The organism is Candidatus Nitrosopumilus sp. (assembly GCF_965262695.1).
In the GTDB taxonomy this organism is placed as follows: Archaea; Thermoproteota; Nitrososphaeria; order Nitrososphaerales; family Nitrosopumilaceae; genus Nitrosopumilus.
This window is the reverse complement of sequence record NZ_OZ253550.1, coordinates 1,458,390-1,512,650: the sequence shown is the minus strand read 5'-3', so window position 1 is coordinate 1,512,650 and position 54,261 is coordinate 1,458,390. Positions and strand designations below refer to the sequence as shown.

At 34.0% G+C, this 54,261-nt stretch carries 71 protein-coding genes and 5 tRNA genes (2 of these 76 running past the window's edge); 33 read left to right on the top strand and 43 right to left on the bottom strand.

The window, feature by feature from the left end; genetic code table 11:
• The 4 genes in view from ACQY2P_RS09165 to ACQY2P_RS09150 are tightly spaced (each overlapping or abutting the next) and all read right to left on the bottom strand, a layout consistent with a single transcriptional unit that may run on beyond the window.
• Window positions 1-855, bottom strand: partial view of an MraY family glycosyltransferase gene (locus ACQY2P_RS09165; RefSeq protein ID WP_428326313.1) — the 5' portion only. It extends 138 nt beyond the left edge of the window; only the first 855 of its 993 coding nucleotides appear in the window; the start codon lies at window positions 853-855; its stop codon lies off the left edge, out of view.
• Window positions 852-2,981 carry a DEAD/DEAH box helicase gene (locus ACQY2P_RS09160; protein WP_428326312.1) on the bottom strand — a complete coding sequence of 710 codons (2,130 nt, stop codon included), beginning with the start codon at window positions 2,979-2,981 and terminating at the stop codon, window positions 852-854. The genes ACQY2P_RS09165 and ACQY2P_RS09160 overlap by 4 nt, the downstream gene beginning before the upstream one ends.
• Window positions 2,978-5,065 (bottom strand): minichromosome maintenance protein MCM, encoded by a 2,088-nt coding sequence (locus ACQY2P_RS09155; RefSeq protein WP_428326311.1) that lies wholly within the window; start codon window positions 5,063-5,065, stop codon window positions 2,978-2,980. The genes ACQY2P_RS09160 and ACQY2P_RS09155 overlap by 4 nt, the downstream gene beginning before the upstream one ends.
• Window positions 5,058-5,576: a hypothetical protein gene (locus ACQY2P_RS09150; RefSeq protein ID WP_428326310.1), complete on the bottom strand. Its 519-nt coding sequence runs from the start codon at window positions 5,574-5,576 to the stop codon at window positions 5,058-5,060. The genes ACQY2P_RS09155 and ACQY2P_RS09150 overlap by 8 nt, the downstream gene beginning before the upstream one ends.
• A 194-nt stretch (window positions 5,577-5,770) precedes the next feature.
• Between ACQY2P_RS09150 and ACQY2P_RS09145 the strand changes: the two genes are divergently transcribed.
• Complete coding sequence (locus ACQY2P_RS09145; protein ID WP_428326309.1) at window positions 5,771-6,721, top strand: replication factor C small subunit; 951 nt, start codon at window positions 5,771-5,773, stop codon at window positions 6,719-6,721.
• Window positions 6,722-6,724: 3 nt separating this feature from the next.
• Here the strand turns inward: ACQY2P_RS09145 and ACQY2P_RS09140 are convergent.
• The 3 genes from ACQY2P_RS09140 to ACQY2P_RS09130 all read right to left on the bottom strand — a co-directional run bounded on the left by ACQY2P_RS09140 (window position 6,725) and on the right by ACQY2P_RS09130 (window position 8,030).
• Window positions 6,725-6,808 (bottom strand) — tRNA-Ser (locus ACQY2P_RS09140).
• An 80-nt stretch (window positions 6,809-6,888) separates the two neighbouring features.
• Window positions 6,889-7,425 carry a 4Fe-4S dicluster domain-containing protein gene (locus ACQY2P_RS09135; RefSeq protein ID WP_428326308.1) on the bottom strand — a complete coding sequence of 179 codons (537 nt, stop codon included), beginning with the start codon at window positions 7,423-7,425 and terminating at the stop codon, window positions 6,889-6,891.
• 113 nt (window positions 7,426-7,538) lie between these two features.
• Window positions 7,539-8,030 carry a 4Fe-4S dicluster domain-containing protein gene (locus ACQY2P_RS09130; protein WP_428326307.1) on the bottom strand — a complete coding sequence of 164 codons (492 nt, stop codon included), beginning with the start codon at window positions 8,028-8,030 and terminating at the stop codon, window positions 7,539-7,541.
• A gap of 110 nt (window positions 8,031-8,140) precedes the next feature.
• Here ACQY2P_RS09130 and ACQY2P_RS09125 point away from each other — a divergent pair, with 110 nt between their 5' ends.
• Window positions 8,141-8,806, top strand: a complete 666-nt coding sequence (locus tag ACQY2P_RS09125) for a translation initiation factor IF-6 (protein WP_428326306.1) — start codon at window positions 8,141-8,143, stop codon at window positions 8,804-8,806.
• Here the strand turns inward: ACQY2P_RS09125 and hisS are convergent.
• The gene (hisS, locus tag ACQY2P_RS09120; RefSeq protein ID WP_428326305.1) at window positions 8,787-10,070 is read right to left on the bottom strand and encodes a histidine--tRNA ligase; all 1,284 of its coding nucleotides are present in this window, start codon (window positions 10,068-10,070) and stop codon (window positions 8,787-8,789) included. The genes ACQY2P_RS09125 and hisS overlap by 20 nt on opposite strands.
• An 82-nt stretch (window positions 10,071-10,152) precedes the next feature.
• Between hisS and ACQY2P_RS09115 the strand changes: the two genes are divergently transcribed.
• On the top strand, window positions 10,153-10,332 hold the full coding sequence (locus ACQY2P_RS09115) for a DUF1059 domain-containing protein (RefSeq protein WP_428326304.1): 180 nt from the start codon (window positions 10,153-10,155) through the stop codon (window positions 10,330-10,332).
• A gap of 185 nt (window positions 10,333-10,517) precedes the next feature.
• On the opposite strand, the gene ACQY2P_RS09110 is transcribed toward ACQY2P_RS09115, so the two are convergent.
• Window positions 10,518-11,054 (bottom strand): DedA family protein, encoded by a 537-nt coding sequence (locus tag ACQY2P_RS09110; RefSeq protein WP_428326303.1) that lies wholly within the window; start codon window positions 11,052-11,054, stop codon window positions 10,518-10,520.
• Between the two features lie 100 nt (window positions 11,055-11,154).
• Here ACQY2P_RS09110 and ACQY2P_RS09105 point away from each other — a divergent pair, with 100 nt between their 5' ends.
• The 5 genes from ACQY2P_RS09105 (at window position 11,155) to trxA (ACQY2P_RS09085) (ending at window position 14,309) form a co-directional block, all read left to right on the top strand.
• Window positions 11,155-11,523 (top strand): VOC family protein, encoded by a 369-nt coding sequence (locus ACQY2P_RS09105; RefSeq protein WP_428326302.1) that lies wholly within the window; start codon window positions 11,155-11,157, stop codon window positions 11,521-11,523.
• Between the two features lie 42 nt (window positions 11,524-11,565).
• Complete coding sequence (locus ACQY2P_RS09100) at window positions 11,566-11,982, top strand: archease (protein ID WP_428326301.1); 417 nt, start codon at window positions 11,566-11,568, stop codon at window positions 11,980-11,982.
• A 78-nt stretch (window positions 11,983-12,060) separates the two neighbouring features.
• Entirely contained in the window at window positions 12,061-13,692 is a 1,632-nt protein-coding gene (locus tag ACQY2P_RS09095) for an Ig domain-containing protein (protein ID WP_428326300.1), read from the top strand.
• Window positions 13,693-13,716: 24 nt separating this feature from the next.
• Window positions 13,717-13,863: a hypothetical protein gene (locus ACQY2P_RS09090; RefSeq protein WP_187146549.1), complete on the top strand. Its 147-nt coding sequence runs from the start codon at window positions 13,717-13,719 to the stop codon at window positions 13,861-13,863.
• A 44-nt stretch (window positions 13,864-13,907) separates the two neighbouring features.
• On the top strand, window positions 13,908-14,309 hold the full coding sequence (trxA, locus tag ACQY2P_RS09085; protein WP_428326299.1) for a thioredoxin: 402 nt from the start codon (window positions 13,908-13,910) through the stop codon (window positions 14,307-14,309).
• Between the two features lie 2 nt (window positions 14,310-14,311).
• On the opposite strand, the gene infB is transcribed toward trxA (ACQY2P_RS09085), so the two are convergent.
• The 6 genes from infB to glmM all read right to left on the bottom strand — a co-directional run bounded on the left by infB (window position 14,312) and on the right by glmM (window position 18,720).
• Entirely contained in the window at window positions 14,312-16,072 is a 1,761-nt protein-coding gene (infB, locus tag ACQY2P_RS09080; protein ID WP_428327289.1) for a translation initiation factor IF-2, read from the bottom strand.
• Window positions 16,073-16,099: 27 nt separating this feature from the next.
• Window positions 16,100-16,501 carry a nucleoside-diphosphate kinase gene (gene ndk / locus ACQY2P_RS09075; RefSeq protein WP_428326298.1) on the bottom strand — a complete coding sequence of 134 codons (402 nt, stop codon included), beginning with the start codon at window positions 16,499-16,501 and terminating at the stop codon, window positions 16,100-16,102.
• A 2-nt stretch (window positions 16,502-16,503) separates the two neighbouring features.
• Window positions 16,504-16,704 (bottom strand): 50S ribosomal protein L24e, encoded by a 201-nt coding sequence (locus tag ACQY2P_RS09070; RefSeq protein WP_012214610.1) that lies wholly within the window; start codon window positions 16,702-16,704, stop codon window positions 16,504-16,506.
• 9 nt (window positions 16,705-16,713) lie between these two features.
• Window positions 16,714-16,926, bottom strand: coding sequence for a 30S ribosomal protein S28e (locus tag ACQY2P_RS09065; protein ID WP_012214609.1), 213 nt, complete (start codon window positions 16,924-16,926; stop codon window positions 16,714-16,716).
• Window positions 16,923-17,309, bottom strand: a complete 387-nt coding sequence (rpl7ae, locus tag ACQY2P_RS09060; RefSeq protein WP_428324873.1) for a 50S ribosomal protein L7ae — start codon at window positions 17,307-17,309, stop codon at window positions 16,923-16,925. Before rpl7ae ends, ACQY2P_RS09065 begins: the two co-directional genes overlap by 4 nt.
• A gap of 61 nt (window positions 17,310-17,370) precedes the next feature.
• Window positions 17,371-18,720, bottom strand: a complete 1,350-nt coding sequence (gene glmM / locus ACQY2P_RS09055) for a phosphoglucosamine mutase (protein WP_428326297.1) — start codon at window positions 18,718-18,720, stop codon at window positions 17,371-17,373.
• 47 nt (window positions 18,721-18,767) lie between these two features.
• Here glmM and ACQY2P_RS09050 point away from each other — a divergent pair.
• The 8 genes from ACQY2P_RS09050 to ACQY2P_RS09015 all read left to right on the top strand — a co-directional run bounded on the left by ACQY2P_RS09050 (window position 18,768) and on the right by ACQY2P_RS09015 (window position 22,832).
• Window positions 18,768-18,855 (top strand) — tRNA-Leu (locus ACQY2P_RS09050).
• 52 nt (window positions 18,856-18,907) lie between these two features.
• Window positions 18,908-19,750: a formyltetrahydrofolate deformylase gene (locus tag ACQY2P_RS09045; RefSeq protein ID WP_428326296.1), complete on the top strand. Its 843-nt coding sequence runs from the start codon at window positions 18,908-18,910 to the stop codon at window positions 19,748-19,750.
• A gap of 5 nt (window positions 19,751-19,755) precedes the next feature.
• Complete coding sequence (locus ACQY2P_RS09040) at window positions 19,756-20,478, top strand: creatininase family protein (RefSeq protein ID WP_428326295.1); 723 nt, start codon at window positions 19,756-19,758, stop codon at window positions 20,476-20,478.
• 57 nt (window positions 20,479-20,535) lie between these two features.
• A complete protein-coding gene (locus ACQY2P_RS09035; RefSeq protein ID WP_014962496.1) occupies window positions 20,536-20,772 on the top strand; it encodes an LSm family protein in 237 nt (78 codons plus the stop codon).
• Window positions 20,773-20,782: 10 nt separating this feature from the next.
• Window positions 20,783-20,950: a 50S ribosomal protein L37e gene (locus ACQY2P_RS09030; protein ID WP_012214603.1), complete on the top strand. Its 168-nt coding sequence runs from the start codon at window positions 20,783-20,785 to the stop codon at window positions 20,948-20,950.
• The gene (locus tag ACQY2P_RS09025; RefSeq protein WP_428326294.1) at window positions 20,951-21,922 is read left to right on the top strand and encodes a hypothetical protein; all 972 of its coding nucleotides are present in this window, start codon (window positions 20,951-20,953) and stop codon (window positions 21,920-21,922) included.
• On the top strand, window positions 21,923-22,597 hold the full coding sequence (gene rpiA / locus ACQY2P_RS09020; RefSeq protein ID WP_428326293.1) for a ribose-5-phosphate isomerase RpiA: 675 nt from the start codon (window positions 21,923-21,925) through the stop codon (window positions 22,595-22,597).
• 37 nt (window positions 22,598-22,634) lie between these two features.
• Window positions 22,635-22,832, top strand: a complete 198-nt coding sequence (locus ACQY2P_RS09015; RefSeq protein WP_428326292.1) for a hypothetical protein — start codon at window positions 22,635-22,637, stop codon at window positions 22,830-22,832.
• Here ACQY2P_RS09015 and amrS read toward each other — a convergent pair whose 3' ends face one another.
• Window positions 22,833-23,903 (bottom strand): AmmeMemoRadiSam system radical SAM enzyme, encoded by a 1,071-nt coding sequence (gene amrS, locus ACQY2P_RS09010; RefSeq protein ID WP_428326291.1) that lies wholly within the window; start codon window positions 23,901-23,903, stop codon window positions 22,833-22,835.
• Window positions 23,904-23,936: 33 nt separating this feature from the next.
• Between amrS and ACQY2P_RS09005 the strand changes: the two genes are divergently transcribed.
• Entirely contained in the window at window positions 23,937-24,554 is a 618-nt protein-coding gene (locus ACQY2P_RS09005; protein ID WP_428326290.1) for a TIGR00296 family protein, read from the top strand.
• Between the two features lie 20 nt (window positions 24,555-24,574).
• Window positions 24,575-25,402 carry an AmmeMemoRadiSam system protein B gene (gene amrB, locus ACQY2P_RS09000; protein WP_428326289.1) on the top strand — a complete coding sequence of 276 codons (828 nt, stop codon included), beginning with the start codon at window positions 24,575-24,577 and terminating at the stop codon, window positions 25,400-25,402.
• A gap of 12 nt (window positions 25,403-25,414) precedes the next feature.
• Here amrB and ACQY2P_RS08995 read toward each other — a convergent pair whose 3' ends face one another.
• On the bottom strand, window positions 25,415-26,815 hold the full coding sequence (locus ACQY2P_RS08995) for a dihydroorotase (protein ID WP_428326288.1): 1,401 nt from the start codon (window positions 26,813-26,815) through the stop codon (window positions 25,415-25,417).
• Window positions 26,816-26,908: 93 nt separating this feature from the next.
• Here ACQY2P_RS08995 and ACQY2P_RS08990 point away from each other — a divergent pair, with 93 nt between their 5' ends.
• Both ACQY2P_RS08990 and ACQY2P_RS08985 read left to right on the top strand, forming a co-directional pair.
• The gene (locus tag ACQY2P_RS08990) at window positions 26,909-27,172 is read left to right on the top strand and encodes a hypothetical protein (RefSeq protein ID WP_428326287.1); all 264 of its coding nucleotides are present in this window, start codon (window positions 26,909-26,911) and stop codon (window positions 27,170-27,172) included.
• Between the two features lie 443 nt (window positions 27,173-27,615).
• Complete coding sequence (locus ACQY2P_RS08985) at window positions 27,616-28,155, top strand: zinc-ribbon domain-containing protein (protein ID WP_428326286.1); 540 nt, start codon at window positions 27,616-27,618, stop codon at window positions 28,153-28,155.
• Window positions 28,156-28,176: 21 nt separating this feature from the next.
• Here ACQY2P_RS08985 and ACQY2P_RS08980 read toward each other — a convergent pair whose 3' ends face one another.
• From ACQY2P_RS08980 to trxA (ACQY2P_RS08970), 3 genes are all read right to left on the bottom strand, one after another.
• A complete protein-coding gene (locus ACQY2P_RS08980; RefSeq protein WP_428326285.1) occupies window positions 28,177-28,536 on the bottom strand; it encodes a zinc-ribbon domain-containing protein in 360 nt (119 codons plus the stop codon).
• Between the two features lie 43 nt (window positions 28,537-28,579).
• Window positions 28,580-28,651: transfer RNA gene (locus ACQY2P_RS08975), tRNA-Ala, on the bottom strand.
• Window positions 28,652-28,775: 124 nt separating this feature from the next.
• Complete coding sequence (gene trxA / locus ACQY2P_RS08970; protein ID WP_048069783.1) at window positions 28,776-29,102, bottom strand: thioredoxin; 327 nt, start codon at window positions 29,100-29,102, stop codon at window positions 28,776-28,778.
• Between the two features lie 115 nt (window positions 29,103-29,217).
• Here trxA (ACQY2P_RS08970) and ACQY2P_RS08965 point away from each other — a divergent pair, with 115 nt between their 5' ends.
• Both ACQY2P_RS08965 and ACQY2P_RS08960 read left to right on the top strand, forming a co-directional pair.
• Entirely contained in the window at window positions 29,218-29,985 is a 768-nt protein-coding gene (locus ACQY2P_RS08965) for a zinc-ribbon domain-containing protein (RefSeq protein ID WP_428326284.1), read from the top strand.
• A gap of 40 nt (window positions 29,986-30,025) precedes the next feature.
• Window positions 30,026-30,748: a signal peptidase I gene (locus tag ACQY2P_RS08960; protein WP_428326283.1), complete on the top strand. Its 723-nt coding sequence runs from the start codon at window positions 30,026-30,028 to the stop codon at window positions 30,746-30,748.
• Window positions 30,749-30,953: 205 nt separating this feature from the next.
• Here the strand turns inward: ACQY2P_RS08960 and ACQY2P_RS08955 are convergent, their stop codons facing one another.
• The 6 genes from ACQY2P_RS08955 to ACQY2P_RS08930 all read right to left on the bottom strand — a co-directional run bounded on the left by ACQY2P_RS08955 (window position 30,954) and on the right by ACQY2P_RS08930 (window position 36,153).
• On the bottom strand, window positions 30,954-32,480 hold the full coding sequence (locus ACQY2P_RS08955; RefSeq protein WP_428326282.1) for a 4-hydroxyphenylacetate 3-hydroxylase family protein: 1,527 nt from the start codon (window positions 32,478-32,480) through the stop codon (window positions 30,954-30,956).
• A gap of 73 nt (window positions 32,481-32,553) precedes the next feature.
• Entirely contained in the window at window positions 32,554-34,650 is a 2,097-nt protein-coding gene (locus ACQY2P_RS08950; RefSeq protein ID WP_428326281.1) for a 4-hydroxybutyrate--CoA ligase, read from the bottom strand.
• A 65-nt stretch (window positions 34,651-34,715) separates the two neighbouring features.
• Window positions 34,716-35,072 carry a reverse transcriptase-like protein gene (locus tag ACQY2P_RS08945; RefSeq protein WP_428326280.1) on the bottom strand — a complete coding sequence of 119 codons (357 nt, stop codon included), beginning with the start codon at window positions 35,070-35,072 and terminating at the stop codon, window positions 34,716-34,718.
• Complete coding sequence (locus ACQY2P_RS08940; RefSeq protein ID WP_428326279.1) at window positions 35,062-35,505, bottom strand: hypothetical protein; 444 nt, start codon at window positions 35,503-35,505, stop codon at window positions 35,062-35,064. Before ACQY2P_RS08940 ends, ACQY2P_RS08945 begins: the two co-directional genes overlap by 11 nt.
• A 35-nt stretch (window positions 35,506-35,540) precedes the next feature.
• Window positions 35,541-35,825 carry a hypothetical protein gene (locus tag ACQY2P_RS08935; protein ID WP_012214586.1) on the bottom strand — a complete coding sequence of 95 codons (285 nt, stop codon included), beginning with the start codon at window positions 35,823-35,825 and terminating at the stop codon, window positions 35,541-35,543.
• 25 nt (window positions 35,826-35,850) lie between these two features.
• On the bottom strand, window positions 35,851-36,153 hold the full coding sequence (locus ACQY2P_RS08930) for an ArsR/SmtB family transcription factor (RefSeq protein ID WP_428326278.1): 303 nt from the start codon (window positions 36,151-36,153) through the stop codon (window positions 35,851-35,853).
• Between the two features lie 100 nt (window positions 36,154-36,253).
• Between ACQY2P_RS08930 and ACQY2P_RS08925 the strand changes: the two genes are divergently transcribed.
• Complete coding sequence (locus ACQY2P_RS08925; RefSeq protein ID WP_428326277.1) at window positions 36,254-37,135, top strand: radical SAM protein; 882 nt, start codon at window positions 36,254-36,256, stop codon at window positions 37,133-37,135.
• On the opposite strand, the gene ACQY2P_RS08920 is transcribed toward ACQY2P_RS08925, so the two are convergent.
• Entirely contained in the window at window positions 37,132-37,584 is a 453-nt protein-coding gene (locus ACQY2P_RS08920; RefSeq protein ID WP_428326276.1) for a hypothetical protein, read from the bottom strand. The two genes, ACQY2P_RS08925 and ACQY2P_RS08920, sit on opposite strands and share 4 nt — an antisense overlap.
• A gap of 37 nt (window positions 37,585-37,621) precedes the next feature.
• Window positions 37,622-37,873, bottom strand: a complete 252-nt coding sequence (locus tag ACQY2P_RS08915; protein ID WP_428326275.1) for a hypothetical protein — start codon at window positions 37,871-37,873, stop codon at window positions 37,622-37,624.
• 60 nt (window positions 37,874-37,933) lie between these two features.
• Between ACQY2P_RS08915 and ACQY2P_RS08910 the strand changes: the two genes are divergently transcribed.
• Complete coding sequence (locus ACQY2P_RS08910) at window positions 37,934-38,446, top strand: hypothetical protein (protein ID WP_428326274.1); 513 nt, start codon at window positions 37,934-37,936, stop codon at window positions 38,444-38,446.
• A 1-nt stretch (window position 38,447) separates the two neighbouring features.
• Here ACQY2P_RS08910 and ACQY2P_RS08905 read toward each other — a convergent pair whose 3' ends face one another.
• On the bottom strand, window positions 38,448-38,816 hold the full coding sequence (locus ACQY2P_RS08905) for a hypothetical protein (protein ID WP_428326273.1): 369 nt from the start codon (window positions 38,814-38,816) through the stop codon (window positions 38,448-38,450).
• 126 nt (window positions 38,817-38,942) lie between these two features.
• Between ACQY2P_RS08905 and ACQY2P_RS08900 the strand changes: the two genes are divergently transcribed.
• Window positions 38,943-39,290, top strand: coding sequence for a hypothetical protein (locus ACQY2P_RS08900; RefSeq protein WP_428326272.1), 348 nt, complete (start codon window positions 38,943-38,945; stop codon window positions 39,288-39,290).
• A 96-nt stretch (window positions 39,291-39,386) separates the two neighbouring features.
• Here the strand turns inward: ACQY2P_RS08900 and ACQY2P_RS08895 are convergent, their stop codons facing one another.
• Complete coding sequence (locus tag ACQY2P_RS08895; RefSeq protein WP_428326271.1) at window positions 39,387-39,647, bottom strand: hypothetical protein; 261 nt, start codon at window positions 39,645-39,647, stop codon at window positions 39,387-39,389.
• A gap of 159 nt (window positions 39,648-39,806) precedes the next feature.
• Between ACQY2P_RS08895 and ACQY2P_RS08890 the strand changes: the two genes are divergently transcribed.
• Complete coding sequence (locus ACQY2P_RS08890; protein ID WP_428326270.1) at window positions 39,807-40,130, top strand: P-II family nitrogen regulator; 324 nt, start codon at window positions 39,807-39,809, stop codon at window positions 40,128-40,130.
• 1 nt (window position 40,131) lies between these two features.
• Here ACQY2P_RS08890 and ACQY2P_RS08885 read toward each other — a convergent pair whose 3' ends face one another.
• The 3 genes from ACQY2P_RS08885 to ACQY2P_RS08875 all read right to left on the bottom strand — a co-directional run bounded on the left by ACQY2P_RS08885 (window position 40,132) and on the right by ACQY2P_RS08875 (window position 41,679).
• Window positions 40,132-40,986 carry a CBS domain-containing protein gene (locus tag ACQY2P_RS08885; RefSeq protein WP_428326269.1) on the bottom strand — a complete coding sequence of 285 codons (855 nt, stop codon included), beginning with the start codon at window positions 40,984-40,986 and terminating at the stop codon, window positions 40,132-40,134.
• 47 nt (window positions 40,987-41,033) lie between these two features.
• A complete protein-coding gene (locus ACQY2P_RS08880) occupies window positions 41,034-41,450 on the bottom strand; it encodes a universal stress protein (protein WP_428326268.1) in 417 nt (138 codons plus the stop codon).
• Between the two features lie 154 nt (window positions 41,451-41,604).
• Window positions 41,605-41,679 (bottom strand) — tRNA-Val (locus tag ACQY2P_RS08875).
• Between the two features lie 79 nt (window positions 41,680-41,758).
• Here ACQY2P_RS08875 and ACQY2P_RS08870 point away from each other — a divergent pair.
• Window positions 41,759-42,781: a glycosyltransferase gene (locus ACQY2P_RS08870; protein WP_428326267.1), complete on the top strand. Its 1,023-nt coding sequence runs from the start codon at window positions 41,759-41,761 to the stop codon at window positions 42,779-42,781.
• A gap of 16 nt (window positions 42,782-42,797) precedes the next feature.
• Window positions 42,798-44,213 carry an aspartate kinase gene (locus ACQY2P_RS08865; protein ID WP_428326266.1) on the top strand — a complete coding sequence of 472 codons (1,416 nt, stop codon included), beginning with the start codon at window positions 42,798-42,800 and terminating at the stop codon, window positions 44,211-44,213.
• Between the two features lie 149 nt (window positions 44,214-44,362).
• Here the strand turns inward: ACQY2P_RS08865 and ACQY2P_RS08860 are convergent, their stop codons facing one another.
• Window positions 44,363-44,569 (bottom strand): hypothetical protein, encoded by a 207-nt coding sequence (locus ACQY2P_RS08860; RefSeq protein WP_428326265.1) that lies wholly within the window; start codon window positions 44,567-44,569, stop codon window positions 44,363-44,365.
• 92 nt (window positions 44,570-44,661) lie between these two features.
• Between ACQY2P_RS08860 and ACQY2P_RS08855 the strand changes: the two genes are divergently transcribed.
• The 3 genes from ACQY2P_RS08855 to ACQY2P_RS08845 are packed head-to-tail and all read left to right on the top strand — an operon-like array spanning window position 44,662 to window position 46,371.
• On the top strand, window positions 44,662-45,576 hold the full coding sequence (locus ACQY2P_RS08855) for a branched-chain amino acid transaminase (RefSeq protein WP_428326264.1): 915 nt from the start codon (window positions 44,662-44,664) through the stop codon (window positions 45,574-45,576).
• A 41-nt stretch (window positions 45,577-45,617) separates the two neighbouring features.
• Complete coding sequence (locus ACQY2P_RS08850) at window positions 45,618-45,779, top strand: hypothetical protein (protein ID WP_428326263.1); 162 nt, start codon at window positions 45,618-45,620, stop codon at window positions 45,777-45,779.
• A 37-nt stretch (window positions 45,780-45,816) separates the two neighbouring features.
• Window positions 45,817-46,371, top strand: a complete 555-nt coding sequence (locus ACQY2P_RS08845; protein ID WP_428326262.1) for a class I SAM-dependent methyltransferase — start codon at window positions 45,817-45,819, stop codon at window positions 46,369-46,371.
• Here the strand turns inward: ACQY2P_RS08845 and ACQY2P_RS08840 are convergent, their stop codons facing one another.
• From ACQY2P_RS08840 to ACQY2P_RS08830, 3 genes are all read right to left on the bottom strand, one after another.
• A complete protein-coding gene (locus ACQY2P_RS08840) occupies window positions 46,372-48,165 on the bottom strand; it encodes an ATP-binding protein (RefSeq protein ID WP_428326261.1) in 1,794 nt (597 codons plus the stop codon).
• Window positions 48,166-48,283: 118 nt separating this feature from the next.
• A tRNA-Lys gene (locus ACQY2P_RS08835) sits at window positions 48,284-48,357 on the bottom strand.
• 65 nt (window positions 48,358-48,422) lie between these two features.
• Entirely contained in the window at window positions 48,423-49,019 is a 597-nt protein-coding gene (locus tag ACQY2P_RS08830; protein ID WP_428326260.1) for an SRPBCC family protein, read from the bottom strand.
• A 96-nt stretch (window positions 49,020-49,115) separates the two neighbouring features.
• Between ACQY2P_RS08830 and ACQY2P_RS08825 the strand changes: the two genes are divergently transcribed.
• On the top strand, window positions 49,116-49,640 hold the full coding sequence (locus ACQY2P_RS08825; protein WP_428326259.1) for a hypothetical protein: 525 nt from the start codon (window positions 49,116-49,118) through the stop codon (window positions 49,638-49,640).
• Here the strand turns inward: ACQY2P_RS08825 and ACQY2P_RS08820 are convergent.
• From ACQY2P_RS08820 to ACQY2P_RS08795, 6 genes are read right to left on the bottom strand one after another with little or no spacing between them, the layout of a single operon-like run.
• Window positions 49,630-50,073 (bottom strand): COX15/CtaA family protein, encoded by a 444-nt coding sequence (locus ACQY2P_RS08820; RefSeq protein ID WP_428326258.1) that lies wholly within the window; start codon window positions 50,071-50,073, stop codon window positions 49,630-49,632. The two genes, ACQY2P_RS08825 and ACQY2P_RS08820, sit on opposite strands and share 11 nt — an antisense overlap.
• 7 nt (window positions 50,074-50,080) lie before the next feature.
• Window positions 50,081-51,028, bottom strand: a complete 948-nt coding sequence (locus tag ACQY2P_RS08815; protein WP_428326257.1) for a plastocyanin/azurin family copper-binding protein — start codon at window positions 51,026-51,028, stop codon at window positions 50,081-50,083.
• A gap of 12 nt (window positions 51,029-51,040) precedes the next feature.
• Window positions 51,041-52,567, bottom strand: a complete 1,527-nt coding sequence (locus ACQY2P_RS08810; RefSeq protein WP_428326256.1) for a cytochrome c oxidase subunit I — start codon at window positions 52,565-52,567, stop codon at window positions 51,041-51,043.
• Window positions 52,568-52,604: 37 nt separating this feature from the next.
• A complete protein-coding gene (locus ACQY2P_RS08805) occupies window positions 52,605-53,036 on the bottom strand; it encodes a cupredoxin domain-containing protein (protein ID WP_428324927.1) in 432 nt (143 codons plus the stop codon).
• A gap of 2 nt (window positions 53,037-53,038) precedes the next feature.
• Window positions 53,039-53,299 (bottom strand): heme transporter CcmC, encoded by a 261-nt coding sequence (locus tag ACQY2P_RS08800; RefSeq protein ID WP_428326255.1) that lies wholly within the window; start codon window positions 53,297-53,299, stop codon window positions 53,039-53,041.
• A gap of 55 nt (window positions 53,300-53,354) precedes the next feature.
• Entirely contained in the window at window positions 53,355-53,978 is a 624-nt protein-coding gene (locus ACQY2P_RS08795; RefSeq protein ID WP_428326254.1) for a histidine phosphatase family protein, read from the bottom strand.
• A gap of 51 nt (window positions 53,979-54,029) precedes the next feature.
• Between ACQY2P_RS08795 and npdG the strand changes: the two genes are divergently transcribed.
• Window positions 54,030-54,261: the start of an NADPH-dependent F420 reductase gene (npdG, locus tag ACQY2P_RS08790; protein WP_428326253.1), read on the top strand. The gene runs 440 nt beyond the window's last position; the window shows 232 of its 672 coding nt (coding positions 1-232); it begins with the start codon at window positions 54,030-54,032; the stop codon falls past the right edge of the window.

Here is a 54,261-nt window from a genome sequence, read left to right as displayed (position 1 = left end):
AGCTGTTTTATCATCTGTTGCTTTTAATTTGTAATCTTCAGTATGTTCCACAGGTCTACCTTTGACTTGTCTATGTTCTACTATTTTTTTCACACTTGAGAGGAACAAAAATGAGTTAATCACTGCAGGAAGTAATGCAACTGCTGCAATAATTTCTACACCTCCAATAATTGCAATAGAACCATACATTGCACCCAAAGTCAAAGCTCCAGAATCACCTGGAAAAATTCTACTTGGAATTTTGTGATATTTGTAAAATGCTAGCGATACAAACCCTAAAGGTAAACTAACAATTGCAATTTCATAGTTTTGTACAATAAACAAACAAATTGACAATGAAAAACTTGCTATCACCATAAATCCACTTGCAACACCATTTAAAACATCAATAGAGTTTATTGTATTTCCAGTAATCGGAATCATTAGAATAATTAATCCAAGATAGAGAACAGGAATTTGTACATCACCAAATAATGGAAATTCCAAATCAGTTTCATATGCACCAAATATAATTATTGGAATTGCAGCAATAGCAAGCGCTACAGGTTTAAACCATCCTCCCATTACTTTTCTATCATCAACATATCCTATTGCAAATGCAGCAGTAGTTGTAATGATTATTGCAATAATTTCATTTAGTTGTAAAAATGCATACAAAACAATCTCTGAAACAATTATTCCCAAAATTATTGAGGGTCCACCAGGTCTTACAACCATAACATCTTCTTTTTTATTCACATCTTTTACAGCCATATTTCGTTTTTCTAGAAATTTGATTAGCGGAGGAGTTGTTACAAAAACAACAAAAAATGCAATAATACATGAAACAAATGCTGGAATCACTAAATCAATCAATATCTAACCCTTCGTAACTCTGTCTTTATGTTATCCGCAATGGTTGAACCAATTTTATCTATTTCTGCTAATTTATTCACAGGAATCTTTGTCAGATCATCAAGATTTTTGACTCCGTGTTTGAATAGAATTCTTGCTCTAACTCTACCAATTCCTTTAACCATAACTAGATCAAGTAATTCTTCTCTAATTCCATAAGATATTCTCATACGTAAATCACCTAATTCTTCAAGCAAATCTGCCCGTTCAACATGTTTTGCAATTTCTCTGAGGCAATAACAAAGCCAATTTCCAGTCTCAGTCATCCTGTGCATATCACCAGATTCAATTCCAAGGCTATCTGAGAGACTAAGTTCTGTAGATTCGGTAATCCAAGATTGAAGGGCCAAAAGGCTTCTTGAGCAATCATATTCAGAAATTGGTTCTAAGAGTTCCGAGGAATTATTTTCAATCATGAGACTTGCTGTTTCATAGTCTTTTTGTCTAAGAGAGAATTTTGGAAAAAATTCTTCACAGTTTGAAATCAAATGTAAGAATCCAAATGTGTGTGTTCTTTCTTCAGACACATTTTCAAGTGCATCTCTAAAATAAGTAGCTGTAAGTGGATCAATGTAAAGCATTGATGTTTTTTTACCAAATTCAGTTGCAGCATATCTTTCACCTTTCTTGACGATTAAATATTGACTAGAAAGAAAACGTAAGGAAATATCAATTGCAAACTTTACAGTGGGTTTTCGGGATTGTATACCTCCAAGTGTTTGTAAAAAGAATTCTAGAATTTCTTCTTTTTTGACTCCAGGGTGAGTAACAATAACACTGAGTATATGAGTTCTCAAAGATTTATCGTCAGTAATTTTAGATTCAATAGGTTCAGGTTCACCATTAATGTAATAATCAATTAGATCATCTGTATTTCCATTTCCAACAATAATTGATTCTCCATAATCATCGTATTGAGGTCTTCCTGCTCTTCCACAAAGTTGTTTGTACTCTAGAATACTAATCGGTCTATTTGCACCAACTTTTGCATTGTATCTATTTATGTTAGAAATTACAACTCTTCTAGCAGGCAAGTTAACACCTGCAGCTAAAGTCGGAGTGGATGACAATAGTTTGATTGTTCCGTTTCTAAATTCTTTCTCTATGATTTCTCTACAGTTTTGATTTAATCCTGCATGATGAAACGCAACTCCTTTTTTTACCAAAAGAGCCAATGTCTTTACTAATTCTGTATGTTCATTGTCTGATAGAATTTTCTTTGAGGTTTTCTCTAATTGTATCATCTCTTTTTTCTCCAAAATTTGAGATATTGCATCAGATGCCTTTGTTGCAAGAGATTTTGAACGAGTTCTAGTTTCGGCAAAAACTAACGATTGACCACCATCCTTGACAGATTGTACGCCTAAATCAATAGGAGTTCCACGTATACTACGCTCAACTTCAAATGTTGTGCCATCAGCCATAGTTACTTCTCCAGCATCACACACTCCTTCTGAAAGGGGAACTGGTCTCCAAGAATTTTTCACTAGTGTACATTCAAGCCAGTCTGCAAGTATATCAGAATTTGTTATAGTTGCACTAAGACCAACAATTTGCGGTTTTGTTTCTAAGAGTTTTAGTTGAGTTAAGATCATTTCCAATGTAGGACCCCTGCTTTCATCACCAATTAGATGAACCTCATCAGCAATCACTAAACCAATTTCATCAATCCATTCAGCACCATGTCTTATTATAGAATCCATTTTTTCGTTAGTTAATACTAGAATGTTATTTTTTTCTAGATTCTTTTCAATATTTTCAAAATCACCAGTAGAAATTCCAACTTTAGTTTTATTTCCCAATCCGACTTTTTCTAATTTTTTAAATTCAGAAAATTTTTCAGCAGCTAATGCTCGCAAAGGACTAAGATAGATTATTTTACCTTTATTTTTTGAAATGTAACTCATCATTGCAAGCATTGCAATCAGAGTTTTTCCACTTGCAGTAGGAGCAGACACCAATATGCTTTTACCATCAAGTAATCCAGATTTGATACTATCAGCTTGTGGCGGATATAATTTGTCAAAACCTTGTGATTTTAAAAATTCAATTGCAGATTCTGGAAGTTTTAGTTTTTCTATTTTCATACTCGGTTATAATGACCGGGTTTTGATTCATAAATAGATGCTTCTCTAAGCATTCTTCTAATGTAATTTCTTGCTTCTTCTTCTGTGAATTTTTCACTCTTTTCAAGTTCTCTAACAAATGCCTTTTCTTCAACAGGAATCTTGTTGTCTCCTTCTAGTCCTTTGAGAATATCCATGAATAATTGCATCTTTGAGACTTCACTTCGAGGTTTTCCTTGTAATACACCAAGATCAACCTTTCCAGTATTAACATCAACACCAGCATCTTGAAGCATGCTTTGAATCAAGAAGATTGCACGCTCAGCATCTTCCTCTTCGACTTTGTCTTTCATCAGTAATCTTGCTCTAGCAGTAGAGAGTCGAATAATACCCTCAAGTTGTCTAGGAGTAACTGTGATCATCTCCTCAGATTCAACATTTCTCATTTGAAGATAGTAATCAAGAATTTTTTGTTCTGCTTCTTTTGTTAAATCCGGAGATCCCCGTTTAGCATATGAAAGATATTTTGTAAGTAAATCAACATCGACTACAGATTTTTTGTCAGTTCCTTGAGGAGTGTGCAATTCTATAATGTGTCTTGCAATCTGTTCATCTCTTTCTTTAGTGGGAATGTCTCTAACTACAAAGATCAAGTCAAATCTTGTTAAGAGAGGGATTGGTAAATTGACATTTTCGGTAATGTTTTTGAATGGATCATATTTTCCATACATTGGGTTTGCTGCAGCTAAAATTGATGTTCTTGCATTAAGAGTTGCAACAATACCACCTTTTGCAATACTTGCGGATTGTTGTTCCATAACTTCGTGTAATGCACTTCGGTCTTCAGGTTTCATCTTATCGAATTCGTCTATACTTACAAGACCTTGATCACCAAGTACAACTGCACCAGCTTCTAGCATCATAATTCCAGTCTTGTCTCTTACAACTGCAGCCGTAAGTCCTGCAGCAGTTGAACCTCTACCAGAAGTATACAAACCACGTGGTGCAATTCTAGAACAAAACTTTAGCATTTCACTTTTTGCAGTACCAGGATCACCAACAAGGAACACATTGATGTCTCCTCTAATTTTACTACCATCACCTAATGATCTTTGATTTGAACCTACAATTAATAACAAAATTGCTTCTTTGATTAATGACTGTCCTTGAATATGAGGAGCAAATGAATCAATTAGTCTCTGGTAAACATCAGGACTTGCAGATAGAGCCTTGATCATTTTTTCTTCTTCAGGAGAAATTTCTTCTCTTTCAATTTTTCTTGAGGTTTTTGAACCGCGTCCACCCAAAAATTCAATATTATTTCCCTCAATTCTTAATCGATACAATCCACTATGTCCACGGGTAACACCAGTAACAGATTCTTGCTCCACACGTACTACTCCAGTAAGGACGATTCTGTCCCCAGGCCTAGCATTATCTACTAAATCCTGCCTAATTGTGACATCAATATAGTGAGGAAGTTGTCCGGGTGGTAAATCTTCAGGAAGTTCTTGTAATCTTAGAATTTGAAAATCAATGAATTTACTTGCCTCAGGTTTTAGATCAAATTCACGATGTTTACAATTAGGATTATCACAGACAACTGGAACTTTAACATCCATTCCTTTAATCTGAATTACTTTAGTTTGATGTTCATCAGGACAAACAAAGATCAATTCTTTTGCAAGAGGTTTTACTTCAGAAGCTCTTACTACCATTCCAGAAACACTAGTAATAGAACCAATAGTTTCAGCATTGATTTGTCTGAGACTTCGCTCAGAAGGATAATTAATTAATCTAACACGAACTTCATCTTTTATTTTTTCAGCATATTCAGAAAATCTTGTTTGTAATGCTTCTTTGATTGCTCTTGAAAATGCATCAAATATTCTATCAGGATTTTCTGAAAAAATTGATATGATTTCAGGTTCAATTATCAAATCATTGTAATCAACAATAATGAATTTAGAATTCTTAGGCATCATCTCATCGATTGCCTGTACATACTTGTATTCACCATTACCGTCTTTGAATCTAGTTAAGAATTCTTTTACTTTATCAGATAATGCAGAATCAGTAAAGGTACTAGTTTGAGCACTACTCATCTTTTTCACCTTTTATTTGATTTTCAAATTCTATACTATTTTCATAGATAGTTTTGTAAAAGATGACTTCTTCAACAGTTAGTTTGTTGTACAAGTCTGAATTTAGTTTGATAGAATCAGCTAATTTTACTAATTTTCCTCTTCGCATTCTAAATAATTCCAACATCATACTTTCGACTTTATCAAAATCATCTCGATTCAATTCCTTCATGGATTCTTTTAGCTTGATGTAAAAATGCGGATCAAGTGTAGAGATTTGATATTCACCAACCATTTTTTCTTTTGATAATGCTTGTTTAAGTTCAGTAATCATATCAGGAGAGTCTAGAGTTCCCAAGTTATTGTCTGCTAAAATTTTGCCCACCCATTGAGGCATATTATTCACTTCACCTTGTTTTCCTTCAGCCTTTAGGTCTGCAACATTGAATTTGTAGTCTTGGTTAACTGTAACTTTAGCATCCTTTAGGCGGTATCCAATCGAGTGTACTTTTTCTATTTTGTCTATTTCCATGTGAGATCACTTTTTGTCTTTTAGATCCTCAAGTACCGGATCGATCAATTCTGTTAACAATTTAGTGAGATCAATTGATCCTAATTAATTTCAGGCTGATCGCTCATTATTTTATGCTCAAAGGGATTTTAATTTGCTGTATGTTACAATAACCAATTCGGATTTATTAGTGGGAATTGCATCCATGTACTCATATGGCTACAACAGGGATGTGGGTAGAAAAGTATCGACCAATGAAACTTTCTGAAGTAGTCAATCAAACAGAGATAATCGGTAGTCTAGAAGCTTTAATCAAAGATCCTACAGATATGCCCCATCTATTATTTTCAGGATCAGCTGGTGTTGGAAAGACAACTACTGCATTATGTATTTCAAGACAAATTTTAGGAGATTATGCTAAAGACTACACCCTAGAATTGAATGCATCTGATGAAAGGGGAATTGGAATGGTTAGAGAAAAAGTAAAAAAGTTTTCAAGATATGCAGGTATGGCCGATGTGCCATTCAAAATTATCATTTTAGATGAAGCAGATGAAATGACTTCTGATGCCCAGACAGCACTTAGAAGAATCATAGAAGATACTGCAAAAATTTGTCGATTTATCTTAATTGCAAATAATATTTCAAAAATTATTGATCCTATTCAAAGTAGATGTGCTACATTCAAGTTCACAGCAGTTCCAGAAGATGATGTCATAAAAAGACTAGAAGAAATTTCTAAAAAAGAGAAAGTAAAGGTAGACAAAAAGGGGCTAAAAGCAATTTATGATTACTCAGAAGGAGACTTGAGACATGCAATTAATCTCATGCAAGCTACTGCAAGTTTAGGTGCAATTTCTGAAGACAATGTAAAGGCATCGGCAGGATTAACAAAAACTACAGATGTTGATGAAGTTCTAAAAATTGCATTATCTGGAAAGATTGTAGAGGCAAGAGAAAAGATGATTGAATTAATCAAAGTTTATGGAATGTCAGAATCAGACTTTTTGAAATATTTGAATTCTGCAGTATTCAAATCAAAACATGATAGATTATCAGATATTTTAGAGATAATTGCAAAATACGATTACAGGATTTTGGTTGGTTCAAATTCAGAAATTCAACTATCTGCAATGTTAGCAGAACTTGCAAAAGTAGAAAATTAAAAACGCAGAGAGAGGGATTTGAACCCCCGTATGCTTGCGCACACAGGCTCTCAAGGCCCGCGCCCTACCGAGCTAGGCGACCTCTGCAAAAAATTATGGATTATAGACATTAAAATTTGTTGAGTATGTATTGAATTTATAAAAATAAGAAAAAAGAAAAAATTTCTTTAATCGTGTGCGTGTGGATTGTTAGAGCTTGATTCCATTTTTACATAAGAGCCATCAGCTTTTTCGTGATACTCTAAGTAAGATGGTTCAATCAAGATTGCGTGTGTTGGACATGCTTCTTGGCAAGCCATACATTGTGTACAATCATGTTCTCTGATTGGTTGTGATTTATCTGTATAATCTAGACGTTCATCTTGTTCAGTCAAACCAGTTCCATCAAAAGTTGCATCCAAGCATTCTGCTGCTGGGATATCTTTTTCAGTTCTGTACCACTGGAAGGTTTGAACAGGACAGACACTCATACAAGAACCTGCGGCAACACAAGAATCCCAGTCAACTGCTACAGTCGTACCGTGAATTCCAAGAGGAACTTGTTCTTCGCCTCTTGCTTCATATGCTGCTTTGACATCATCATTTGAAAATGCCTCACCATCAGTTCTGCCTTTACCCCAGATGAAGTGTTTATTTTCACCATCACTGTGGCTTGTCTTTCCAACGACTTCTAGATTTTCAACAAATTTCTCATCTATTGGCATGAAGTATTTTATTTTAAAATATTATTTAAAGCTAGATAAAATTAGTCGTGACTAAACTAGAATAGATCGGTAAAAATCAACAAAAATAAAAATTCTAAAAATAATTTTAGAGTCTATAGAGTTTTTGCAGCATTATCATGTTTTTCAACATTTGATTGATCTACTTTAATTGCTTGTGGGGGACATACAGAAACACAAGCCATACACCAAATACAATCATGTTCTCTAATTGGATCTGCCTTGTCAGTCATATCTTTTCGTTCATCTTTGACAGAACTACCAGTTCCTTCAAAAGTTTGACCAACAACATCTTTTGCTGGAATATCTTTTTCAGTTCTATACCACTGGAAAACTTGAACAGGACATGCTTCAATACATGCACCATCTGCAACACAAGAATCCCAGTCAACTGCTACAGTCGTTCCACTTACACCAAGAGGAACTTGTTCTTCGCCTCTTGCTTCATATGCTGCTTTTACATCAGCATCTGAAAATGCTTCAGCGTCTGATCTTCCAGGACCCCACATAATGTGAAAGTGTCCTTCTCCATCTGAAATTTTTCCTAGCGGTTTAAGTCCCTCAGGGAAATTTTCTGCTATTGGCATGATGTGGTTTTCTTTCAGTTATTATTTAAAGCTAGACTAGTTTAATTCCGTAATTCTAGTCATGAATTGTTCCCTTACGTTCATAACGCTGTACGATCAATTTTGTGGATATGGATATTATCAAATTTGATGTGTATCGTGGCCCAAACATTGGAGTTTACATTAGTGTTAATGATAAAACAATTTTACTTCCAATGGGATTTGCAAAAACCAAAGCAGAAAAACTGGCAAAATATCTTGGAGTAGATTATCTTTTTACATCAATTGCAAATACTAGATTAATTGGTGCATTATGCATAATGAACAACAAAGGAATTTTGTTACCTAAAACTGCATACCAAAATGAATATGATTTTATCAAAAAGGAATTAGATTTGGAAGTAGGGGTGTTAGATTCAAAACTAACAGCATTAGGAAATGTAATTTGTGCTAATGATAAAGGAGCCGTTGTATCGCCATGGTTGTCAAAAGAAGATTGTCAAACTATATCAGATGTATTAGGTGTTGAAACGATTCAGAAAAAAATTGCAGGATTCAATCAGACTGGAGTTGTAATAGTGGCAAACAATTCAGGTGCAGCAATCCATCCAGAAGCAGATGAGGAAGATATGAAGACATTTTCCAATTTATTAGGCGTAAAAATAGAGCAAAGTTCCATCAATAATGGAATTCCATATGTCTCATCAGGAATTCTAGCCAACAATAATTGCATTGTAGTAGGCTCATTGACTACAGGCCCAGAGATTATGATGTTAACTAGGGCTTTTCTAAATTAAGAACAAAGTTAGGGTCCTCAGTTAGTTTTTCTAGAGAAATAGTTCCTTCTTTCCCATCGATCATATCATGCAACACAACATTTCCATTTTCAAGTTCTTGAGGTCCAACTATTATAGAATATCTGGCATTTCCAGCGTTATCCATTTGTTTTTTTAGATTACGTCCTGCAAGATCAATATCAGACGGAATATTGTTTAATCTCAGTAATGATGTGATAGAGTGAGCAACTTTTTGCATCTCTTCATTAATGTAAACAACTGCAACTCTATTTTGTAAAATATCAGGAATTATTTTCTGCTCTTGCATCGTAAGAATAATTCGTTCTACTCCACCAGCAACACCAGTAGCACCAATATCATCTCTTCCAAATGCTTTTGTTAATGTATCATATCTTCCTCCACCAGCTAATGCACCAAGTTTTGAGTTTTTGTCAAAGACTTCAAAGACCACACCAGAATAATAATCCAATCCACGAACTATACCAAAATTAATTCGAACATTTGAAACTCCTCTATTCTCTAATGAATCAAAGAGTTGTTTTAGTTCATCCCATGATTCTAGTTGGGCAGTATCAAAAATTTTTTCAACTTCAGAAATAGTTCCCTTTACTTGAGAGAACTCTAGAATTTTTTCAAGTTTAACAGTATCATATCCTTTTTTTGTAAATTCAGTTAGAATTTCATTTTTTGATTTTTTAGAAATCTTGTCGATTGCTCTTAGAATATCTGCTACTTTATCAGAATCAGTAGTTTCAAAAATTTTATTGATATATGACTCGACAAGATTTCGATGGTTAATGTCAATCACAATATCTTTGAGTAATAATGAATCAAACAAACGAGACGTTAATTCAATAATTTCAGCCTCAGATTCTAAAGTTTTCTTGCCATAGACTTCAACATCCCATTGATGAAAATATCGATATCTTCCTTTTTGAGGTTCATCGTATCTAAAGACTCCACCAAATGCAGAAATTTTTGCTGGGAGTTTCATTGATTTTTGAGCAGTAGCATATCTTGTTAGACCCATTGTAAAGTCAAAACGTAAAGCAACCTCACGATCTCCTTTGTCTTTAAAATAATAGATTTCATCTCTTATTGCAGGACCAGATTTGGTTTCTAGTGTTGATAATGATTCTAAAACAGAGGGTTCCATAAATGAAAAACCATACAAATTAGATAATTTTTTGAAATGGTTTCTTACATGTTCAATGTTTGAGTTTTCAATAGCCTCAAAATCTTTCATGCCTCGTGGAAGTTCCATGATGATTATTTCATAAGTTGTTGTGATTTAGATATTTCTTTATTGTAAGATCAGATAAATATCTCTAAAAATTATCAAAATCATGACAAAAAGCATTAGTTGTTCAGATGCAGGTAAGGATTGTGGATGGTCAGCATCAGCAGATACTGAAGAAGAATTGATGACAAAAGTTACTGAGCATGTATTAGCAGAGCATAAAGAGATTGAGCTTAATGCAGAAAGCATTTCTAGTATCAAATCACTAATCAAAGAAAATAGTTAACATAACTATGCAGAACTAGGCAGTTTTCAGATTTTTTAAAAAAATGAACAATTGATTAGTAATTTCTTTTATGTAATTATTCCATTAAAATTCATGTTTACACAAGAAGATAGTGAATTTATTGAAAAATTGGCCAAATGGGCAGAACTAATCGGAGTGAATTTAGACAGGGATTTAGAGCAAGTCTAAATTTGACTAGTTGCTAGTCCCATTGCCTCTCCAAAATAATATCCAGATAAAATAGTTCCAGTAGACCAAATACAGGAACCGGCAAATGTATACAAAACAAATTTTGGGATTTTCATTTTCAGTAAACCTGCAGGAACTGAAATCATTTCACGCATAACAGGAACCATTCTTCCAAGAAAAACCGCCTTATCACCATATTTTTCAAACCAATCTTCAACTCGTTTCAATTTTTTTTCAGATATTCTAAAATGTTTTAGATAACGTAGTAAAACTGCTCTTCCAAGTTTTAGAGCTATAAAGTAAATTGAAGATGTCCCCACAGTAGCACCAGCAGCACCAAGAATTATCATAGGAATTACTCCAATTAAGGGAATACCTTGTTGTGATGCCAAAAATCCAGCTGTTGGAAAAATTGCCAATGTAGGAATTGGTGGAACTATAGTTTCAACTAAAGCTGCCAAAAAGATGCCCTCATAGAGATGATTACCCAAGAATTCAGTAATAAAAACAAGAAATGAGTCAAATGGTTCCATTTGATTTTGAAAATAAAATCGTACTAAATTACTTTACGAGTAAAAAATAGAATTAGAAATTATTTTATGACTAGATATTGTAAAAAAATTAGAGAAAATCATGCCACGAGTTTCACATTTTGATATACCATCAGATAATCCAGAACGAGCCCAAGAATTCTATAAAGAAGTTTTTGATTGGAAATTTGAAAAATGGGATGGCCCAATGGATTACTGGATGATCACTACTGGTTCTGAAAAAGAATCAGGAATTAATGGTGGATTGTCAAAGAGAATTCCAGGTCAAATTGGAATAACAAACACAATTACAGTTCCATCAATTGATGATTTTTCAAAAAAAATTATTGATAAAGGTGGACAAATAATTGTTCCAAAAGTGGCAATTCCAAAAGTAGGATGGTTTGCACAATGTACAGATACTGAAATGAATGCATTTGGAATCATTGAAATGGATGCTAAAGCAGAATAACACCAACTAGATTAATAATTAGAAAGAAATCAAAACATACAATTGAGTTACAAATTCTTAGATCATGCAACAGATGCAATAATTGAAGTTACAGCTAAAGATCTAAAAGAGGCATTTTTAGTTACAGCAGATGCAGTAATTAATTTAACACTTGATCAAGATAAGGTTGAAAAAAAAGAACAAAAAGAATTTTCTGCTAAAGGAAAAGATTTACGATATTTGTTATTCAGTTGGTTAGAAGAAATTCCTTTTTTGTTAATCACTGAAGGATTTGCAATTAAAAGAATAGAACTAGACATTGTTAAAAATGAAGATTATAAAATAAATGCTACAGCATATGGTGAACCGCTTGATTTTAAAAAACACAATTTCAAAGTGGAGATAAAGGCTCCAACATTTTATGACATGGAAATTAAGCAAAATGGAGGAGTGTTTATGAGATTTTTGCTTGATTTGTAATTTTTGTAAAGATTTCTTTGCAAATTTCTAGAAGAAATTATACGTGTTTTTTAAAAGGCTCAAAAACAAAGGAATTTTGTGAACACAAAATTAGGAATGTTTGTAGTATTTTCATTATCTTTGCTCATGATAACACCAGCTTATGCTAGTGTTACCTCATTTTCATTGGAAAAGAGCTTCTACATAACCGATGAGAATTTCAGATTTATTGGAATTCAGGATGGAAAAGATACAATTTTTGTAATAGTTAGAGATTCAGCAGGTAACTTCAAAGGTATGCTATCTGATCCAACTCCAGATCAGGGAGAGTTTTCAGTAATTCCAAGACCAGTTTCTAATTTCTTTAATATTCAAGGAATCTATAATGCAACAGCATTTACAGATACTGAAAAAGAAGAAGAAGGCCTTACAATCAAAATAGAATTTGACGGAACACGAATTTTTGAAATGCCAGAATATGTTTTATCATTAAAACCTGTTTTAGATAAAACAGTAGATGAATTAAAGACAGTTTCATTTACAGTTGGGATAACAGATAGTTCTGTTGAAGGCGTTGTCTACAGTTTAGAAGGAAATGTACCTAGCGGAGCTACCTTAGATGCAGATACTGGAAAATTTGTATGGACTCCATCTGGTTCTCATGGAAATAATCCAGGAGCAGAATATACTTTTGATATTGTTGCAACAAAAGGCAGTCAAACAGATAAAGAATCAATTACAATTACAGTCAACGAACCTGTTGCAGTAAATCCTGAACCAGAACCAGAAGAGAAAACAGAAACAACCCCTGAACCAAAAGAATTAGAGATTCCAGCATCATTTGTTGATGAAACAAAAGATCCTCAAAGTTATGTGGATAGATACAATGAGGAAGCAGGTTACAAAAAGTGGTTTGATGATAATTATTCTGAATATTCTTCAATTTATCAGGCTGTAGGACTAGAAGAACCTCTAGAGATTCCAGCATCATTTGTTGATGAAACAAAAGATCCTCAAAGTTATGTGGATAGATACAATGAGGAAGCAGGTTACAAAAAGTGGTTTGATGATAATTATTCTGAATATTCTTCAATTTATCAGGCTGTAGGACTAGAAGAACCAAAGATATTGGCACCATTTGTTGATCCAAATCTAGATCCACAATACTATGTAGACAGATACAATAATGAAATCACATACAAAGACTGGTTTGATAAAACATATCCTGAAATGACAATTTATGAAGCAGTGGGATTAGATGAACCAGAAATTGTTGAACTAGAATTTGGAGAATGTGGTGAAGGAACAAAATTAGTTGATGGAGAATGTACAGTTGTTCTATCAGAAAGTGAAGGTGGCGGTTGCTTAATTGCAACTGCAGCATATGGTTCTGAAATGGCTCCGCAAGTTCAATTTCTAAGAGAAATTCGGGATAATCAATTAATGAATACTGGTTCAGGAATATCATTCATGACAGGATTTAACCAATTTTACTATTCATTTTCACCATACATTGCAGACATGCAAAGAGAAAATCCAATGTTCAAAGAAATGGTAAAGATTGGAATCACACCATTGCTATCATCATTATCCATTATGGAATATGCAGAATCAGAATCACAAGTTCTTGGATATGGGATTGGGGTGATATTGATAAACATTGGAATGTATATTGCAGCTCCCGCAATGTTATTTTTTGGAATAAAAAAAGTAAGACGAGTTAGGTTTTAATCATAATACTTTTTGATACTCAATATGGGAAAACTGAGTAGAAATCTTCGAATTTGTGGAGATTGTGGAATTGCATATACTTCAGTTAGTTTTACAAAATACATCGATCAGTGTCCCATTTGTAAATCAAGGAGATATGAAGCAATTCCGGTAAAATCTGCCGATGAATAATTTTTCAATATAGATTTTTTAGTAGAATAGATTTTGGTATCATATTGTCTGACGATCCAGAAATCGAAAAAATCAAACAGAGGAAATTAGAAGAAATGCTAAAACAGCAAAGCCAGCCTAAAGTCGAGCCTGGAATTATTGATTTGAATGATTCTAATTTTGAGCAAACTGTTTTGGCTGAGAATCCAACTTTGGTTGATTTTTGGGCAGAGTGGTGTGGGCCATGTAAGATGATGCATCCAGTGTTTGAGAGTTTATCAAAAAAATATCCTAATGTAAAATTTGCAAGAGTCAATGTTGACAATAATCAAAATATTGCAATGAAGTTTGCAGTACAATCAATTCCTACATTTATCATGTTCAAATCAGGGCAAATTGTAGATAAAATGATGGGCGCAGTAGGAGCTCCTGGAATCAATATGATTTGTCAGAAACATTCACAATAAAATTAGTAAGCATAAGCTGCTTCTTTTTTTCTTTGAATTTCTACTATTTCATTTAGTATTTCTTGTTCTTCAGTGCTTAGTTTATGCATGAATTTGTTTAGTAGTTGTTTTGCTTCATGAGATGGAGGAAATGTGTAAAAATCTTCTTCTTCAAAAATTTGTCTCCCAATAGTTACATCTTGAACTGAACATGCAACTTCATCACCTGCCTTAGCTGAAGTTACTGTTTTTTTATCATGTTGAAGTTGGTGTATGTTTCCAATTTTACGTCCATCAGAATTCATGAATGGAATTTTGTGTTTTAAAGTTCCAACATCTACTCTAATTCCAAAAACTGCAGGATTGTTATTTCTAAATACCATTCCTTTAAGAAAAGTAAATTTAGAGACAGGGGTTAATTCAGAAAATATTGCATCTTCTTGATGTGTAGTATCCTCTTCAACCCAAGCATTATAGTTATCAATTAAACTATAGATTACTTTGTCTTCAAAGACTTTGATATGACTAATTTCTGATTCTTCTTTTGCATCAGGCAAAACTTTGACATTAAATGCCAAAACAATTCCCAAATGTCTATCTTTTTCTTTTATTGCCTTTGCTTCAATTACATCACGTCTATTTACAGGACCAATATCGGCTTTGGCTACAGGAACTTGTGAGCGTCTAAGCATCTCAACTATAGCTTCAAGTGAACCAATAGTATCACATTTTAGAATAATTCCGTTAGTTTCAGTATCTACAAACATGGATTTCATCTCAGATTCTATGAGATTGGTGTATTTTGTAATCTCATCATCATTTCTCGCAACATAGAGTGTACTTCCTGGGAGAACACCTTCAAGTTCGGGTGATGCAATTTTTAGCCCAGCTGCGGCATCTACTTGAGGAGTTGGTTTGAATTTATCACGAGGATCACGCATCTCATCAAGTGCTTTTGGCAATAACAATGCTTTTGGTTTTGTGACAATCACACCATCACGTTTTGCAACTACTATGCTATCTTCCTTTTTGATGGAGCCATCAATTAAGATAATATTTGCAGTTTGGCCCAATCCAACTTCATCTTTTACTTCTAAAACAATTCCACGAGGATCTTTTTCTTCTTGGTCTAATCTTTTTTGTAGATATTGTTGAGTCAATCCCACTAAAACGCTAAGAAGTTCAGGAATTCCAACACCAGAACGAGCAGAGATTGGAACAATTGCAATTTCAGATTTAAAGTCCTTTACGCGATAAAATGCTTCAGACTGATATCCTAAAACAGAAAGTGTTCCTACAACATCATAGATTTTTTGATCAAGATCAGCTTGAATGGATGCATCTTGTTCTTTGATTGCTTGAGAAATAAAAGAAGTCTCAGATTTTCTCCATCCAGAAATTTGATCACATTTGTTTAAAGCTACAACAAAAGGAACTTTTCTACTCTGTAAAATTTTCAGACTTTCATTTGTTTGGGGTTGAAAGCCTCGATTAACATCTACTACTAAAATTGCAATATCAGCAGCAGAACCACCACGTGAACGAAGATTTGTGAAAACTTCGTGTCCAGGAGTATCAATAACTAAAATTCCTGGAACTTTATTTTCTGATTGTTCAAGTTTCTTGTATAGCGGACCACATGTTTCTTTGATTGTTTCAGTAGGCAGAAAACTTGCACCAATGTGTTGTGTGATCCCTCCAGCTTCTCTACCTTGAACACCCGTTCCACGAATTCTATCTAAAAGTGATGTTTTACCAGAGTCTACGTGACCAAGAACTGCCACTATGGGCTGACGAATTTGCAAATCAGATCACTCAAATGCTACCCTCGATTCGTGATCAAAACTTTCTTGTGAATCTGATGCATGAATAATATTTTCACTAAATCCTAATCCAAAGTCACCTCTAATAGAACCAGGTGCTGCTTCAAAAGATTTTGTTGCGCCAATCATTATTCTAGTAGTTGCAATTGCGTTATTGCCTTCAATAATTGCTGCAACTACAGGTCCTGATGTGATAAATGATGTTAATTCACCAAAGAATGGTTTGTCTTTATGAACACCATAGAAGTTTTCGGCTTGTTCTTGAGTAAATGTAAACATCTTTAATTTCAAAATTTTGAATCCTTTTCTTTCAAATCTAGAAACAACTTCACCAACTAGATTTCTAGCTACTGCATCTGGTTTTACAATGAATAATGATTTTTCAGTCAATTTTACTTCTTTCTAATTCCGCCTTTAACGTATTTTTTTGTCCATTTGAATTTTCTTGGATCACGTTTGAGCTCTAGTGCATTTTTTTTGCATTTTGCTGAACAAAACCATAAAACGGTTCCATCATTTTTTGCAAGCATTGTACCAGAACCTTTTGCAACTGGTCGGTTACAGAAATTACATGGTTTAACTAAAAGACTCATTCAATTCACCTATTTGATCTTCTTTGCTTCTCTCTCTGTTTCTCTTAGCATTAGAATTTCTCCTAATCTAACAGAACCTTTGACGTTTCTAGTAAGAATTCTACCTTTATCTTTTCCAGTAAGAACTTTAACTCTAACTTGAATTACTTCACCGGCAATACCTGTTCGTCCAACAATTTGAATAATTTCAGAGTGAACTACTTCATCAGTTGTAGCGCTCATTGATCAGTCTTTCCACCTTTAATTTTAGCAATTGATGAGACAACTTGGTCTACAATGTGTTGTGCGTCACCAGCATCCAAAATTGCTGCAGCGGCAGAAGTAATGTCAATACCTAATGATTTGCCTAATTCTTCTTTGCTTGGAACAAATGCAAATGCTGCTCCTTGTTCTTCACATAGAATTGGAAGATGTGCTACAACCTCAGGAGGTTCTACATCTTCAGCAATGACAATTAATTTGCTAGTACCACGTTCGATTGCCTTGGTTGCTTCGTTAGTTCCTTTCTTGACTTTGCCACTGGTAGATGCAACTCTAACAGCCTCCAAGATCGGATTTACGAGGTCCTCTGGTGTCTCAAATTTAACATAATATGCTTTTCCCATACTTCGTCACCCTAAGGTTCATTCTCCATTCCCTACATCCTTTGGTTTGGTTTTAAAAGTGTTATCGGGAGATGATTGTCTTAACTTTTTGGAGATATTCAGACATTAAATCGTCTAATTTTTCCTGACTTTGAGCTTCAGCATATACCCTAACAATTGGTTCTGTTCCACTAGGTCGGATCATGACCCAATTTCTTGAATCGATGTTAATTTTGATACCATCAGAAGTATCAGATTCTGGGAATTCTTCTTTTAGAGATGAAATGAGTTTTGGTATATTTTCAGGAGAACACGATACTTTGTCTTTCGTAGTAAAAGATGGAGGAAGATTAGATATTTCATCAGATAAGGAATTAGAAGATGCTGCTAGTAGGTCAAGCATTAATGCCAGAGTCATACAACCGTCTCGGACTTGATTATGTTTTCCAAACATAAATCCACCATTTTCTTCAAAACCAATCAATGCATCAATTGGAACCATTTTTCTTGAGACTTCTACACTTCCAACTTTAGTTCGAATTACTTTAGAATCAAATTGTTCTGCTAAAATTTCAATATTAGAACCAGAATTCAGACAAGTGACAACTAATGAGTTTGGATTATTTGTTAAGATGTGTTTGGTTAACAAGAGTGCAGATTTATCACCAGTCAAAATATTTCCTTGGTTATCACAAAAGATACTTCGATCGCCATCACCATCAAATGCTATTCCTAGATCAGCATTGTTTTGAATTACAGTTTTTGATAATTCTGAAAGATTTTGAGGAGTAGGTTCTGAACCACGTCCTGGAAATGTACCATCAATAGTTTCATTTACAAGAAAAATTTCACAATTAATTAGTTTACAAAAATCAGGCGCAGATACTGCTTGAGCACCATTTCCAAGATCTAAAACAACTTTGAAATTTTTTGATTCTATAAGTTTAGAATTAACTTGCGAGGCAATTCCATTTAGATAAACATCAATTGCGCGTTCTTCTTTTTTTGTAGTTCCCCAATTGGTAGTGTTTTTAGTCCAATTTTTTTGAAGGTAGATGTCTTCAATAATTAATTCATCTTCACGAGAAATTTCTACCCCATCAGATGCAGCAGGTTTGATTCCGTTGTATTGTGGAGGGTTATGTGAAGCAGTAATCATGATTCCACCTGAATATCCTAATTTCTTCACTGCAAATTCAAGACAAGGTGTTGGGACAATTCCTGCAACATTGCAATCAAGACCTATAGAATTAAGAGCAGAAGTTACAACTTTACAAATTATAGGACTAGAATTTCTGCCATCATATCCTATCAATATTGGTCCTTTTTGAAAATAAGTCCCAATTGCCAAAGTCATATCATGAACAAATTCTAATGTAAAATCTTCATCAAATACTCCACGAATTCCATTTGTACCAAAAAATTTTGCCATGGTGTTATTCAATAATAGATAAATTTGTGTTTAATGGCAAGTCCGTTGCGGGAGTCGCCCAGCCTGGTCAAAGGCGTAGGGCTTAGGACCCTATCTCTTAGGAGTTCGTGGGTTCAAATCCCACCTCCCGCACCACATTGATTTCTGTGAATGATTAATAATGAGAAAATCTTCAAAAAACAAAGTCATGAAAAAAACTGTAGTTGGAATAACAGTTGTTGGTAAGGATAGGGAAGGAATCGTAGCTTCATTTACAAATTTTGCATTCTCAAAAGGTGGAAACATTGAGAAAGTAAATCAAAATGTAATCAAAGGTCTTTTCGGCATGTATCTAGAAGTTTCTTTTGCAAAAGCAGTTAATGTAAAAAAATTTGATTCAGAAATTCAGATATTAGCTAAAAAAGAAAAAATGGATGTAAGTACTCATCATGAAACAAATTCTCAGAAAAATATTGCAGTTTTTGTAACAAAAGAACCATTATGTCTACAAACAATTCTGTCAAAATCAAAATCATTGAAAGGAAAAATTTCAGTAATAATAGGTACTGAAAAAACACTTGAGTCACTAGCAAAGAAAGCAAAGATTCCATTTGTTTCAGTTGAAGAAAAAAATCAACAAAAAGCAGAAGATAAAATCATACAAATTTGTAAAAAATACAATATTGACTTAATCTCACTTGCAAGATATATGAGAATACTCAGTCCTAATTTTGTTTGGCGATATCCAAATAGAATTATTAACATTCATCCATCACTATTACCTGCATTTCCTGGTGCATTAGCATATGCACAAGCTTACGAAAGGGGAACAAAAATTGTAGGAGTTACATCACATTACGTTACTGAAAACTTAGATCAAGGACCAATAATTTTCCAGGATTCTTTCAAAGTAGATCCAAATGACACTCTTGAGAAAATAAAATCAAAGGGACAAAAATTAGAGGCAGATACATTATTCAAAGCAATGAAGATGCATCTAGAAAACAAACTAGATGTTCGTTGGAGAAAGGTTCACATCAAATCAAAGTGAATCAAATGGTAGAAATAAAAACACAATTTGATCCTAGTCTCAGAAGTTCTATTAAAAGAAAAAAACAAGTTGCAGTTATTCCAATAGGCTCAATAGAACAACATGGGCCACATCTTCCTATCTCAACGGATACAGACATTGTAACAGCAATAGCAAAAGAAATTTGTGAAAAAAGAGGGTACCTCTTGCTTCCGACTTTATCTTACGGAGTGTCATTTGAACATGCCCCATTTTTTAATTTGAGTATCAAAAAAACTACCCTACAAACTGTTTTGATTGACATATGTTTTTCACTCTTAGAAAATAACATCAAAACTGTTTTCATAATTAATGGGCATCATGGAAATCAAGATTCAATAAAAAATATTGATGTTAAATTGAAAAAGATCTCAAAAAGCAAACTCAAAGTATTTCCATTTTCTTACTGGCATTTCATGGAAAGAGATTTTGATCATGCAGGATTTGTTGAAACATCATTAATGTTAGCAATTTCAAAAAATGTCAAAATGAAATCAGCTAAAAAAGGTCTCATTATAGAAAAAATGACAAAACAAGAAATTAAGAGACTTGGCAAATTAGCAAATAAATCGTTTCCAAAAGCTACCAAAAACGGTGTTTGGGGAGATCCTACAAAAGCTACAAAAAAAGATGGAAAGTTGATTTTAGCTGAAATCGTTAGAAATCTTGGAAAAAAGTGTCAAACTTGCCTTACTGGGCATAGCTCATAGTTTCACCAATGAAATTTTAATATAATCCCTCAATATCAAAGCCAATAAGTGAAATAGATGTCCGTTGATATGGCAGTAAAAGTATTGGATGAGAGTATCAATCAAGTTGTATTGATAAAACTCAAAGGAAACAAAACCATTAGAGGTAATTTACTCGGTTTTGACCAACACATGAACCTGCTACTCGATTCTTCAGAGGAGATTCCTGCTGAAGGCGATTCAAAAGGCCTTGGAACCATTGTAGTTAGAGGAGACAATGTAGTTATGATTTCTCCTCCACCAGCACAAAATTAGGTGATATGGAATGGTAAAAGGTACAACTTCTATGGGTGGTTTTACAAAGAAGAAAGTACACATCAGATGCAGAAGATGTGGAAAGAACTCACTTCACAAACGTCATCACCAATGTGCAAGTTGTGGATTCCCAGAGGCCAAAAGAAGAAAATATTCCTGGATTAAATGGTATACATAGATGCAAGAAATTGCCCTTATTCTTAGTTCATTAGCCGGTGTAGCTACAGCGGCTGCTGTAAGAAAAATGCCAAGAGATAAAAATCAATTACTAAGCCTTGGTGCCAGTTCACATATCAAAAGTCAGATTAACTCATTAAAAATTGAAAAAGACATTCTAACAAAAACAATTTCAAGATTATATCAAGCAGATTCAGAATTTTCAAAAATTCAAAAAGACAAATTACTATTAAAATATCAACATCAACTAGGTATTGTTTTAGCAAAATTAGAAAAACTTGAACAAGCAAGTAAACATCCAGACTTGGGTCCTGTTGGTGATGGTTTGATTACGTTAATGGATCAAAAGTTATCAAAACTAGATGATAGATTGTATGAATTATCATCAAAGATGACAACTGCAAAAGTTAAAACACCAAAGGTAAAGGAACCAGAAATTAAAAAGGAAACAAAACAATCTGCAAATTCATTTAAGAATACATTCAATTTTGAAAAACCAAGAGAGACAAAAACAGAACCAGTAACAATTCCTGCCACAAAATCACGACAATCATTTGAATTAACCACGTTAACAAATATTTCAAGAAAAGAACCAAAATTCCCATTATTTGAAAAAGAAGAAAAACAAAGTCCAAAGCCAATGCCGCAGCCAAAAACAATTCAAACAGAATTAATCAAACCAAAAGAAGAGATTGTAAAGGAAATTGTTCAACCAAAACCAAAAGTTGAAGATAAAATAGAGATTATTCAAGAAGTTACAACAAAACCTGAGCCCAAATTAGAGACAAAACCAGACATCAACAAAGAAGTTGCTAAAATCACAGAACATAAAGCACTTCCAGAACCAGAAATCCAAAAACCAGAACCAACATCAGCAGATAATGATGTTGATGATGACATTGATGATTTAGATAAAATCAAGGGTGATATTATGAAAGTTCTATCAAAGCTTGATCAAGCAGAGGTAGAGTAATTGTCCTACGATGATGCCATTACGGCATTATCAAATAGTGCATTGAAATTTGTAAAAGATGATTATGTTATCGGTTTGGGTAGTGGTAGAGCTGCTACTGCACTTGTAAAATCACTTGGGAAATTAATCAAATTAAAAAAATATAACATCAAAGGAGTTCCAACATCATTACAAATCAAACTTACTGCAGAAAAAGTTGGAATTCCATTGGTAGAAGCTGATCAAGTAGATCACATTGATGTAGTGTTTGATGGGGCAGATCAAATTGATTCTCAAAAATTTGTAATCAAAGGTGGTGGAGGAGCTCTGCTTAGAGAAAATATTTTGTTTAGTATTTCAAAAAAAGTTGTGGTAATGGCAGACAAGACAAAATTTGTGAAAAACTTTACAAGAACTGTTCCAGTAGAGGTTCATCCACTTGCTAGAAATTCAGTAACAAATTCAATTAAAAAATTGGGAGGAAAAGCACAATTACGTTCACTTGATAGAGGTTATCCATTTTTTACAGAAAATGGGAATATTATACTAGATTGTGATTTTGGTACAATAAAAAATCCAAAATCATTAACGCAGAAAATCAAAGGAACTACGGGTGTTTTAGAGTCAGGCATCTTCCTTAGAAAACCAGATGTAATCTATAGGGCAAAAACTGGCGGAAAATTTGATGTTTTATAGATGAAATTCTTAAATCCGAAAATCACGTATGTTATGCGTGGCAACAAGTGAGGATCTAAGAAATGACATCCTAAAGGCTACAGAAGAACAACAAAAACTAATGGAATTAAGAAAGCCATTCCTAGGCTCAAAAAATAATGAAGACCAGATGAACGCATTTCGTATAACTACTCAAATTATGAAATACGAGGATTTTATCAGAGATACTGAGAGGCAGCTTAGAACCATGAAGTGATTAGGATACGAATTGAAAACGATCTTCTTTGTATCCTTCTTGTAATTTTCCTTGTATTGGAATTTTATTTCCACAAAACTTGCAACAATTGTTTTTCTCAAGATTCCATTCTCGGATACTGAATCCATAACGATTTACAACGATATTATTGCATTCAGAGCAATACGTATGTTCCCACTTGTGACCAGGAACATTTCCTAAATACACATACTTTAACCCAGCTTCTTTTGCAATTTGATAATGTTTTTCTAATGTTTCAACAGGAGTGCTTGGATATTCCATCATCTTATAATCAGGATGAAATCGCAGAAAATGTATTGGCATTTCTGGCCCAAATTCATCCAGAATAAAGTTTGAGAGTTTTTTTGCATGTTCCAAATCATCTCCAACTTTTGGAACAATCAAATCAGTAATTTCAACATGAATATTGGTTTTATCTCTAATTTCTAACAAAGTATCAAATATGGGTTGAGGATCTGGAACACCAATAAATTTTCGAGTAAATTCTTTTTCTGCACTTCCTTTGAAATCAACAGTTATTCCATCAAGGAATTGATTCATCATTGAAACAGATTCAGGTGTATCATATCCATTTGAAACAAAAACATTAAACAATCCTTTTTTTCTTGCAGCAACTCCACAATCTTTTGCAAATTCTATAAAGATTGATGGTTCGTTGTAGGTATATGCAATTCCATGAGCACCATAATTAATTGCAGTATTAACAACTTCATCAGGAGTCATATCGATTCCATGAACTTCACGGCGTTGACTAATGTCTGAATTTTGACAATATTTGCAAAGCCAATTACAGCCAGTTGTAGCAATAGAGTAGACTTTGCTTCCAGGATAATAATGAATCAACGGTTTTTTTTCAATTGGATCAACATGTCCAGAAATCACTTTTCCATAGGCATAAAGTTGTAGTTTTCCATTCTCATTTCCACGAATTCCACATAAACCGATTTGACCCTTGCCAATTTCGCAATATCGTGCACAGGCCGTGCACTTGACTTTATCATTTGGGAGTTTTTCATATAATTCAGCTTTTTTGCCAAGAATTGTAGTCACGCTTTTTATGCTTATTTTACGTATTTAACACGTATGACAAATTTTCAATTTTCAGATGTGGATGGAATAAAGTTAGTAAAGATGGCAAGAAAAGTTGTAACTGAATTTGTAAAAAATGAATCAAAAATTTCTGATTCAGAATTTGATTCAAGATTTAATTTTAGTTCAGGAGTTTTTGTTACGCTAAACAAAGAAGATAATCTAAGAGGATGTATTGGATATCCAACCCCAGTAAAGAAATTATCTGATGGATTGGTTGATGCTGCAATTTCAGCTGCAATAAGAGATCCAAGGTTTACTCCAGTTACTACTGATGAATTAGATAAAATAACATTTGAAGTAACTGTTCTGACACCTCCTGAGAAAATTATGGTAAAAGGATATTCTGAGTATTTATCACAAATCAAAGTAGGAAGAGACGGATTGATTGTAGAGAATGATTTTTCTTCAGGGTTGTTATTGCCTCAAGTTCCTACAGAATATGGATGGAATGAAAAAGAATTCTTAGAACATACATGTCAGAAAGCAGGATTAAACAAAGATGCATGGAAAGAAAAATCAACAGTGATTTCAAAATTTCAAGGAGTGATTTTCAAAGAAGAAAAACCCAATGGGAATATTCTTAGAGAATCACCTAATGATCTTTTATAAAATAATGTAGATGATAGTCTATGATTAGAAAACCAGTTGTTGCCGGACAATTTTACCCTGAAACAAAAAATGAACTTAAAGAAATGATTGATTCTTGTATTCAGCACAAATTTGGACCGGGTAATCAAATACAAAATGATGAACGAATTTACGGGGTCATTTCGCCTCATGCAGGCTATGTTTATTCAGGCCCTACAGCATGCCATTCTTACAAGGCAATTTCGTCCAAAAATCCTGAACTAGTAATCATTCTTGGACCTAATCATTTTGGAGTTGGAAAAGATGTCGCTACAATGGTTGATGCTCAATGGGAAACACCACTAGGATTGGCAGAGGTGGATTCAGAGGCTGCAAGAGAGATAGTAAATAATTCAAAATACATAGAGATTGATGAGTTTTCTCATTCAAAAGATCACAGTCTAGAAGTTCAAATTCCAATGTTGCAATCAATATTTTCTGAAAAATTCAAAATTCTTCCAATAATTTTACGTGATCAAAGCTTAGAAATGGCAAAAGATGTGGGAAATGCAGTAGCACAAATTGCAAAATCAAGAAATACAATAATTGTTGCGTCATCGGATTTTACACATTATGAAGAGAATTCTTTTGCACATTCTCAAGACAAAGCATTGATTGAGCCAATATTAGAAATGGATGTTGAAAAATTCTATAGCGTTTTAATGGAAAAAAGAGTAACTGCATGTGGTTACGGAGCTATGGCAACAGTGATGATTGCATGTAAAAATCTAGGTGCATCTAAAGGAGAATTACTAAGTTACACTACAAGTGGAGATGTTATGGGAGATACATCATCAGTAGTTGGATATGGTGCAATTAAATTCATCTAATTAAAAAATTTGCTAAGAATTTTTACTGATGTTTCTTTTTACAAGTTGACCATGTCCAAGTTTTCCAATCACTTCAAAGTCTTCAGCTATTAGTTCTCCTCTTACAATTGTTTTAACAGGCCATCCTTTTAGATTTCTACCCTCATAAACTATGTAATCAGAAAATCCACCAAATAATTCAGATGTGACCTTTTTTTCTTTTTTCAGATCAATCATAGTAACATCAGCATCAGAATTTTTTTCAAGAGTGCCCTTATGAGGGAACATTCCAAAAATTTGGGCTGCATTTTGGCTTGTAAATTGGACAAATTGCTCCAATGTAATTCTATTCTGATTTACTCCATCATTAAGCAATATAGGTAAAACAGTTCCAATTCCTGGAAATCCAGCTAATGCAGACCAAACATCATCACCATCCAATTTTAGTTTGAGTTGATTTGCAACATGGTCTGTACCTATTGTATCAATTTGATTAGTAGAAAGTGCATCCCATACAGCCTTTTGATCATTTTCAGTTCTTATTGGAGGCATCACTTTAGCAAGATATCCATTTTGTTTTTCATAAGATAAGGTCAAGTAATGAGGACATGTTTCCACAAAAATTTTTGTTCCAAGTTTTCTTTCTTCTTGAATTTGTTTGAGAGCTTGTTCAGAACCAATATGAACAAAATAGACAACACAATCATAATCACGTCCAAACTTTGATACTGTTTTGATTGCTTTTGCTTCAAATTCAGGAGAACGACTCTCAGACCATGCAGACAATCCGTCTTGTTTTTTCTCTCTTGCAGTTTGTATTCCACATCCACATGATTCATAGTCTTCGGCATGAACCAAAACAGGACATCCAAGGGAAGCTGCAGTTTTTACTGTCTGTTCAACAATTTCATCAGTTACATCAACATTAGCTGCAACAAGTTTAGAAGAATTAGGTGGCATATCCATGTAAACATGACCAATTTCACCTCCAAGATTCATGTAAATTTTGAATGATGTAATTCCTTTGTCTACACAAAGATTCATTTCGTTGATTTGTTGGGGAGTAAAGATGGATGCATGTATTGCATAATCAACATAATGGTTTTGAGATGCAGCATCTAACTGAGCTTGTAGTGAACTGGAAAATGGATCTCCTAGTCTAAGCATTCTCATCATAGTTGTAATACCACCAATTGCTGCAGCATGAGATTCAGTTTTTGCTGCCTCGTTTATTGGAGAATAAACACCATAGTGAACATGAGTATCAATAGGACCAGGAACAGAAATCAATCCATTTCCATGAATTTTGGTATCACAAGCGGGAAGATCATTTGTAAGACCGATTATTTTTCCCTCATCAATTATGATATTTTTATCCACCATTCCTTGTGGTAGTATAACGTGTGAATCAACAATTACAGCATCATACGTCATCTGAGAATTTTATTGCCTGCAGTCTATTATGCGTTGAGATAGTCAATCTTTTCAAATATATTGATTCAAAAATCACATACTACAATAATAGATATGACAGAAGATGTATGCGACTTTTGCAAAGGAGTTGGTTCTAGCGGTTCAAATGTATGTGTGTATTGTAATGGTACGGGAGAATGGAATCAAGCAGCACAAGCATATGTAAAAAATCACATCTGTCAATGCATAGTAATGGACAGAAAATTTTGTCCAGTATGTAACAAACCATGTCACCACGACACCTCACTTAATCCAAAACAAAAGATTGATCCAGGGTATGGAGGAATGTCAGAAAAAAAAGTGACTGTTATGACATAATCATAGTCAAGAATTTATTTTCTCAACAAAGTGTTTATCAGTAATAGTTCTACAGTGCAGTTGATACCACTATAGCAGTACTGAAATAACACTAACTATAGTTATCACTATATTTTTGATCACTGGGATGCATTGAATAGCAAAATAATGATTGCTTATGATTAATTTACAAAAGACAAAGTAGAATATTAAGAAATTACCAAAAAAGATTTAGTAAAAAGTGATTCTTTTTGACTCTGATTTTTTAACAAAGACAGGATAGTATGATATTCATTGAGTCAGAGACATCTCGCGGTGTTAGCTGGGGGCCCAAAAGCTCACATAAACTAGTTAATACAATTACATAGTCTCCATAGTAAAGGAGACTGCTTTTTTCTCTGAAGGGTTAACTTAGTCAAGTCTGGATCCTAAAGTAATTAATATTCCAAAAATTGAAGCAGAGTATGTCATTTGGTGAAGTTGATACACTAAACATGCTCTTTGACAAACTACAAAGTTTGTTTGATGAGTCACAAGGATACTATGAATCATTCCTGGACACTAACAACATGTACAAAAAAGGTCAAATTAGCGATAAAGAGTTCTTTCAAAAATTAGGAGATTATACTGTAGCATATTCTGCATTAGAATTTCTAGCAATCAAAGTAATTTTTGAGTTAAAAAAATCAATAGGTTCAGGTTCTGGAAGTACACAATCACCTGGTTTGATGCCAGGTATGGGGCAACCAGGAATGATGGCAGGAGGAATGCCAGGAGGTGCACCACCAAGAACAGGAACTGCACAAAACCCAGTAGGAGGAGGTCCACCAGGAATTGTATCTGCACAAGAAGCATTCAATGATGTTGGTACATTACCATCACCAGATCCCGCATTAATGCCAAGACAAACAGCACCACAAAATAACGGAAACGGATGTTCATCATGTGGTGCAGAGTTAAGACCAAATGCAAAATTCTGCACAAAGTGTGGAGCTAAAGCATAAAATTAGAAATTAAAAATTAGTTTATTCTTGAGTTGTTCCACATTCTGGACAAAACTTTGCTGTTGCTGAAAGACTAGTACCACATTCTGAGCAAAACTTTCCATCAGTTTTTTGTTCAGTGTAAGCATTTCCTGTCAATCCAGAGCTCTTAACTGCTCCAGAAGGTTCATACTTTTCGTCATCAATCAAAACAGGTTCAAAGTCTTGTTCTGTTAGAAAAGTCATCATTCTTGGAATACCTTTTCCATCATTGTTTGGATCTGGAACGGAATCACCTAACCAGAATGCAAATCTCATTAGAGTTAATTCAGGTGTAGAAAAGGCCAAAGTATGTTTTGACATGTATTCTTGTGCTGCTTTTTTACCATCAAATACTTCCATGAAGATGATATTCAGTGTTTATGTATAATAGTTTCTGGAAAAGTGGACCGGGAGGGAATCGAACCCTCGACATCCTCGTTGCGAACGAGGCATTATACCCCTAAACCACCGGCCCCTAAACTACTCTCAGAGTTGTGTTTTTATTCATTTATCAAATTTTTCTCAAATAAACAAAAGATAGAGAATTTTTAGATTACAAAATGAAATGAAAAAATAAGAAAAACGTGTTTTTTGAGAATTTATGCTAGGGCTCTGTCAATCATATTTTTGTATGATTCTTTTGAAGCAGCACCTACTTGCTGGCTAACTATTTCACCTTTGTTAAGGAGAATTAAGGTTGGAATACTAAAGACATTGTATTTTGATGCCAATTCATTAGCCTCATCAACATTAACCTTGACAAATTTTACTTTGCCATCATAGTCACTTGCCAGTTCTTCAACTACTGGACCTACCATTCTACAAGGACCACACCATTCGGCCCAAAAGTCTACAAATACAGGGATGTCTGAGTTTATCACATCGACTTCCCAAGACTTTGCATCTGAAATCTGTGTTATTCCCATTGTATTGATAATCTGTTATTCATACCTAAAAACGTTCACCAGAATTACACCATATTTTTTGGGTGGAAAATTAATTCTGATATATACTTAAATGACGTTTTGGTAAATCCCAGTTATGAGTTCGGAACTTAGAATAAAAAAATTAAGAGGTTCTGGAGGCTATGTAATGGCCCGTGTAACAGATGAACAACAGATGAAAGGAAATCTTGGAGGTCCAGATCTGTTTTTAGCACCAATTGGTAGATTAGATGCTGATAAAATTTCTAAACATTTTTGCAATACTTGTGAAAAAGAATTTGAAGGAGCACCAAAAATTGAATTTGAAAACCCAAATGAAGAAGTTGCAGAAAATTTAATTCTTGCAGAGAGAGGACAATACATTTGCAATACATGCGAATCATCGATTGCTGAATATAGAGAATTTAAGAAACAAGATGAAGCAGGAGATGTTGGAAATGCAAAACCAATAGAACCACAAACAGAAGTTGCACCATCAGTTGAAACACCACAACCAGTAATAGAAAGTACTCCTCCACCAGTTGAAGAGCCTGAGACGCAATCTGTACAAGAGACAGTTACTCAACCAGGTCCTGCAACATCAGTAAGTTCAATCGAAGGAAGAACAGTATATGATGAAAATGCTAACAAAGTTGGAATTGCAAAACAAGTTGGAATTGATTCAACACAATTAATGGTTCTAGTAATTACTCAAAATGATGGAATTGAAGGCAGTATCCCATGGAAAAATATCAAAAAAGTTGGAGAAGTCATCTTATTAGGAAACCCAGAAGAAAGTACTCTTCCAGGAAAATGTTCAAACTGTGGATTTTCAAATAAAGAAGGTTCAAAATTCTGTGAAGAGTGCGGGACACCACTTCAATAGCCAATAAATTTAATCAAGGGCACTATAGGCGAGTATGTAATTGGGGAAAAAGTCTATTTCAAAAGGAATTATCAAAGATATCGTTATTGTTGCAGTTGGGGTCTTAGTAATTTGGATTGGCCTACAAATTGCATTTGGAACACAAAATCCATTTTATGTAGTTGCAAGCGGAAGTATGATTCCTGTTTTAGAAGTTTATGATGTGTTGATTGTTTCAGGACATGAACCATTTGAAGAACTTGAAGTAGGAGACATTATTGTGTTTGATCGTCCTTCTGATCATAATAGAGTGATTGTGCATAGAGTTGCGTCTATCTTAGATGAAGATCCTAGAACGATTAGAACAAAAGGAGATGCAAATCCAGCTTCAATTCCTGGAACAGACTTTCCAATTACTGAAGAAGAATATATTGGAAAAGTGGCATATACACTTCCACAAGTAGGATACATTACACAGTTACTAAAACCACCCATTAACTACATCATTATCGTGATTGTGATTGGAATAATGTTCATCAAACAATTCACAAAAAGGAAAAAAGAAAAAGAATTACCATTCACAGATCCTATGGATTCAGAAAATCCTAACACAATTGAAGGGTTATCAGACATTGATAAGATTGAGGAAGATACTGAATATTCTGAGCCTACAGCACTAGATAATGTTGAGGAAAATGTTGAAGGAACCGATGAATCAACTAAAACTAAATCAGATGAGCCTATAGAATCTAGTAAAAAATCTGAAGAAGAAAAGAAAGAATAGATTGTTTATTTCAGGCAAACAGGTTCACATTATGCTCAAAGACACAAGATCGTCCTGTTTGCTTGGTAGTATAACTACGTGAAAATTACTAAAAAAGGATCCTAAGTATTGTTAAGTTTCAAAAGAGTAGGATCATTTAATTAGTTATTTTTAATTTTAAAAAAATTCAAACATAAATTGTATCGCAGTGTTACAGTCGATTTTTTTAAAGAACAGAGTCTTTTGTTTTAAAAACTCGTTTAAAGTATTCAGATGATTCTGCAGGTTCTTCAATATCATTTGTGATTCCTGCCAGATTCTTTGCCAGATTCTTTTTGTATCCTACTTGCATCTGTCTTTGAATTTGGATTCTTTGAGCCTGTGGAGAACCTGCACCATGCATTGATTCAGTAAGATATCCAACTGCATTTCTACCCAAAGTCATATTTTCAATTAATCTTAAAATTCTCATTCTATTTTCAACATCAACACCTTTTCTACCAGCAAGATACTTTTTGAGTAATGGACCTGCTTCTGGATGTCTAAAGTCTTTTTCAGAAGGAAGGGTAACTACCAATCCACCTGCAATATCTTGTGCAAGTCTACTTATTTCATATGGGAATCGTGTGACATTATGTTTACAGACCTGTGCAAGCATATCATCATTAAGGTATACACCTGACTTCATCTTTTGTCCTTGATGAGAAGATGCAATACCAGCTGCAAATATGGTTTCATTAAGATGAGTCATCTCAATGATTTTATCTTTAATGTGAGAGACTTTTGGAACGCCATTGTAATCAGCAATTGTGGCTGCTGCTCCAATTAGAACATCACCGAGTCCTGTTTTGCATACATAACTACGTCTATGATAACAAGTGAAACGTTCTACAAGCATTGATGCGAATTCATATTCACCATGCATGAAGATTTTATCCCATGGGATGAACACTCTATCTAAGATGATTAGTGCTTCTTGTCCACCAAACTTTGCATTACCATCATCAATATCGCCCTCTTCCATACTTCGGGTATCGCATGATTGTCTACCATAAATGTAAGTAACACCTTTTGCATCTGCAGGAATTGCACCTACAATAGCCCAGTCCTTATCAGCTTCTGTTAGTCTGATAGTTGGCATTAAAATTATCCAGTGTGAGTTTATGCAACCAGTTTGATGTGCTTTAGCACCAGAAACATAAACTCCTTTTTCATCAGTATCAACAATTCTGGTGAATAGATCAGGATCATCTTGCTCTGAAGGTCCTTTACTTCTATCACCTTTAGGATCAGTCATAGCACCTCCAATTACAAGATTTTCTTGTTGTACCATTTTAACAAATTCTAAGAATCGTTTATGATAGTCAGTTCCATGTTTTTCATCAATCTCAAAAGTAGTAGAATGTAAAGAGTTCATTGCATCCATACCAACACATCTTTGGAAACATGTTCCAGTGTTTTGGCCTAGTTTTCTTTGCATCTTATTTTGTAAAACCAAGTCTTCAGCACTTTCTGCAATATGTAAAAATCGATTTACCTTTAGTCCGGTAATTGATGAATCAGCAGAAGCTAATGCTTCTTCACGTAATGCAAGGTCATAAGTTTCAGCAACTGCATTAATTGAAGGTCTAATCATTGGATGATCTACAGGCTCTTTAACTAATTCCCCAAAAAGGTAAATCTTGAGATCGCGCCCTCTAAGACTTTCGATATAATCATCACCACTTCTAATTGTCTTTAGGACATTAGCCATGTAACAATAATCATTTTCATGTTGTATAAATATTCTAAATTTGCACGAGTAAAAATTTACGAATAAACTGCGATCAGAGACCTATTCTGACATCTAGAATTCTACAACCTTTGCCTTTTTCCATAACCAAGACAGGGTTCATGTCTAATTCTTTGATCTCTTTAAAGTCAGAAACTAGCTGAGATAATCTCTGAATACATTCAGAGAGTTTTGTAATATCTGATGGTTTTTCACCTCTGACTCCTTGGAGTAGTTTTTGAGTTTTAATTGATGCAATCATATCATCAGCTTCCTTATCAGTTACTGGAGCAAGTTTGAATGTTACATCCTTGAGAACCTCTACATAAATTCCACCCATACCAAGCATGATGACAGGACCAAATCCAGGTTCTAGTTTGGAACCAATAATCAATTCTTTACCGCCTTTTACCATCTCTACAACCAAAACTCCTTTGATCTCGGCTTTTTTATCATATTTTTTAGCATTCTTGACAATGGTTTTGAATGCAACTTTAATTTCAGAATCATTTTTCAGATTTACTTTAACACCACCTGCATCAGATTTGTGAATAATTTGTGGGGATGCAATCTTCATTACAACTGGATAACCAATCTTCTTTGCAATCTTTACTGCTTCTGCTTCATTTTTAGCAAGTGCACTTTGTGGAAGTGGTAAACCATATGCTTTGAGAACTTCTTGTCCCTCTTCTTCTAGAAGATTTGGTCTTTTTTCTTTTTTAACTTTGTCAAAGATCTTCTTTGCTTTGGCTTTGTTAACTTTGAATTTAGTAATTTTTCCTTCTTTGGTATTTACCCAAATTGCAAACTTTATCATTGCAGCTAAAGTTCTGATTGCCCCTTCAGCATATGTGTAATAAGGTACATCGCCTTTGGATAAAATTTCTCTATTGGTAATTCCTTCATCAAGTCCCATCAAGCTTGCGAGCATTGTTTTCTTGTATTTTTTTGACATAGCAACAATGACTTCTGCTAGTTTATCATAATCTAAAGTTCCAGAGGGGGTACACATTGAGATAACGGAACCTACTTTTGGATGTTTTAAAACGCGGTCCAAAACATTGTGGAATCTATTAAAATCAGCATCACCAACAATATCAACAGGGTTTCTAGAACTTCCCCAAGGTGGAATTACTTCATCAATCTTTGGACGAATGCTATCAATTTTAGCCATTCTAATTCCTGCTTTAGAACATGCATCGGTGGAAATGATTGCAGGTCCACCTGCATTTGAAACAATAACTAGACCACCTGCTGTTGGAAGTGGTTGTTTTGAGAATGCAGTTGCATAATCAAAGAGCTCTTCCATAGTATCAACTCGGATTGCACCAGATTGTTTTAGTAACGCATCATAGATTTCATCTGAACCCATTAAGGCTCCAGTATGAGACATTGCAGCTTTTGCACCTTCAGGGCTACGACCAGATTTGAGAACAAGAACAGGTTTTTTGAGTTTTTTAGTGATATTTTTACAAACTTTGAGGAATTCTTGGCCATCACCCATGTCTTCAAGGTACATTACAATGACTTTGGTTTGTTTGTGAGTTGCAAGAATTTTTAGAACATCAACTTCACTCATTACAGCTTTGTTTCCAAGACTGACAACAGCAGAAAATCCAATTCCTTGGGCACTAGCATCTTCAACTAGTGCAGCACAAATTGCTCCACTTTGTGATACAAGTGCAATTTTTCCAGACTTTGGTGTAACTTTGAGAAAGGTAGAATTCATCATTGTCTTTGGATCAAGATTCATCACACCAAGACAATTTGGACCAACAACTTGCATGTTGTATTTCTTTGCAATGTCTATGACTTGTTGCTCTCTTTTTGCTCCTTCTTCGTCTACTTCTTTGAAACCAGCTGTAATGATAATGACACCTTTGATTTTCTTCTTTCCACATTCTTCTAAAACAGGAGTAACAAGTGTATTTTTGATAACAATAACTGCAAGGTCAATTGATTTTGGAACATCTAAAACACTCTTGTATGCTTTTTTGTAAAATACAGTTTCCCTTGAGGGACTAATTGGGTAAACGGTTCCTTGGAAACCATTCATAATATTTGATGTAATAGTAGCACCAACACTTCCTCTTTTATCAGACGCACCAATTACTGCAATTGATTTTGGTGATAAAATAGGAGATTCAGTCATGGATACGTTGGATCTAAGGATTTTGTATAATAAAGTTATTCATGGGAATTACTGATCTCTAGTTTTTAGCTACTCAGCATTTTTCCTGCTAAATTTTCTTTTCTGGGAACCCAGACAATTGATAGTTTAGAAAATCTTCCAATTATCTTCCATGCTGTTCGGGCAAGTTCTCTAAGAACTTCATTATTTATTGCAAATTCATGATTAAGTTGGTTTACAGTATTTTTTGAATCACTGTAAATTGTGATTTCGTCATTAGAATCAACAAATTTGTTTAGTGCAGAAATTATTGCCAAATATTCAGCCTGATTATTAGTAATTTCAGGTTTTTTTTCGTAAAATGATTCTCCTGTTTCTTTTACAAAAAAACCATATCCACCATTAGAACCTCCTGAACCATCAACATAGACACTAATTCCCATCTTTATACAACCTCGTTATCTTTACACTTAGATTTACTACTATCATGTAAACTATTGTAGACAATCCTTGTGAGACAATTGATGCCAAGTATGGATCGTAATTTAGAACAAGGAAATAATATTGTAATCCCCATCTAACTATGGTATAAACAATTTCTCCAATTCCAAGTGATGTAACTAATTTTTTTAGATCATGTTTTAGTCTCTTTGTATCAGTTTTTCCTGATTTCAGACGATATTTTTTACGGTTATCAAGATAGAATAAGCCACTAAAGACAGAAAAATAAATCACATAATCAGCAATAGTAGTATAAGTTGTGTTTAGATAGTCAGCTTGATCAGCTAAAATTTGTGCTATAACTGCAGAAATTGTTATTGATGCAGCAAATGCAATTAGAATATTTTTGTTAAGTTTCAAATATTCTTGTAACATGTGTTTTGACAGATTTTGTTACAATTAAACTAAGATTAATCCAAAGTAATTTTTAAGAATATTATCAATCCTACTAACTCAGCAACGCCAACTCCCAACATGTATGGGAAAATTTCATTGGAGAAGAGATGTTCCATTGAGAAATAAGCCATTGCACCAACAACATTATGCAAAAACAACATAGCTGCAACAACAATCATTCCAAGTGGAAGTTGAGCTCTTGTTTTTCCATACATATTTCCAAATATTGCAATCAAAATTCCCAATATTCCCATATTGATAATTGAGACAATTGACAAAATCAGAGATGTGGGCTCCATTTAGAGAAAAACACCTCTTGAGCTTTTATTTACTTTTATCCAATTTTTCCTCAATTTCATCAAATGTCTCCATATTTACTTCAAGAAAGGTTGAAATGAAAAACATAATGCCATATTTTTCACCTGTTTTTGTAATCAAATTATTTTTCTCAAGAACTTTAATGTGATGTTGAATTGCTTTGTAATCAAGACCTAATTCATTTGCCAATTGGTTAGTGTTTAGTGGATTTTCTTTTAATTTTGAAATAATTTTTAATCTAGTTAGTCCTCCTCGAGAACCAGCAAAAATGAACCAGAGTAATCGTTTTGCATCAGGATCATTTGCCATAATGAATGCAAAATCTTCTCGCCTACCACTAAAAGGTATTTTGCGTTAAGTTAACCAAAGTATAAAAAACATAATTGACCAAAAATAGCTGAAATAAAAAATGATGTTAAATTATGATGCACCTCTGTACAGACCACCTTCAGAAGCAAGGTCATTAATTTTTCAAGTTACATTAGGTTGTTCATTTAACGAATGTTCATTTTGTGATATGTACAGATCAAAAGAATACTCTGAAAGACCATGGGATGAAGTAAAATCAGAAATTGATATGATGGCAAAATATTTGCCAGATACTAGAAGAGTTTTTCTTGCAGACGGAGACGCATTAAATCTTGACTCTGAATACATGATAAAAATTGTAAAATACATTAGAGAGAAATTTGCAAAGATTGAAAGAATTTCTTGTTATGCAATGCCCATGAATATTCTAAAGAAAACTTCTGAAGAATTAAAGAAGATGAACGAAGCAGGTCTTGACATGTTTTATTTAGGAATTGAAAGTGGTTCAGACATTGTTCTAAAAAAAGTAACAAAAGGGGCAATTGGGAAAACCATCATTAAATCAGTTAACAAAGCAAAAGATGCAGGTTATGTTATGTCATGTATGGTGATTTTAGGTTTGGGTGGTAGAAAATATTCAAAAGAACACATCAAAGGAACTGCTGAAGTAATTAGTGCTTGTTCACCAAATTATGTAGGGGCATTAACTCTTTATTTAGAAAATGGAATCAAACAAGAATTTCTTGAAAAGTATCAAGGAGAATTTGTAAGAATTAATGATGATGAATCATTAGAAGAGTTACAAAGTTTAATTGAACAAATTGATACTAAAGATGAGATTGTTTTTAGAGCAAATCATGGCTCAAATGCATATACAATCAAAGGCACATTCCCTCAAGACAAACAAGAGATGTTAGATAAGATAGAATGGATGAAACAACATCCAGAAATTATGCGCCCTCAAGGATTAAGAGGATTCTAGATAAAATTTTCTTGATTCAAATAGACCACTTTGAAGATATTTACAGAATAGTCCCCATCAAAGATTTTTTTTGTATCACCATTTTCAGAATGTAAAACTCTGAATTTGTATTCATATGTACCATCTTCGTTCACAGTGGTTTGAGCAAAGTGAACAGCATTGTTATTTTGAAAAATCTGAATTATGACAGGGTATCCTTCAACATGATTTGCAATTTTTCCTTCTACAAATCCCCATGGCAAATCATTATCTTCAGACGCATGAAATACAAGTGTTGATTTTTCAAGTCCCATCATCCCATTAAATGGAATGATTTCTATTTGGGATACATGTGTATGATCATTAACCATTATTTGACCAGAATGAGGATGTGCAAAAGCTGAATCTACAGACAATGACAAAAATATGACCATAACAAAAATACTAGAAAATAAAATGATTCGATTCATATCAAAAATTCCCCAGAGCTTAATTTAAGATTTTTACTTACAAATTATCAATTACAGGTTTAAGATTGTCGGGTAACTCTGGTAATTCTGTATGGCTTTCATTATTTTGAAGAATTTCAGGACCTATACGTCTGACTCTTTGGGTTCCAATCAGAGTATCTATATTTCTCTGAATATCTTTTTCAGAAAGTATACTTTTTAATTTTTCAAGCAAAGTGGCTTCATCCTCATATTTTTTGATTCCATATTGAATTAAGATTATTTTTTCTTCAGAAGAAAATTCTGGCATGATGATTCCAAGTAGTTTAAGGCTAAAAATCTTTGATTATTGAAATATAGTTAAAATACGATGAATCGCAAACTATCTTGTTTGGTAAGCAAATTACAATTAATTCAGAATGTATTAGGCATGAAAAGATATGCCACAATTGCAATAATTAGCGGTACAGGATTAGGAATTATCTATTATTTTCTAACAATGTCAATGCTTCCATCTCATTTTGATGTAGCAGTAGAGTTATCTCCAACATACATTGTAACGTCAATTACATTAACAGTTGTAATATCAGCATTAGCTGGTATCAATTTTGCAATGATGGCATTTAAGATGAAAAGAATGAAGATGATGAATTCAGTAAAAACAAATTCTTCAACAGTTTTAGGTGGAGCATTTGCTGCATTTACTCCAGGATGTCCTGCATGTACTGCACCACTTGCGGTAATTTTAGGGGCAATTGGAGGACTGTCATTATTTCCAATGCAAGGATTAGAATTGAAATTTGTGTCAGTAGGAGTATTGATTTTTTCTATTTATTGGATTGCAAGAGGATTACAAAGTAAAAGTTGTTGTAAAATAGGATAAATTATTTTTCATCTTGATTTTCATAATATAGTCGAATGACTTCATCAACTACAGTATTAGTATCATGATCTTTTTCAGAACTTACAAGAAGCAGATGATCATCACCAAGGTAAAATGAGAATCGCTTAACCTTATCATATTCACCAAGAGTGTAGATAGTTTTTCCAAGCCATTTTGACATATCTTTGCGTGCCTTCCAATCCAATATGGATAGATTTACCAGTTCTTTTTCTGCATGGTCTGAAAGTAAGTTTTTTACTCCTTCTCTCATACCGCCACCTACACGAACTGCCCATTCATCATATACTGTAGCAAATCGAATTTTGGGATCAGCATCTAAAATTTGAGAGCAGAATTTTTCATAATCCAATACTGATCTATAAAATAGGAATTATTAAAGTAAAAAATCAAATCAGGCACATTTTTTAAAAGATGTTCAAAATCAATATTTTAGAGTTTTAGAAAATCTTATCATCTAGAATGATTTCTAACAATTATGGAAATTCAGGACGCTGTTGAAAAAATTTTGAAAGTCAGTCCTTCTGTAAGAGTAGTAAGTGTCTGTGATCTTAGAGGTAACTTACTGTTCTCAGCACGTTCTAAGAAGGTAAATCTTTTGGTGTCAAAGAAACAAAGTATGGCATCATTAAAGGCTGCTGCAAAAGATTGGAAACAACGAAAAAAACTGATGAGAACTCTAGGGCCATGCAAATATGTTGTTGCAGAATATGACAAAGTCAAGAGAATAGTAATTCCTGCGGGAAAAAACCATATTCTGTATATCACTACAACTGCATCTCTAGATCATAACAAAGTTGTCAGAAAGGTACGTTCTTTCAAATAACTGACAATCTAAATTTTTTTAATTAATTTTTTGTTTTAAAATTATCGCCAAATCTAACTAGGGAATGTACATTCATTGATTGTTTGGTATCGACTATCAGAGCTTTCTTTTTCCAGTACCGCGTCCTGAACTGACCCATAATCCTTTTGTGGATTTTGTTGGAGTGCTTCCTATATCACCAAACTTAATCTTACCAGTTCCACGACCTACTGTGATATACTTGTCTGCAGATGCTTTTTTTCTTGCTTCTTGAAGTTTTTTAAAATCATTTCCTGCCCAAGTTGAATCTTTGTCATCTACTTCGATTATTCTTGTACCTCTACCAGTTCGAATTCTTCTTTTTGCCAAAATGACCACATATAGATACTAATTATCATTAATAAGATTTTGAGAGAATGGGTTTGCGAAGATTAACGACCATTTGTGGATAAATTTAGAGGTAGATAGGCATGAAAGCAATTTTCATACTTGAAAATAGAATCTGAAAGTTATAACTGAATTTAACATACATTTCTTGTGATTCGAATAGATGTTTATCTTCCAAATAATGACGTCATGGCAATAAGTGAGGGCCTAAAAGCACTAGATGTTGGAGGATTGACAGTTATGAAGAAAAGAGGCAGAGGGAAAAAACCACCGCCAGAGATTCACGCAGGAAAAGGTTCAATGATTTTTACACCTCAATTTACTGAAAAATATGTAATGGAATTGTTTGTTGATGAGGGGAAAAAAGATGAAGCAATCAAGATTATACAAGAGAATGCATCAAGAGGAAAAATAATTGTAACACCAAATGTTCACATGATAGACATTGAAAGTGGAAAAATGGATTCAGACTAGATTATTTTGAATGATTATCAACATAGATAGCTTTTAGAACATCAGTTTTGCTGACAACCCCACCTAGTTTTTCATTGATTAAGACACCAATACCATTTATTCTATTTTGAATCATCTCTTCACAAGCCACAGTAAGATCTTCTTCAAAATCTACAGATTCAAAGGTTTTAGTCATTACATCTTTAGCTTTGATTGTTTGTCCAAATCCAGAATCAGAGAGAAATCCTTTTCTTGAAAATACTATAGAAATGGAATCATCAGAATTATCCAAAACAGAATCAGAATTTCCTTGCTCTAATGCAACATGAAACAAGTCACGAAATGTAAGAATGCCTTCAGGTTCATTGTTTTTGTTCTTTAGAAAAATTCTAGATATTTTCTCTTCAATCATTTTTGAGACAACATCTTTTAGAGTATCATCAGATTGCATAGAGAGGTATGAGATGGTCATAAGATCACCAACAGAGTGTTTACCAGCACAGTTTTGAGCATAGTATTGAGCGATATCAGTTTTTGTAATAATTCCTACAATACATTCATCACCTTGAGTTACAGATAAAGAACCAATTCCTCTTTCAAGCATAATTTCAATGCAGGTTTCAATATCCATAGCATCATTAACAGATGTGATTCTATTCATTATTTGAGATACAGGGATTTCATCAAGGTTTTTTTCTGAATCATCGTTTAGCAAGAACAATCCAATGTCTTTTTCAGTTATGATGCCATAATTTTCATTCTCTTTTATGACTAGTCTGCTAATATTTTCCTGCAATAGTTTAGATATTGCATGTGATAGCGAAACATCCTTTTGAATTGTAATTGGCGTTTTCATTATGGATCGTAGTTGAGTCATGTTCTAATCCTCTTTTATTTTCAAATATATTGTAAATTTTCTTAAAGTCATTTTATCAGATATACAGGGATTTTAGATTTTTGAAGAACATGATTTGACACACTTCCAATCATATCTTTTTTTGCAGTTCCAGAACCTGTAGTACTCATAACTATATGATCGAATTTACCTGATCTTGCAGTATGTAAAGTAACATGACCAGGTGAGCCTCTGAGTAGTTTTGTGGCAAATTTCACGTTTTTATTTCCTACACGTTTTTCAGCTTTTTTCAAAAGTATTTTTCCGTCTTCCTGAAGCTGTTTATCAAAAGTCTTTGTCCTAGGACCACCTTCAGAAACATGTGGAATTACATGGATACAGGTTACATGTCCATGTGTAAATCCTGCAAGAGTAATTGCTCTATCAAGGGCTTCAAATGATTTTTTTGAACCATCAAGGGGGACTAGAATTCGATTAAGATCCATAAAGCATTTCCAAAAATACTTCCATATTAACAGTGAATCCTATTTCCACAAAAGAAATCAAACACGGAAAACAGTTTTCAAAAATGATATCTAGTAATTCTGGGGTTTTAATCCATAAAGTATGGACCAAAAATAGCAATTTAAGAAGTTCATATGGGCCCACGGGGATTTGAACCCCGGATCTTCGCCGTGTAAGGGCGACGTCATAACCGACCTGGACTATGAGCCCAGAAACCAACGTAGTTAAAAACCATTTAAACTTTGAGAAAGGTCAGAATCTAAAAATTTGATAAGAAAATAGCAATTTTGTGGTTTTTGTAAATTTTTTTTCCAGTCCAATAGGATTAGGTCACGTAACAAGAGATATTGCAATTAAAAATAATTTCCATGATATTACAACGAATTTTGTTACAGGTAGTGGAGCTGCAAAAATTCTAAAAAAATTAGAGATTCAAGTAAATGATGCATATAGTCCACCTTCATTTATTGTCGAAAATGGAACACTGAAAAGTTCTACAAAATGGCTCTGGAAGTACTATCAATATTATAAAGATTGTAAAAAGATCTCACAAAAAATTTTACAAAAAGACAACCCCAAAGCGGTGATTAGTGATGAAGATTTTGCATCATTAACAGCAGCACAAGAGATGAAAATTCCAACTATTTTGATTACTGATATTTTAGAGACACATTTTACAAAAGGTCTGGCTTCATTTATTGAAAAAAAGATGAACAGATCAATGCTTGAAATTATAAAAAAATGTGAAGTTGTGATACTACCTGAAATCGGGGATTCAGAGAATAACATTCAAAGAGTAGGACCAATAGTACGACAAACAGATTATACTAGAGAAAAATTGCGAGAAAAATTTTCATTTGGTAAAAAAACTATTGTTATTTCAATTGGAGGAACTGATGCAGGTTTATTTTTGATAGATAAAGCATTGGACGCTATTTCAAAAATCAATCAAGACCTTGAAGTTATACTAGTATCAGGACCATCAGTTCATAAAAAATATGATAATGTGAAGAATTTAGGATTTGTAGAAAATTTACATGAGATAATTTATGCAGCTGATGTTTTGATTTCACTTGCAGGAAAATCAACAATAGACGAAGCTAGCGCATATGGTACACCTGCAATATTCATTCCAATCAAAGGTCATTTTGAACAAGAAGATAATGCAAAAGAACAAGGGTTTGTTTTTGAAGATATAGAAAGGCTTGAAAAGTTAATCATGTCAAAATTAGAAGAAAAGAGAAACCAAATCAATACAGAAGGTGCAAAAAAAGCTGCCAAAATTATTCAAAGCTTAATAGATAACTATTGATTTTTGTTAGAGTACCATGGCAAAATTAGTAGTAGCAAAATTTGGAGGTAGTGCTATAGGTCCAGATGGGACATCCATTCCAGAAATAATTCAAAGAATTACTAATTTAAAAAAAGACTCCAAAGTTATTGCAGTTTTTTCAGCTCCGTTGACAATGGATAATGGAAAAAAACGCTCACTCACAGATGTAATGTTAGAACAAGGAAGAAATGCAGAGAATGGTGTTTCGCCATCATTAGATACTATCAAATCAACATACGAAAAAATTTTAGGATTAGTAGACTCTGAAAATGAAGAAAATTGCAAAAATGTGATTGAGCAAAATCTCGAAAAGGCTAAAAAAGCACTAGATGAGGCATTTGAGAACAAAGAATTTGTTGACGAGGTACGTTCACGAGCACTAGCATTCTCAGGAGAGATATTGATGTCACATGTAATGAATTACATTCTACGAAGCAATAAAATCAAAACAGAAACTGTTGATTTTGAAGATTGGCCTATAATCACAGATAACAACATAGAATCAACAAACTTCCTTACATCAGAATCTCGTTCAAAAATGGATAAAACTGTAGAGTTGGTTGAACAAAACGAGGTTGTTACCATAGGAGGATTCATTGGGAAAACAGTAGACAGCATCACAACTACATATGAGCGTGGAGGTTCTGATCGTACCGCTGCAGATATAGGGATTTTATTTCATAAAAAATATGAAACCAGCATTGATTTTGAGAAAGATAGTGCAGTAGTTTCAGCTGATCCAAAAATAATAGAATCAGGATTAAGGGAAGTTCATCAATTATCATACAATGAAGCAAGACTTGCAGGGATGTTTGGAATGAAGATTTTAGATCCAATTGCAATCAAGGAAATTGTTGAAAATGGTGTTGATATGCCAATTACCGTCACAAATATGAAAAATCCAGATAAAGTTACCACAATAAAGAGAATATTAGATGAGCAAAAAGGACATCCAATCAAGATTGTTACAGGGAAAGAAAATTGTGCAATTTTCAGAATAGAAACAACATCGATACAAAAATTATTGACATCATTAGAGAAGGACAAACGTTACAGTGAATTTATTATTTTATCTCCATTCACAAAAGATGGAATCGAGTTTTCAAGAATATTATTCTTAGATGGAGATTATGTAAAGAGAAATGAAAAATATTTGCTAGGGTTTGATTCTCTTGCAACAATAACATACAACAGAGGAGTCATCACATTGATTGGAGATGAAATGTGGAGAGTTCAGCAAGTTGCATCCAGAACAAGTGCAAAGATTGGTGAAGCAGGACTAAACATTTTGAATATGGATGCACAAGAAGAAACTTCAAGAATAATTATTGTTGTAGAAGATGCAAAAGATAACATTAGAAAAGCAATCAGTGCAATACATCAAGAAATTTCAGAAATTAATTTTATTTAGTGAAAGTGTGGCGCACGGGTTTTTACACCAGTAGCGCCATCAAGGGTTTGTTCTTGGACCATTATCTAGATTCAGTCCGGCGTTACCCTAAACACGCGATACTATAAGTTACAAATTCTACTATTTAGAGCTGATCTATATAGATCTCTTCACATACGCTCAGCTGCGTACCACAAAATAATTCCTACTCCAAGAATAGCATACCACTTGAAGTTTCTTTTGTTTGTAAAGATATTGACAGAGCCCATTTCCTCATCTCTGTAAGTTGTCTGACGAATCTTTCTCATTTCAAACGCTTGACCAATCAAGCCTATTGTCAGAAGAGCAATAGCAACAAAGCCAAAAGTCCATTCCATACGAGTTATGTCCAATTACAGAATATGTAGTTTCATGCTAAAAATTGATAAAAAGATAATTCTTTAAATTAGCATAGTTTTTTTCCTCTCCTATGAAAGAAGTTGGAAAAATCTGGATGAATGGAAAATTAGTACCATTCAAAGATGCCAAAGTTCATGTTCTAACTCACGCATTACATTATTCTACATCAATCTTTGAGGGAATCAGATGTTATAATACACCAAATGGTTCTGCCATTTTCAGACTTCCAGAACACGTGGATAGATTCTTCAAATCAGCAAAATTGTATTCTATGAAAATGCAGTTTTCAAAAAAAGAGATTTCTGAGGGAATTATCAAGACAGTAAAGGCAAGTGGACACAAAGAGTGTTACATCAGACCATTAGCATATTATGGTTATGGAACAATGGGTCTAACTCCAACACAAAACAAAGTGGATGCTTCTATTTCATGTTGGGAATGGAAGATGGGTGAATCAAAAGCAGGAAAGTTCTCAGGAGCAAAATGCAAAGTATCAAGTTGGATAAAAATAGATTCCAGATCTCAACCAACACAAGCAAAAGCAGCATCAAACTATGCAAATGCAGCATTAGCAAGAATGGAAGCATTAGAAAATGGATATGATGAAGCAATCATGTTAAATTGGCACGGAAAAGTTGCTGAAGGAAGTGCTGAAAATATTTTTGTCGTAAAAGATGACATTATTCAAACACCTCCATTATCTGCAGGAGGGTTAGAAGGAATTACGAGAGACAGTGTCATACAAATCATTGAAGAAAATGGTGGATTTGTTATTGAACGAGATCTAGAAAGAGATGATCTCTATGCGGCAGATGAAATATTCATGACAGGTACTGCTGCTGAAGTAAAATCAGTAACACAGATTGACAAAGTGAAAATCGGCAATGGAAAAATGGGCCATATTACAAAAGCACTACAAAAATCATTTACTGATGTAGTAATGGGTAAAGATGAAAGATTCTTGCCTTGGTTGACATACATCTAAACTTCCACGAAGTTTTTTACCCACAAAAATACACAAAGATTATGGATTCATGTGCAACTGGAGATACACAAGAAATCTGTTGGTTTTGTAGAAAGGGTCGTCACGAAGATTGTATGAAAGAGATTCCAACACAAGGAAAATCAGATGGCCCTCATGATTGTACGTTTGATACAAAACTCATTCCGTGCAAATGTAGTCACTAACAATTAGTATCAAATACAGCTATATCTCAAAAAATTTATGAACTATAATGAAGAATTTTGGAAAAAATATGCAGATGAGAACGAATCAAGATATAATGAAGAATTTGCAAAATTTACAAAAGATCTTGCAATATCATTACGTTGTACAAACGTTTTAGAAATTGGGTGCGGAACTGGAATTGATTTAAGACTATTTCCAGATACATTTCAAATTCACGGAGTTGATCTAAATGAATATGCACTAGGTATTGCAAAAGAAAAATTCCCAGCTGCAAGTTTTAAAAAAGCAAGTATCACAGATTTACCATTTGAAGATTCATCAATAGATTTTGTTTTTACCCATGGACTATTGAATTATCTAGATGAAGATGTATTAGAAAAAGGAGTTTCAGAAATATACAGAGTTACAGGAAAATACGTCATGAATTGTGAAACATTCAATAATATCGAAGAAAAAATTGATGAAAATCAAACATCTCGAAATATGGTCAAACGTTGGATGAATTACAAAGTAAGAATTGTAAGCGATGTTGACATGCATGAAGATATTGAACCTGAGAAAAAACGATTTGTTTTACTAAAAAAGATCTAGTTAAGAAGCTTTAGTATCTTGGGTTAAAGATTTTGGAATTTCGACAGTAAATGTAGTTGGATTGTTCTTTACAGAAATAGTTCCTTGATGTATTTCAATAATATTTTTACAACTTGCTAAACCTAAACCAGTACCTTTTTGCTTAGTGGTAAAAAGAGGATCAAAGATTTTATCAATAATATCTTCTGGAATTCCATTACCAGAATCAGAGAATTCAATTTTGACGACATCTTTACTTTCGCTTATGTTTATAGTAATTTTACCACCACCATCAGGTATTGCTTGAATTGAGTTTACTAAGAAATTAATGAACACAGCATCGATTTTTACAGGATCACAATTGATATTCACATCTTTATCAGAGATAGTGATTTTAACATTAGATGGAACGTTAATTTTTTCTATAGAGGTTTTTAAAATTTCATGAACAGAGACGTTTGCTAATTTTAGAGGAGAGTTTCTAACATATCCTAAGACATCATCAACTTGATGAGAAATTCTAACTATACTTGTATTCATCATATCAAGTCGTTTTACTATATCCGGATCAGAGAGTTTTTTATCTGCGGGTTGTTGTTTCAACAAATCTACAGTTAATTTCATGACAGATAATGGATTTCTAAGATCATGTGCAACACGTCCAGATAGTTCACCAATCGCCGAAAGACGTTCTTGCTTTAGTAATTCTTGTGTTTTTTCTTCAACAAGGTTTTCTAAAGTGGTTTTTTGTTCTTCAAGTTCTTCTGTACGCATATGTACAAGTTTTGAAAGATTTTTGTTCAAAATTAACACAATTGTCGCAAAAACTGCCAACATAGCAACAACACCAATCATGAAATTTTGAAAAGTGGTTTGTTCTTCAGTTTCTATGAAAATGAAATGAACAAAGAAAATTCCAACTACCAAAGTAATTATAGCTAATGTTAATGGAATTCCAAATTTATTAATTGTTTCAAATTGTATTTTTTCTGAAAAGAACATAGATTGTTGTTCAGAAGTTGATATCTGTGAAATCTTATAGCGAGTATAAAATGAAAAAATTAGTAGGATGTAAGTATACAGCCAAAATAGATCAACAGGATGTCCATCAAAATATGTTCCATCAAGTTCTAAAAATAAGAAAAATGTATCTGCCACACCATATATGATGAATCCAAATAAAATTAAAATCCAAGAAAAATTTGCACTTTTCTTTCCAAGATACATAATTCCAACAATTGCAGGAATGACTTGGATTGAACCTAGAATTGGATATGCAAGAGCAACTGATGTAGGGAATGCATCTTCACCCAACATATCATCATATGCTGCAGTTACAGATGGAATCAAAAATGAAACAGATAAACCAATTGCAAATAACCAAACATTTCTGTTAACGGATTTAAGAATGGGTTTTAACGAAATAAACAAAAATGCAGTCATTAACGGATATGAAGCCATGTAAAAAATGTCAGCCTCAGATGGAAATGGACTACCATCCCAAACATGATCATACATTAACCAAAGAAATTCAGCAATAAACCAAGATACTGAACCTATACCAAATACAAGAAATGCTTTTGATTGATAGTGTTTTTGTTTGAATAATTTTCGTGCAAGTATTAAAGCAAAACCTGAAAGAACTGCAGTTGAAACAAGATATGCTGGAACTGAAATCCAAGCAAACTGAGCATCATCAACAAATGGTCTTACTTGGTATATCAAAGTTATAGAAACTAATACTATAATTAAAACTGCCAAAATAGATTTGGTATTAACAAAATCTACTTTTGAAAGAGATTTACCAGTACTCAAATCACATCAATATTGGTTATATGATATTCAAATGTATATGAACATATCATGCTACTAATGTATGTAAAAAATTCTGAGATTAAATTAGAAAAATAATTTTAGTTTAGAATTTGAAAAGCGGGTCTAGAGGGATTCGAACCCACGACAGCAGGATTAAGAGTCCTGTGCGCTACCTGGCTGCGCCATAGACCCACCAAAAACACTATGCCTAGAGTTGTTATTAATCTTAAGATTGGAAAATAAAGGAAAATTATGTTTTATGCTTTAGCTTCAACTTCATTGTATTTTTCAATGATTGCAGTTAGTGCAGTTGAAACTGGAACATCATTCATCTTTTTCTTTTCGGCAAGAAGTTTTTGGTATGCTTCTAGTGTGATGTATACTGGAATTGAACCATTTCCTTCTAACAAACCTCTAACGTTGTAAAGGGCAGTTTCCATTCCTCTCTCAGCAGATTTTGCAAATTTTGCTTTATCCATAATTGCTCCTAGTGGACCAAATGGCATGTCATAATCTACTGACATTGTAACTCTTGTGAGGTTATTTCCTAATGATTTGAATTCATTAGTGATTTGCCATTTCTTGAATGGACCTTCAATTTGTTTTGCAGTGATTTTCTCATTTCTAACAAATTCGGTTGTCTCACAATCCCACTCTAAACGTTTACCGCTAAAGTCACCGATAATTCTAAAGGTTGTACCTATACCCATGCCTTCCTTGATATCCATAGGAACGACTGTCATTCCTACTGCATCAGTTTTGATTTGATCAGAAACATGTTCTGGTCTTGCAAAGTAGGTAAAGACATTCTCAACAGGTGTCTTAATATCGATTGATTTTGTTACGAGGGTCAACGATTCAATGTCTTGCCAATAAGGATTTAAAGGTTTTGAAGATTTCCGAAGGGAATCGAGTTACAATATATTCATCTAATTCCAGTATTATTCCATATGACAAAAAAGCGATCAGTTTTGATTCTATCTTTTTTGATCCTTTTCTCAACCCCAGGACTAAATGACGTATTTGCCCATTCCATGTTTAATTCTGCTGAGCAGTTTAATGCAGGGTACAGGGTTCAAGTAGCTACAGCTCCCGAATTTCCACAAATTGATGAACCATCTCAATTTTTGATTAAAGTGACTGAAGGATTTGATTATGAAGACGTTGACAGATTTACAATGGGAATGAAGATATTCTATAATGGGAAACAGGTAGACACCATACCTCCTACAGCAATAGAAGGATCCCATTGGGACTTTGATTATGTCTGGAGAAATTCAGGAAATCATATTGTCGAAGTATTCTTGTATGATATGCCAAATAATTCTGAACCACTTTCCTTCAAGTTTAACATGGGTACTCAAAGCCCGTTTGGGCAAATTTTCATTATAGCAATTACTATAGGGGCATTATCAATGACAGGAGTGTTTTTGTATATCTATATGCCAAAAATTTTTAAAAAATCTAGACTTTAATCTCTGGAGATTCTCTTGAAATTCTAAATGCAAATAATGCAGTTAGTAACACCATTGAGAATAATAATATTCCAATACCCAAGTGAATTGCAACTAGAACGGCATGAAGTTTTGTATCAATTACTAAAGCACCAAGTGTAATTTGCGTAATAACAAATACCGTAGCAAGTGTACTTGTGATTTTGATTTTGGTGTCAGCTCGTTTGTTAAGAAAGCTTGCAACCATAGTTGCAATAACCAAAACACCTGTAGTAGCAGCTGCTAATCTATGAATCCATTCAATAAGATACTCTTCAGATGGCATTACACCATTTGGACATAGTGGCCATTCAGGACAAGTAAGTCCAAGTCCAGCTGCTGAAATATATCCACCTAAGAACATAAGTGAATACAATACAATCATAGTTGCTAGAGCAAGATATTGGATAGCCAAAATTTTTCTATTCTATTGTGATGTTACCGACCATCCAAGGATGAACGATACAATAGTAAGGATATTCACCTGGTTCATCAAGGGTTACAGAAAATGTTAGACCTCCGGCAAGGATACTACTATCAAATATTCCATCAGGACCATCTGCAGGAGTTCCACTTGTAACTGTGTGAGCAGCAGTGTCATCGTTTGACCAAACAATCTCGGTTCCTGCTGGTGCTGTTACGTGATATGGGATATAACATTCATTTGTTTCCTGGCATCCAGGAACTCCAGAGCCTTCTGGGAGAGAGATAGAACCATCATATGCAACTGGTTCAGTTGAGACTGGTACTTTTTCTTCCATTGTTTCTGTTTCCATTGGTTCTGGTGCTGCCTCTATAACTTCTTCTGGAACCTCAGCATCACCTACAATGATTTTTCCTACCATTCCTTGTTCTCTATGACCTGGAACTGTACAAATATAGTAAAATACGCCTTCCTCACCTGCGATAAATTCTGAAGTTCCACCTTCACCAGATTTTAGTGGGTTTGATGGGCTTGCAACTTCACTTCCTGGGAAAATTCCTCCAAAGCCCTCAGTGTCTGCTGTAACACCAAAGGAGTGGAATGATACACCATCGTTTACTACATTAAAGATTACTTTGTCACCAACTTCCATGTTGATTGTTGGATTGTTTCCTGGTTCTCCTGGTAATGCATTAAATGCCAAAGTGATAAAGTCCGAAGATTCGATAAATGAAAGGTCAGATGTTATAGTATCACCAGTATGAACTGCTACTGCAGTTGGTGCAGAATCACCTCCCATCATTGCGACAACTGGGGCAGGTTCTGAAATCCAATAATCCCAAAGTGAAAAGAAGATTGCTCCGCCAACAATACAAATTCCCAACATGATTGCCATCATTTTTCCTGTTCTTGCCGGTGTTGTTAGATAGTATTGATTTTCAGTCATTTCATTTATCTCCTAATGTGATGGGTTCTTTGCCTCAAATGGATAATAGTATTTGCCTCCAACACCAAATGGATCCTCTGGATTTGCAGGTTCTCCTTTTCCAGCGCTGTAAATCATGTTAACCAAAAAGACTACCATACTGACACCAATTACCATTGCACCAACTGATGCAATTTGGTTCATTGCAATCCATTCTGGGATTGGTGGGTAGTCAAAGATTCTTCTTGGCATTCCATACAATCCAAGTACGTGTTGAGTAAAGAATACCAGAATAGTTCCTACAAATGATAGAATAAAGTGAATCTTACCCATGGCTTCATTGTACATTCTTCCTGTAACATATGGATACATGTAGTAAAGGAATCCAATTGAACCAAATGCAATAGTTCCCATCACAAATAGATGGAAGTGTCCAACGACCCAGTAAGTATCGTGAGTTGTAAAGTCTAATGGCATAGCTGCATTTGCAACACCACCTGCACCTGCTGAGAAGAATAATGCGATTCCACCAACAGCCCACATCATTGGAGTTGAGAACTTGATTCTACCATTCCACATTGTTGCAATGAAGTTATAGACGTGCATTGCAGATGCTGGAACTGCTGCAAGAGTTCCTACCATGAATACTGTCTTTTCAGTGAAAGACATTCCAGTTGCATACATGTGGTGTGCCCATGATGAAAAGCCGACAATAGATAATAGTACAAATGCAAAGATACCAGAGTTGAAACTGTAGATTGGTTTTCTTGAAAATCTTGGAATAATCTCATACATCATACCAATAGCTGGAATGACAAGAACGTATACTTCAGGATGGAATGTAAACCAGAACAAGTGTGCATATGCAATTGGATCTCCACCCATTGCAGGATTAAAGAATCCAGTTACACCAAGTCTGTCAGTTAAGAGCATTAACAATGCTGCTGCAAATGTTGGAATTGCAACAAGGATGATTAATGATGAGGACAAGAATGACCAAGCCAATAATGGAACCTGACCAATTGACATGTCAGGGTGTTTACATTTGAGAATTGTAACAATAAAGTTGATTGCACCAAGAACTGATGATACACCTAAAATCTTTAGTCCAAATATCCACATGTCAGCTGCTGGACCCGGAGCACTGATAATAGAATATGGAGGAGTTGCATACCAAGTAAAGTCTGCAAAGCCTAACCAGATTAGTGCTCCTGCAGGAGGAATCATCCAAAATGCGATTGCATTAAGTTTTGGATAAGCCATGTCTTTGTACCTGACCATAATTGGAACAAAGTAGTTACCAACAGCAGATGCAAATGGTATGATAAACAAGAAGATCAAAGTGGTTCCGTGAACTGTAAAGATTCTGTTAAAGGTCATTGCATCACCAATGATTTGTGCTCCTGGTAAGAATAATTCAGCTCTAATTGCAAGTGCTAATGCACCACCTAAGAACAAGAATCCTATAGACATGATAAGATAAAGTAAACCAACATCAGTGTGATGAGTTGAAAACATTATTTGCCAAATTGGACGTGGTTTTTGTAATTCTAGAACCATTAGTTAATTCCCTCCAGTGATTCTGATAAAAGCGTTATCAAGAGTGTGGTTCCTCCACAATTAGTGTTCCACGCATGTTATAGTGAATTAATCCACAATATTCTCTGCATTGAATATCATGTTCTCCAACATCAGTTGGTGCAAACCAGACAGTGTTAACTCTACCAGGAATTGCATCCATTAAAACTACATAATCGTGAATGTTAAAAGAGTGATTTACATCTGTTGAATGTATTTCAAATTTGTAGGCTTTGCCTTTTTCAACATGTAATTCACCAATTTCTTTAGTACCATCTTCATGTTCAAAAGTCCAGAACCATTGTTGTCCTGTTACTTTGATAATTTCAGCACCTTCTGGAACATGTTCAACTAGTCTTTCTGCTTCCCATGCTTCTGCACCTACCCAACACATTATAGCGACTACAACGCCAACGTAAATCCATTCAGGCCAGTTAGAATGTCCACCCATTTCTACCAGTCAGTCCCCTCATATTGTGTTGGTTTTGCTTTTGGATGAGATTCTCTGAATCTCCAAACTTGCCAAATCATAGTACCTGATACAACTGCACCTACGACAAATGCAATAGTCATCATTCTAAAGAATAAATTCCAAATAATCACTCTACGATCAAGATATTCACCGGGTTCATCACCTGCAGCAAATGCGTACTCTACTGCAGGAACTATTACCATAACGGCCAATACTAAGAATAACCCGACTATTCCCTTCATAGTGAATGACTGTCGTGACCTTTGATTTCTATTTAAGGGTTTTCAAGATTATTAGCTACCAACCTTGATCGAAGCGAGTTGGATGCATTACGTTAAGTCCGGAAATAGAGAACTTTCGTTTGTTCTCTCTAAAGAGATTCAGTGATGCATTTGCTATGATTAATTCAAAGAGGTTAGTAGGGGATAGGTCTACAACTGTTGAGAGCATTGCCTTGATAGGATCCATATGAGTTACCAGTACAACATTTTCATCAGGATGGTTTTCAATGACATGATCTACAATTCCTAAAACTCTTTTTTTTACTTCATCAAAAGTTTCAACACCGTTGTGAGCAATTTCAAGATCACCTTGATAGAATTTCATAAAGACATTTCCATGATCATTAAAAATTTCATCATATGCCATTCCAGTGAATTTTCCCATATCAAGTTCAATTAATCGATCATCAATTGTAACATCAAGAGAATTGTGTTTTCCCACAATTTCTGCAGTATGTTGTGCTCTTTGGATTGGACTCGAATAAATTGCAGAAATGTTCATGTGTTCAAGTAGTTCAGCAGTATGTTGTGCTTGTTGTTTGCCAACATCAGTCAAAGGAACACCTTCTGTTCTTCCTGCCAATATTCGATCAGTATTATTTTTGGCCTGACCGTGTCTAAGGAAAATTATTTGGCCCAATATAATCGAAATTCAAATAGAGATAATAATAACATTGTCTGTAGTTAATTGATGAAAGTAGGAATTATTGGCGGAACTGGCGGAATGGGTAAAGGTTTTGCATTAAGATGGTCTCAAAATCACGATGTAATAGTTGGCTCTAGAGATGCTATAAGAGCATCAGAATCAGCTACAGAATATACAAACTTGGCAAAAGAAGCATTTGGTGAAATTAAAGGAAGTATTTCTGGAAACGATAATGTTTCAGTTGCAAAAGAAAGTGATGTATTGATTTTATCAATTC

Bases quoted from the DNA above. Each gene is read 5' to 3' on its own strand.
- glmM (WP_428326297.1), bottom strand. From the start codon at position 18,720: ATGGCAAAATTTTTTGGTACAAATGGAATTCGTGGAGTATTTGATGAA.
- ACQY2P_RS09035 (WP_014962496.1), top strand. From the start codon at position 20,536: ATGTCCGTTGATATGGCAGTAAAAGTATTGGATGAGAGTATCAATCAA.
- ACQY2P_RS09130 (WP_428326307.1), bottom strand. From the start codon at position 8,030: ATGCCAATAGCAGAAAATTTCCCTGAGGGACTTAAACCGCTAGGAAAA.
- ACQY2P_RS08815 (WP_428326257.1), bottom strand. From the start codon at position 51,028: ATGACTGAAAATCAATACTATCTAACAACACCGGCAAGAACAGGAAAA.
- ACQY2P_RS08910 (WP_428326274.1), top strand. From the start codon at position 37,934: ATGAATCGCAAACTATCTTGTTTGGTAAGCAAATTACAATTAATTCAG.
- ACQY2P_RS08810 (WP_428326256.1), bottom strand. From the start codon at position 52,567: ATGGTTCTAGAATTACAAAAACCACGTCCAATTTGGCAAATAATGTTT.
- ACQY2P_RS09150 (WP_428326310.1), bottom strand. From the start codon at position 5,576: ATGGAAATAGACAAAATAGAAAAAGTACACTCGATTGGATACCGCCTA.
- ACQY2P_RS08995 (WP_428326288.1), bottom strand. From the start codon at position 26,815: ATGACGTATGATGCTGTAATTGTTGATTCACACGTTATACTACCACAA.
- ACQY2P_RS09090 (WP_187146549.1), top strand. From the start codon at position 13,717: ATGGGAAAACTGAGTAGAAATCTTCGAATTTGTGGAGATTGTGGAATT.
- ACQY2P_RS08920 (WP_428326276.1), bottom strand. From the start codon at position 37,584: ATGAATCGAATCATTTTATTTTCTAGTATTTTTGTTATGGTCATATTT.
- rpl7ae (WP_428324873.1), bottom strand. From the start codon at position 17,309: ATGGGAAAAGCATATTATGTTAAATTTGAGACACCAGAGGACCTCGTA.
- ACQY2P_RS08950 (WP_428326281.1), bottom strand. From the start codon at position 34,650: ATGACTGAATCTCCTATTTTATCACCAAAATCAATTGCAGTAATTGGT.
- ACQY2P_RS09155 (WP_428326311.1), bottom strand. From the start codon at position 5,065: ATGAGTAGTGCTCAAACTAGTACCTTTACTGATTCTGCATTATCTGAT.
- ACQY2P_RS08850 (WP_428326263.1), top strand. From the start codon at position 45,618: ATGGATTCATGTGCAACTGGAGATACACAAGAAATCTGTTGGTTTTGT.
- ACQY2P_RS09005 (WP_428326290.1), top strand. From the start codon at position 23,937: ATGACAAATTTTCAATTTTCAGATGTGGATGGAATAAAGTTAGTAAAG.
- ACQY2P_RS08980 (WP_428326285.1), bottom strand. From the start codon at position 28,536: ATGGAAGTATTTGATGGTAAAAAAGCAGCACAAGAATACATGTCAAAA.
- ACQY2P_RS08900 (WP_428326272.1), top strand. From the start codon at position 38,943: ATGGAAATTCAGGACGCTGTTGAAAAAATTTTGAAAGTCAGTCCTTCT.
- ACQY2P_RS09040 (WP_428326295.1), top strand. From the start codon at position 19,756: ATGGTAGAAATAAAAACACAATTTGATCCTAGTCTCAGAAGTTCTATT.
- ACQY2P_RS08805 (WP_428324927.1), bottom strand. From the start codon at position 53,036: ATGGGTGGACATTCTAACTGGCCTGAATGGATTTACGTTGGCGTTGTA.
- ACQY2P_RS08855 (WP_428326264.1), top strand. From the start codon at position 44,662: ATGAAAGAAGTTGGAAAAATCTGGATGAATGGAAAATTAGTACCATTC.
- ACQY2P_RS09030 (WP_012214603.1), top strand. From the start codon at position 20,783: ATGGTAAAAGGTACAACTTCTATGGGTGGTTTTACAAAGAAGAAAGTA.
- ACQY2P_RS08990 (WP_428326287.1), top strand. From the start codon at position 26,909: ATGACAGAAGATGTATGCGACTTTTGCAAAGGAGTTGGTTCTAGCGGT.
- ACQY2P_RS08800 (WP_428326255.1), bottom strand. From the start codon at position 53,299: ATGAAGGGAATAGTCGGGTTATTCTTAGTATTGGCCGTTATGGTAATA.
- ACQY2P_RS08885 (WP_428326269.1), bottom strand. From the start codon at position 40,986: ATGACTCAACTACGATCCATAATGAAAACGCCAATTACAATTCAAAAG.
- ACQY2P_RS08860 (WP_428326265.1), bottom strand. From the start codon at position 44,569: ATGGAATGGACTTTTGGCTTTGTTGCTATTGCTCTTCTGACAATAGGC.
- ACQY2P_RS08955 (WP_428326282.1), bottom strand. From the start codon at position 32,480: ATGGCTAATGTCCTAAAGACAATTAGAAGTGGTGATGATTATATCGAA.
- ACQY2P_RS09110 (WP_428326303.1), bottom strand. From the start codon at position 11,054: ATGGAACCATTTGACTCATTTCTTGTTTTTATTACTGAATTCTTGGGT.
- ACQY2P_RS09025 (WP_428326294.1), top strand. From the start codon at position 20,951: ATGCAAGAAATTGCCCTTATTCTTAGTTCATTAGCCGGTGTAGCTACA.
- ACQY2P_RS09045 (WP_428326296.1), top strand. From the start codon at position 18,908: ATGAAAAAAACTGTAGTTGGAATAACAGTTGTTGGTAAGGATAGGGAA.
- ACQY2P_RS09145 (WP_428326309.1), top strand. From the start codon at position 5,771: ATGGCTACAACAGGGATGTGGGTAGAAAAGTATCGACCAATGAAACTT.
- trxA (WP_048069783.1), bottom strand. From the start codon at position 29,102: ATGGGAATAACACAGATTTCAGATGCAAAGTCTTGGGAAGTCGATGTG.
- ACQY2P_RS08925 (WP_428326277.1), top strand. From the start codon at position 36,254: ATGATGTTAAATTATGATGCACCTCTGTACAGACCACCTTCAGAAGCA.
- amrB (WP_428326289.1), top strand. From the start codon at position 24,575: ATGATTAGAAAACCAGTTGTTGCCGGACAATTTTACCCTGAAACAAAA.
- ACQY2P_RS08825 (WP_428326259.1), top strand. From the start codon at position 49,116: ATGACAAAAAAGCGATCAGTTTTGATTCTATCTTTTTTGATCCTTTTC.
- ACQY2P_RS08945 (WP_428326280.1), bottom strand. From the start codon at position 35,072: ATGGGAATTAGTGTCTATGTTGATGGTTCAGGAGGTTCTAATGGTGGA.
- ACQY2P_RS08965 (WP_428326284.1), top strand. From the start codon at position 29,218: ATGAGTTCGGAACTTAGAATAAAAAAATTAAGAGGTTCTGGAGGCTAT.
- ACQY2P_RS08930 (WP_428326278.1), bottom strand. From the start codon at position 36,153: ATGGCAAATGATCCTGATGCAAAACGATTACTCTGGTTCATTTTTGCT.
- hisS (WP_428326305.1), bottom strand. From the start codon at position 10,070: ATGGAACTTCCACGAGGCATGAAAGATTTTGAGGCTATTGAAAACTCA.
- ACQY2P_RS09125 (WP_428326306.1), top strand. From the start codon at position 8,141: ATGGATATTATCAAATTTGATGTGTATCGTGGCCCAAACATTGGAGTT.
- ACQY2P_RS09105 (WP_428326302.1), top strand. From the start codon at position 11,155: ATGCCACGAGTTTCACATTTTGATATACCATCAGATAATCCAGAACGA.
- ACQY2P_RS09065 (WP_012214609.1), bottom strand. From the start codon at position 16,926: ATGAGCGCTACAACTGATGAAGTAGTTCACTCTGAAATTATTCAAATT.
- ACQY2P_RS08915 (WP_428326275.1), bottom strand. From the start codon at position 37,873: ATGCCAGAATTTTCTTCTGAAGAAAAAATAATCTTAATTCAATATGGA.
- ACQY2P_RS09115 (WP_428326304.1), top strand. From the start codon at position 10,153: ATGACAAAAAGCATTAGTTGTTCAGATGCAGGTAAGGATTGTGGATGG.
- ACQY2P_RS08865 (WP_428326266.1), top strand. From the start codon at position 42,798: ATGGCAAAATTAGTAGTAGCAAAATTTGGAGGTAGTGCTATAGGTCCA.
- ACQY2P_RS08985 (WP_428326286.1), top strand. From the start codon at position 27,616: ATGTCATTTGGTGAAGTTGATACACTAAACATGCTCTTTGACAAACTA.
- ACQY2P_RS08940 (WP_428326279.1), bottom strand. From the start codon at position 35,505: ATGTTACAAGAATATTTGAAACTTAACAAAAATATTCTAATTGCATTT.
- ACQY2P_RS09070 (WP_012214610.1), bottom strand. From the start codon at position 16,704: ATGAGTCTTTTAGTTAAACCATGTAATTTCTGTAACCGACCAGTTGCA.
- ACQY2P_RS08935 (WP_012214586.1), bottom strand. From the start codon at position 35,825: ATGGAGCCCACATCTCTGATTTTGTCAATTGTCTCAATTATCAATATG.
- ACQY2P_RS08845 (WP_428326262.1), top strand. From the start codon at position 45,817: ATGAACTATAATGAAGAATTTTGGAAAAAATATGCAGATGAGAACGAA.
- ACQY2P_RS09160 (WP_428326312.1), bottom strand. From the start codon at position 2,981: ATGAAAATAGAAAAACTAAAACTTCCAGAATCTGCAATTGAATTTTTA.
- ACQY2P_RS09135 (WP_428326308.1), bottom strand. From the start codon at position 7,425: ATGCCAATAGATGAGAAATTTGTTGAAAATCTAGAAGTCGTTGGAAAG.
- ACQY2P_RS08880 (WP_428326268.1), bottom strand. From the start codon at position 41,450: ATGGATCTTAATCGAATTCTAGTCCCCCTTGATGGTTCAAAAAAATCA.